Origin of the sequence: Thioalkalicoccus limnaeus, from assembly GCF_041197575.1 — a bacterium.
Taxonomy (GTDB): domain Bacteria; phylum Pseudomonadota; class Gammaproteobacteria; order Chromatiales; family Chromatiaceae; genus Thioalkalicoccus; species Thioalkalicoccus limnaeus.
The window spans coordinates 1-56,551 of the sequence record NZ_JBDKXB010000018.1; the positions used below are offsets into that span (position 1 = coordinate 1).

Consider the following 56,551-nt stretch of genomic DNA (forward strand, 5'->3'; position numbering starts at 1 on the left):
GCGAAGCTCGGCGTCAGCGTCGATCTGGCCGCGATCCAGGACCGCGGACCGCGCGTCGCGATGATCCACGAGCGCCTCTGTACCGGCTGCACCAAGTGCCTGAAGCGCTGTCCGACCGATGCGATCATCGGCGGCCCCAAGATGATCCACGCGGTCTTCAACGACGCCTGCACCGGCTGCGAGAAATGTTACGACGCCTGCCCGCACGGCTGCATCGAGATGCAGCCGGTGCCCGTGACGCTCGCGAACTGGCACTGGCCCAAGCCAGCCCTCGCCGCCTGACCGGAGACGCCGATGAGACTCTTTCGCTTCCGCGGCGGCGTCCACCCGGAGGACCGCAAGGCCCTGTCCGGTGACCGGTCGATCGAGCGGACCACCCTGCCCCACCTGCTGCATGTGCCGCTGCAACAGCACATCGGCGCCGCGGCCAACCCGGCCGTGCGGCGCGGCCAACTGGTGCGCAAAGGGGATCTGATCGGCGAGCGCCAGGGTGCGATCTCGGCGCCGATTCATGCGCCGACCTCGGGGCGCGTCGTCGGCATCGGACGCTACCCGGCCAACCATCCCTCGGGCCTGCCGGTCGCGACCATCACGCTGTTGCCCGATGGCGAGGACCGCTGGTCCGACGAGCTCGAGGGGGTCGCGGACCCCTTCGCCTTGACCACCGAGGAGATCGCGGCGCGGGTCGCGGCGGCCGGTGTCGTCGGCCTCGGCGGCGCCACCTTCCCGGCCGCGGTCAAGCTCAATCTGCGCCAGCGCTACCGGATCCACACCCTGATCATCAACGGCTCCGAATGCGAGCCCTATCTGACCTGCGACGATCGCCTGATGCGCGAGCAACCGGTCGCGATCCTCGACGGCGCGCGGATCATGGCCCATGCGCTGGGCGCCGAACGGATCCTGATCGCGATCGAGAACAACAAGCCACAGGCGCAGGCCGCACTGGCCGAGGCGGCCCGGGCCTTTCCCGATATCGCGATCGCACGGCTGCCGAACCGCTATCCGATGGGGTCCGAGAAGCATCTGTCCCTCGCCTTGACCGGCCGCGAGACGCCGGCGCGCGGCCTGACCGCGGACATCGGTGTCGTCGTGCACAATCCGGCCACGGCCTATGCGGTGCACGAAGCCCTGCGCCAGGGCCGCCCGCTCGTCGAGCGGGTGGTCACGGTCACCGGCGAGGCGGTCGCCCGCCCCGCCAACCTGCGGGTGCCGGTCGGCACCCCGGTCGAGCACCTGCTCGCGCACTGCGGCGGCCTGGTCGAGGAGCCGGAACGACTGATCAGTGGCGGCCCCATGATGGGCCAGCCGCTGCCGAGCATCCGGGTGCCGATCGTCAAGGGAAGCAACGGCGTGCTGGCGCTGACCGGGCGCGAGGTCCACCGCCGCGAGCCGATGCCCTGTATCCGTTGCGGCCAATGCGTCGCGGCCTGTCCGTGTGGCCTGCTGCCGTTGGACCTCGCCGCGCGGATCCGCGCCGCCGATCTCGAGGGTGCGGTCCGACATGGCCTGATGGACTGCATCGGCTGCGGGTCCTGCGCCTATGTCTGCCCGGCGCACCTGCCGTTGGTCCAGTTCATCCACTACGCGAAGGGCGAGATGGCCGCGCGCGGCCGCGCCCGGCACAAGCAGATCGAGACCAAGCGACTGGCCGAACTGCGCACGGCACGGATGGAGGCCGCGAAGCGGGCCAAACGCGAGGCGATGGCCCGGCGCAAACAGGCCACCGCCGCAAAACAGCCCGAGCCGGTGGAGGCCGAAACATGAACGAGTTCGCCTCCGCGTCGCCGGTTGCCGGCCCCTTTGCCCACGCGCGCAGCAGCATCGGTCGCACGATGGGGCTCGTGATGCTAGCGCTGACGCCGGGCACGCTGATCGGGCTGTGGCAATTCGGATGGCCGGCGATCAACCTGTTCGTCGTGACCATCACGACCGTCGTCGTGGTCGAGGCGGCCTGTCTGCGTCTGGCCGGCCGGCCGGTCCGCGCCCATCTGTTCGATGGGTCGGCGATCCTGACCGGCTGGCTCCTGAGCCTGACCCTGCCGCCCTGGGCCCCCTGGTGGATCGGCGTCGTCGGCGGGCTGATCGCGATCGTGATCGCAAAGCAGGTGTTCGGCGGCCTCGGCCAAAACCTGTTCAACCCGGCGATGGTCGCGCGCGTCGCGTTGCTGATCTCCTTTCCGGTCACGATGACGACCTTTGTCGCGCCGACGCCGCTGTTCTCGGAAGGCGCACCGGACTTCGTCGGCGGGCTGGCGATCACGTTCGGCGGCGAATATTACGACGCGATGACCAGCGCGACCGTGCTCGGCCAGGTCCGCACCGACCTGACGACCGGATTGACGCTGATCGACATCCTGCCGTCGACCTACCAGTTGAGCCAAGCCGCGATCGGCACCATCGCCGGCAGCCTCGGCGAGACCTCGGCGGTGCTGATCCTGCTCGGCGGCCTGTTCCTGATCGCCAAGCGCGTCATCACCTGGCATATCCCGGTCGCGATGCTGGCCACGATCACCGTCTGCGCGACGGCGATGCACATCTTCGACCCCGCAGTCTTCCTGAATCCGGGCTATCACCTGGTCTCCGGGGCGACGATGCTCGCGGCCTTCTTCATCGCGACCGATCCGGTGACGGCGCCCGTCTCGGCCCGCGCGCGAATCCTCTATGGCATCGGCTGCGGTCTGCTCGTCTACATCATTCGGACCTGGTCCGCTTATCCGGAGGGCGCGGCCTTCGCCGTCCTGCTGATGAACGCCTGCACGCCATTGCTCGACCATTATGTGCGGCCGCGGATCTACGGCCGCGACCGGCGCGGCGAGCCCCTCGCCTATGCCGACGATACCGGCGAGAAAAGCCGATGAATGACACGACCCAAACGAGCCCGGCCTGGCGCGACCGGGTGCCGTACCAAGCCCTACTGCTTGGCACCTTCTCGCTGATCGCCGCGGCCTTGCTCGCTGTCGGCGACCTGCTCACGCGCGGGCCGATCGCCGAACGGCGCGCCGAGGATCTGAAGGCCTCGCTGAGCCAGGTATTGCCGCCGCAAATCCACGACAATGACCTGTTGGCCCACCCGCTGACGCTGCCGGGACGCAACGGCCAACCGCTGACCATCTACCGCGCGCTGCATGGCTATCAGGTGACCGGCGTCGCCTTCGGCGCGGTCGGGCGCGGCTACGCCGGTCCGATCGAGCTGCTGATCGGCATCGACGCCCAAGGCCGCGTCCTCGGTGCGCGGGTATTGTCCCATTCGGAGACCCCCGGGCTCGGTGACAAGATCGAGGTGATCCGCGACGACTGGATCCTGAGCTTCAACGGACGGACCCTCGAGGATCCGCCGCGCGAACGCTGGGCCGTGGCCAAGGACGGCGGCGACTTCGATCAGTTCACCGGCGCGACCATCACGCCCAGGGCCGTGGTTGGTGCGGTGCGCGAGTCGCTCGAATTCTTTGCCGACCACCGCGAAACCCTGACGGCCGCGGCGGTGATCATCGAACACGACCCCGAGGAACCGGTGCCCCAATGAAACCGCCCGAGACACCCGGCTACGGACGCATCGCACGCGACGGACTCTGGGACAACAATGTCGTGCTGTCCCAGGCCCTGGCCCTGTGCCCGCTATTGGCGGTCACCGGCACCGCCACGAACGGGCTCGGGATGGGGATCGCGACGACGGTCGTGATGACCGCGTCCGGCCTGCTGATCGCGCTGCTGCGCGGCCTGCTATCGGCCGCCGTGCGGATCCCGATCTTCGTGCTCGTGATCGCGACGCTGGTGACCCTCGTCGACCTGACGATGAATGCCTGGCTCCATGACCTGCACAAGGTCCTCGGGCTCTTCATCCCGCTGATCGTGACCAACTGCGCGATCCTCGGCCGCGCCGAGTCCTTCGCGGCCCGCCAACCGCCGCTCCCGGCCGCGTTCGATGGTCTGATGATGGGTCTCGGGTTCACGCTGGTCCTGGTCGGTCTCGGTGCCGCGCGCGAGATCATCGGCAGCGGCACCCTGTTCGCCGGCGCCTCGCTGCTGCTCGGTCCGGCGATGGGGTTCCTCGAGGTCACGCTGATCCCGGAGTATCGGGGATTCCTGCTCGCGATCCTGCCACCGGGCGGGTTCCTGGTCCTGGGCTTCATGCTGGCCGGCAAGCGCCTGCTCGACCGCCGCCTCGCGAACCGCCCACGGCGCAAGGTCTCGGCGGCTTCGGCCACGACCCCGCCGCGTTAGATCGAAACGGAGAACGCAGATGCATATCGGTGTCGCCTACGCCAGCCGCTTCAAACAAGTCTGGCTCAAACTCGATGTACCCGATGGCAGCACGGTTCGCGACGCGATCGAACACTCGGGCCTGTTGCGTCAGTTCCCGGAAATCGACCTCGCGACCCAGCCGGTCGGGATCTTCGGCAAGATCACCCGCCTCGACGCCAAGGTCACCGACGGCTGTCGCGTCGAGATCTACCGCCCGAGCCTCGCCGTCGAGCCCGACGATGCCGAGGATGATGGCGCGGACTGAGGTGGCCGCCGCCCTCGGCACCCAAGCATCGGATCGCTGATTCATAGCTCCGCGAGCCGGAAATGGCAAGGTGCCAGGCCAGTTCGGCACCTCCGCACCGTGCCGGGTACCCCTGCTGTGGTGCCCGGTCCTTTGGCTAATCCACGGGAAAGACCACGGTGATGAAAAGCTCGAACCTGGGGATTCCGAGATCACACAGGAATCCGCCCTCGTCCGTCGCACTGTAGATCGCCCTTACGCGAGCTAGATCCGGGGTCAGGGTGAAACCGTGATTCGGCTGGGTGCCGCGCACCCATTCGCTGACCGTCCGGGTGACATCCAAATCGACCCGGTCCGGCCTACTGCCGTAGGCGGCGATGGGACCTGGATCCGGGCGCGCGGGCCGCGAGCGAATGAAGGGCCGCCCACCCTCGGCACGACCCGCTCGATAGAGACCACCGGACCATTCCTCCGTAGCCTGACCGACCATGATGATATTGCATTGCTCATAGCTGCCTCGCTCATATGGCAGGTCCAGCGGGTAAAACTCCTGATAGATGCGCAATTCGGCGCGGGTAACCACCGCGTCCGCGGGCAGACTCGTCAGGTCGAAGCGGGCCGCTGCCTGAAATCGCTCGTTGATGCGCAGGTGGCAGGTTTCTCCACGGCTGACCGCCACCTCATAGCCAGCAAGGGTTTCGACCCGGTAACGTGGCGGTCCGGCTGCGCGCTGACGCGCGAATTCGTCCCACAGGTAGAGTCTGACACCGCGACGATCCAAAATGAACGGATAGCAAATGCCGAAGTTCTCGAAGTTCCCACCCCAGATGCTGGCGGTATCCTCTGGCAAGGCCACGATGTTAAAGGTCCTCTCCGAGAGGGAGCGACACCCGAATGGCAGCGCGCCGAGCACCAATAGCACCGACAGGACGACTAACGATGACCGCCGGACAGTGGAATGGATCTGGGCAGCGCTTGACATGACCGTCGCTCGGTGGCCCTGAACGGATTCTTAGGGAATTGGGTGTGAAACCGCGTTTGCCAAGACACGGCTCATCCCAGATGGGCAGAGAGCAGAACGACAGCGGGGCGTCTTCGACGGCGGGCGATGTTCGCACCGAGCGAAGGGTAGCCTTTGACTTGCGTCGTCATGGGGCAGCAGAACAGCGCGGTCTTGCCGTTGTAAGCCGAAGGGCTGTCAACCAGCGCCGGCCTGTGGTCAGCCTGCCCGTGCCAAGCCCGCAGATTGAACTGGAGCCACAGGATATCGTCGGCCTCGGGGACGTAACGCCGAGTCATCAGAGCACTTCCTTACCCACGGGTTCGCCGAAGCCGACGTCCGCGAGCAGGTTCTCCGGCGTGATGCCGGCAAAGGGACCCGGGCTGAGGGACGGCCGGGCGCATGGCCGCCGGCCGTGGGGTTGCTGCCAGGACCTTCAGCCGACGAGTTCGGTCCGGGCCTTGTCGATCAGGCCTTCGGTGATGACCAACAGATCCCCAAACCCGGTGGCCTCGCTGCCGACCACGATGTAGCGGCCCGCGACCGCGATCATCGGCACAGCGTTGACCTGGTAGTTCGCGACCAGTTGATCGCTGCGCGCCAGGCGCGCATGCACACCGAACGAATTGAAGACCTTGGCGAAGGACTCGGTATCGACACCTTGGTCCCCCAACCAAGCGAGAATCTCTCGCTCGGTGAAGAGCCGGCGGCGTTCCTTGTGCAGCGCATCGAAGACCGCTCGGTCGAGGCGGTCGAGGTCCCCGGTGTAGTCCAGCGCATAGTAGAGGCGACCCAAATTGGCCCACGCCGAACGGCCGAACGAAACCGGGACCCGCCGCACGAGCACATCCTCAGGCAGGGTCGCCACCCAGGGCTTGGAGACCCGATTCAAGTCGGAACAATGCGGGCAGCCGTAGGAGAAGAACTCCAACACCTCGATCTTGCCGGGTTCCGCATCGGAAGGTTGCGCCGGCGACAAGAGGCGCCAATCACGGCCCTCGACCAGATTGGCGGCCCAGGCCGGAACCGCGGCCAGACCAATGCCGGTGATCAGTAGCTGACTGAAGCGGCGGCGGGTCAGGATCATCGTTGGACTCCATCATCTCGAACAATCGTTAAAGGGAAATAGACGGACCGCCCGAGCCGGCCGGGACCTCGGACGGGGCCGAGCACCCTGCGCCGGGCCTCTGAACCGGCCGATTCCGGGTAGCGCTCAGCAGCAAGGAGAGACCCAATCCAGCGTGCGCGGTATGCACACAAGACGCGAGCTGGCGCTACAGCTCCGCCGACGCGAAATCGGCAAGCCGCGAGCGTTCCCCCCGCACCAGCGTGATGTGGCCGCCATGGGCCCACCCCTTGAAGCGATCCACGACATAGGTCAGACCGGAACTGGTCTCGGTCAGGTACGGGGTGTCGATCTGCGAGATGTTGCCGAGCGCCACCACCTTGGTGCCTGGACCGGCGCGCGTGATCAGCGTCTTCATCTGCTTCGCGGTCAGGTTCTGGGCTTCGTCCAGGATGATGTACTTGTTCAGGAAGGTGCGACCACGCATGAAATTCAAGGACTGAATGCGGATGCGATTGCGCACCAGATCCTGCGTTGCCGCCCGCCCCCAGTCTCCGCCCTCGGTTTGGGTCAGGACCTCCAGATTGTCCATCAAGGCGCCCATCCATGGCGTCATCTTCTCTTCCTCGGTCCCGGGCAGAAAACCGATGTCTTCGCCCACCGGAACCGTGATCCGAGTCATGATGATCTCGCGGTAGGTATTGCGCTCGAGCACCTGAGCCAGACCGGCCGCCAACGCCAGCAACGTCTTGCCGGTACCGGCCGGTCCGAGCAACGTGACGAAATCGAGCGCCGGATCCATCAGCATGTTGAGCGCGAAGTTCTGCTCCCGGTTCCGGGCATTGATGCCCCAGACGTTGCGCCGGCTGGCGCGGAAATCCTCGACCAGTTCGACGATCGCCTCCCCCGGCGCCGGCTTCTGCCGGACGATCGCCTCGAAGGTTTCATCGCCTTCGATCGTCAGGCAGTGGCTCGGATACCAATCGAGCACATCGGGTCCGGTGATCCGATAATAGGTGTGGCCCTCGTCCTGCCACGAATCGACGGTCTTTTCGTGGGCATCCCAGAAGTCGCCGGGCAAGCTCTCGAGGCCCGTGTAAAGCAGATTGACATCGTCGAGCACCTTGTCGTTGGCGTAGTCCTCGGCCGGAATCCCGAGCACCGTCGCCTTGATGCGCAGATTGATGTCCTTCGATACGAGGATGACGGTGCGCGTCTCATCGCGCGCCTGAAGGGCCTGCGCCGTCGCCAGGATGTTGTTGTCGGCGATCGTGCCCGGCAGCGACGCGATCGGATTCAGGTCGAACAACGAGGTCTGGAAGAACAGACGGCCCGTCGCGGGCGCGATATAGCCGCCGCCGTTTTCCGTCAACGGACTGATCGGCAAGCCGCGGTCGATCGCGTCCTTGGTCGCACCATGCATCAACTGATCGAGGAAACGGCTGACTTGGCGCACGTTACGGGCCACCTCGGACATGCCCTTCTTCGCTGCATCGAGCTCCTCGAGCACCGCCATCGGCAGAAAGATGTCGTGCTCCTTGAACCGAAACAGCGCGGTCGGGTCGTGCATCAGCACGTTGGTATCCAGGATGAACAAACAGGGCTTGTCGTCTTGGCGCTTGATCATGGGCTCACGGGGCTAGGCGGCGTCGCGGGACGACACCGGGAAGGTCGGATGGCAGCGGTAAGCGTGGACGGCCCGATCACTCGATGTGCGCGAGCTGGTCTAGGGCCGCGAGGACCTCGGCAACGTGTCCCTTGACCTTGACCCCGCGCCATTCCTGGCGCAGCACGCCGGCGGCATCGATCAGGAAGGTGCTGCGTTCGACACCGAGATGCTCCTTGCCGTACATCTTCTTCATCTTGATGACGTCGAACAGACGGCACAGGGATTCGTCGGTATCGGCAATCAGATCGAACGGAAAGGACTGCTTGGCCTTGAAGTTCTCCTGAGCCCTGAGTCCGTCGCGCGACGCCCCGACAATGACCGCACCCTTGGTCGCGAAGTCAGCCGCCGCATCGCGGAAATCCTGCCCCTCCTGCGTGCAGCCCGGTGTGCTGGCCTTCGGATAGAAATACAGGACCAGATGCCGACCGAGGTAATCCGAGAGATGGACGGTGCGATCCCCCGTGGCCAATAGGGCCATATCCGGCACCTTGTCACCGATTGCTAGAGCCATGGCCTTGGCCTCCGCGTTGCGTCATGTCTGAATGATTGGCCCTGATCGAACGTCATAGCCACTTTGCGGCGGCATTCACCCTTTGATCGGTTCCAACACCGCATCGAGGTTCAGCCCGTCGCAGTAATCCATGAACTCCTCCCGAAGGCCGGCGATATGCAGATCGGCCGGGATGCCGACGGTCATGTGCACCGAGAACATCGGGGTCCCGGTGTGAGCCGCGGCATAGGTGCTGGTCGCCATATCTTCGATGTTGATATTGCGCTCGGCGAAGAAGGCCGCCAGGTTATTGACGATGCCCGGATGATCCATCGCCACCACATCGACGGCGTAGGGGATCAGGTTGCCCCCCGCCGCGCGGCCGCTGGTCCGCTTCGAGACGATGGTCATGCCCAGTTGGCGACCGAGCTCGGGAAGCCCGTTTTCGACCTTCGCGAGGGTGTTCCAACGGCCTTCGACCAACAGCATCGCGGCGAATTCCCCGCCGAGAACCGTCATCCGGCTGTCTTCGATGTTGCAGCCATGCTCGAGGATGACCCGCGAGAGCTGGTTGACGATACCGGGGTGGTCTTCGCCCAGGGCGGAAATGACGAGGTAAGTCTTCTGCGTGGCCATATCCAGTGTTTTCGTTGCGCGGGATTTCGGGCTGGTGACGGTCAGATGCCGAGTGTAGCACGCGCGATGCTGGCCTTGAATCCGGCGAACTCGACACATTCCGGCCAGGTGTGTTGCGAGCCCTAGGCCGTTTCCCGGTCGGCGCATCCGGGTTCCAGGCGGCCGCGGGTTGTCTTTGCCGATTCGCCCAAAGTACCATGCGGTTTTCGCTGGCCTTGGAGTCCGCCTTCATGTTTCGCGGCAGTATCGTTGCCTTGATCACGCCTATGCACCCGGACGGACGGTTGGCCGAGGACAGCTTGCGGCGGCTGGTCGACTTTCATGTTGAACGAGGGACGGCCGGCATCGTGTCGGTCGGGACGACCGGTGAATCGGCGACCTTGGATGCCGATGAACACTGCGAGGTGATTCGGCTGACGGTCGAGTTCGCCGCAGGCCGCGTTCCGGTGATCGCCGGGACTGGTGCCAACGATACCCGCGAAGCGATCCACTTGACGCGCTGCGCCAAGGCCGCCGGCGCCACCGCCGCGTTGCTCGTGACGCCCTATTACAACAAGCCGACGCAGGAAGGTCTGTATCTGCACCACAAGGCGGTTGCCGAGGCCGTAGACATACCTCAGATCCTCTACAACGTGCCAGGCCGCACCGCGTGCGACATGTTACCCGAGACGGTCGCGCGACTGGCAAGAATCCCGAGCATCGTCGGCATCAAGGAGGCCACCGGGGACCTCACGCGGGTCGCTCGCCTGCGTGACCTGTGCGGGCCATCCTTTGTGCTCTTCAGTGGCGACGACGCCACCGGTTGCGAGTTTCTGCTGCGCGGCGGACAAGGCGTCATCTCGGTGACGGCCAACGTCGCTCCGCATCAGATGCAAGCCCTGTGCGAGGCCGCGCTGGCCGGCGACCGCGCGACGGCCGAGCAGATCAACGCGCGCCTCGACGGGTTGCACCGGGCGCTGTTCGTGCAGTCCAACCCGATACCGGTCAAGTGGGCGATGGCCGAGCTCGGCCTGGCACCGCGCGGCATTCGCCTGCCTTTGACCTGGCTGACCCCGGACCACGAGCCCGCAGTCCGCGACGCGATGGCCCAGGCTGGCGTGCTGTGATGACCCCTAAAGACGGCCGCGAGGGCCGGATGCGATCGATGCGAAACCTTTTCAGCCTCGCCCTGTTGCTGACGGCCGCCTTGCTCTTGGCCGGTTGTGGCGGCATGACCGAACGGGTCGCGCCGGATCAGCGCCTGGCCTACAAGCAACAACGGGAGGCCCCTGATAACCTCGAGATCCCGCCGGATCTGACGGCGGCCACCTTCGACGACGCCCTCGACATTCCGATGCCCGGCTCGGGCACCGCGACCCTTTCGGAATTCGAGGGACAACGTGTCCGCCGCCAGCAAGTCGCGACAGCCGGCGAGGTTCTGCCAGAGATCAAGGGCGTCGAGTTGCGTCGCGAGGGCGAAAACCGATGGCTGATCGTCGCGGCACCCCCGCAACAGACCTGGCCACGGGTGATCGCCTTCTGGCGCGAACAGGGCATCCTGCTGACCGAACAGGATCCCGTGATCGGCGTCATGAGCACCGACTGGATCGAGAACCGCGCCGAGATTTCCCAAGACGTGCTGACCAATCTTCTCCGCCGGGTCGCGGACGGACTCTATGCCACCGCGACGCGCGACCAGTTCCGCGTCCGCGTCGAACCCGGCACGACGCCGAATACGACCGAGATCTATTTGACCCACCGTGGCATGGCGGAACGCCTGCTCCGCGATACCGCCGGCGAGGGAGGCCGCACCGTTTGGGAGCCGAGCGGAAGCGATCCGAACAAAGAGGCTGAGATGTTGCGCCGCCTGATGGTCTCGCTCGGCGTCTCCGAACAAGGCGCGACCCGGATGATCGCCGGAGGCGCGAGCGCCCCGGCGCGCTCCCAGCTCGTGACGGACGGAGCCGGCCCCGAACTGGTGGTGGCCGAAGAATTCCGCCGGGCGTGGCGCGTGACCGGATTGGCGCTCGATCGGGTAGGCTTTGCGGTCGAGGATCAAGACTACTCCAGCGGCCTATTCCTGGTTCGCTACGACGATCCGAACCGCGAGCCGACGCGTGACGGCTGGACATCGAGGCTGGCCTTCTGGCGCGGCAAGGACAGCGTTCCCGTCGCCAAATACCAGATCCAGCTGACCGGACGCGACCAGGAAACACGCGTCACCGTGCTCGATGCTGCCGGCAACCGGGAAACCTCTTCGACGGCGGAGCGAATCCTGCGCCTGCTCCAGGAGGAGATCCGTTAGGCCGGCCCGGTGGTACGCGGCTTTCCCCGGGGAGCCGTCAGATCCGTGATTTCCGGGCTCGTTGCGGGCGTCGGCGGTTGCGGCGCCTCGTACGCGTAGTGCTTGATCTGTCGCCGGATATTGCGCTGGATGATCACACCGAGAACGCGCCATTGGAGTCCGTTCAGTTCGATATCCGGGTACAGGGGATTGTCGGCCACCAACCGCTCGCGCCCTTCTGCATCGATTCGGTACCGGCGAAACCAGCGTACATCCTCGACCTCGACGAAGACGTACATGCCATCCCGGCACCGATCGGTCGGTTCGACGATGATCACGCACCGGTCCGGAAATTCCGGCTCCATCTCATTGCCCAGGACCTGAAGTGCGAAAGGCTCCTGCAATCCGCAGCCTGAATTGTCCGGCATCCCCTCGTTCACGGTGGTTCCTCGCCTCACGTCGTGCTCGACAGACCCACCCGCAGGCCGGCCGCCTTGGCGAGCGATCGGGTGACTTCGATCGCGAGCATGGGGCCTCCGCGCCGTCGAGGCAAGCCCGATGATGCAACCGATCCCGGCCACCGAGCGGATCCACAAGGACCGCCGGGACTGGTACAACCTGCGCGGGATGCTGCCTTATCTCTGGGAGTTTCGCGGGCGCGCGCTGCTCGCCATCGGCTGTCTGGTCCTGGCCAAGTTCGCCAATGTCGGGGTGCCCCTGACGCTGAAGGAGATCGTCGACAGCTTCGAACAACAACCAGAGGTCCAAGCCCTGGTCCTCCCGCTGAGCCTGCTGCTCGCCTACGGCCTGCTCAAACTCGCCGCAGCCCTGTTCAACGAGTTGCGCGACGTCGTCTTTGCACGGGTTCGCTACCGCGCGATGCGCCGCCTGTCGACGAAGGTCCTGGCCCATCTGCACGAACTGTCGTTGCGCTACCACCTGGAACGGCGCAGCGGCGCCATCAGCCGTGACCTGGAACGGGGCACGCGCTCGGTCTCGACCATCCTGAACTACATGGTCTTCAGCGTCATCCCGGTGTTCGTTGAGTTGTCGCTGGTGGCGGCGATCCTGTTGTCGAAATACGCGCTCGTCTTCACGCTGGTGACCTTCGCGACCGTGCTCGTCTATGTCGCCTTCACGTTCGCGATCACCGAATGGCGGATGGATTACCGGCACCAGATGAATCGCTTCGACTCGCAGGCCAACGCGCGGGCCTTCGACAGCTTGATGAACTATGAGACGGTCAAGTATTTCGGCAACGAGCGCATGGAGCTCGATCGCTACGACGGCACCCTAGAGCAATGGGAGGAGATGGCCGTCAAGAGTCAGACCTCGATGTCGCTGCTGAACTTCGGACAAGGCGCGATCATCGCACTCGGCGTGACCTTCATCATGGTATTCGCCGCGCAAGGGGTCGTCACGGGAACCATGACCATCGGCGATCTGGTGCTGGTCAATGCCTTCCTGCTCCAGGTCTTCATCCCGCTTGGATTCCTTGGCATCGTCTACCGCCAGATCAAGTACGCGCTGGCGGACATGGACCTGGTCTTCAAGCTTCTCGAACGCCCTCCGGAGATCGCCGATCGACCACAGGCCAAACCCTTGGCGCTCGACCGAGGACAGGTGCGTTTCGAGCAAGTGGCTTTTCATTATCAGCCGGAGCGACCGATCCTGCACGGCGTCGACTTCACGATCGAACCCGGCGCCAAGATCGCCGTGGTCGGACCGAGCGGGGCCGGTAAGTCGACGCTCGCGCGCCTCTTGTTTCGCTTCTACGACGTGAGCGACGGCCGGATACTGATCGATGGACAGGACATTCGCGATCTGACGCAAAGCAGCCTGCGTGCCGCGATCGGCATCGTCCCGCAGGACACCGTACTGTTCAACGACACGCTCTATTACAACCTGGCTTACGGGCGTCCGGACGCACGCCGCGCCGAGATCGAACAGGCTGCCGAGATGGCCCATATCCGCACCTTCATCGACGGACTCCCACAGGGTTGGGACACGGTCGTCGGCGAGCGCGGCCTCAAGCTCTCCGGTGGCGAGAAGCAGCGCGTCGCGATCGCCCGCGCAATCCTCAAGCGCCCGCGGATCCTGATCTTCGATGAAGCGACCTCGTCACTCGACAGCCATACCGAACGGGCGATACAGACGACCTTGGCCGAGGTAGCCGCCCATCATACGACCCTGATCATCGCGCACCGGCTGTCGACCGTCGTCGACGCCGACCGCATCCTCGTCATGGATCAGGGCCGCGTGATCGAACAGGGCACTCACTCGGCCCTATTGGCCGCGGGCGGCCGCTACGCGGCGATGTGGGAGCTCCAGCGACGCGAACGACGCGATGACGACGACAGCTCGGCGATGATCTCGGTCACATGAAGGCGTTCGTTCTGGGATAGGAATTGGGCATCGGCGTAGCCCGGCCGCCCGAAAGGTGACGAACGAAAGGTCGCGAACGCGCGATCAACGGGCTCCAACGGCCCGCTTGGGTCGTTCGATAGCCGCCCGGTCGGCGGCCTCCAAGTCTTGCTGGTAGGCATGATTGACGCGGTCGCGCAGTTCCTTCCCTGGTTTGAAGTGCGGCACGTACTTGCCAGCCAAGGCCACCGCATCCCCCGTCTTCGGGTTACGCCCGATCCGAGGTGGCCGATAGTGGAGCGAGAAGCTGCCGAATCCGCGAATCTCGATACGGTCACCGGACGCCAGCGTGCTGCTCATCTGGTCCAGAATACAGCGCACCGCGAGTTCGATGTCTTTGTAAGCTAGATGGCTTTGGCCGGCGGCCAACAGATCGATCAGCTCTGATTTCGTCATGCCATTCCTTCCGACTGAAAACATGATTCGAGGCCCGGCGGACCGGGCCTCGAAGACGCTGTAAATCTACGCCGCGAATCCTCAGTCGCGCCGAGCCTCTTCCATCTGCTCCTTGAGGAGATCGCCGAGGGTTGTCGCGGTGCCGGTCGCGGCATCGCGCGAGTAGCCCTTGATCGCGGCCTGCTCCTCTTCGACGTCCTTGGCCTTGATCGACAACGAAATCGTTCGGTTCTTGCGGTCGACCCCGATGAACTTGGCCTCCAGTGCATCGCCGACCTTTAGCACCGCCCGGGCATCCTCTATCCGATCGCGCGAGATCTCCGACGCTCGCAGATAGCCCTCGACACCGTCGATCAACGCAATGGTGGCACCCTTAGGATCGACGTCGGTGATGGTGCCGCGAACGACACTGCCCTTCTCATGGGCGGCAACGAACGACGAGAACGGATCCTTGTCCAGCTGTTTGACACCGAGAGAGATGCGCTCGCGCTCCGGATCGACCGACAAGACCACCGTCTCGAGACGATCGCCTTTCTTGTAACGGCGCAAGGCCTGATCGCCCGCCTCGTCCCAGGAGATGTCGGACAGATGAACCAAACCGTCGATGCCGCCGTCCAGCCCGATGAAGATGCCGAAATCGGTGATCGACTTGATCTCGCCGGCAACATGGTCGCCCTTCTTGTGGGTCGCGGCGAACTCTTCCCACGGATTCAACTGGCATTGCTTGATGCCGAGCGAGATCCGCCGCCGATCCTCGTCGATATCGAGCACCATGACCTCGACCTCGTCCCCGACCGCGACGACCTTGCTCGGATGGACGTTCTTGTTGGTCCAGTCCATCTCGGAGACATGCACGAGACCTTCGACCCCTTCCTCGATCTCGACGAAGCAGCCATAGTCAGCGATATTGGTGACCTTGCCGAAGATGCGCGTGCCCTCCGGATACCGGCGGGAGATATTGATCCAAGGATCCTCGCCCATCTGCTTCAGGCCGAGCGAGACACGCTGGCGTTCGCGATCGAACTTGAGGACCTTGACCATGACCTCGTCGCCGATCTGCACGACCTCGGACGGATGCTTGACGCGGCGCCAGGCCATATCGGTGATGTGCAGCAGACCATCGATACCACCCAGATCCAGGAAGGCGCCATAGTCGGTCAGGTTCTTGACGACACCCTGAAGCTCCATGCCCTCTTCGAGGTTCTTCAGCAAGGCGTCGCGCTCGGCGCTGTACTCCTCCTCGACGACGGCACGACGCGAGACCACGACGTTGTTGCGGCGCCGATCCAGCTTGATGACCTTGAACTCCTGCTCCTTGCCTTCCAGGTAGGTCGTATCTCTCACCGGGCGCACATCGACCAGCGAACCGGGGAGGAAGGCGCGAACGCTGCCCAACTCGACGGTGAAGCCACCCTTGACCTTGCCGTTGATCAGGCCCTTGACGGTGTTCCCGGCCTCGAAAGCCTTTTCCAGATAATCCCAGGCCGCGAAGCGCTTGGCCTTCTCACGCGACAGGCGGGTCACACCGGTGCCATCCTCGACCGCGTCGAGCGCGACCTGGACATCGTCGCCGATCGCAACCTCCAGTTGCCCGTCCGCCGTGAGGAACTGGTTTCTCGGGATGATGCCCTCGGTCTTGAGGCCCGCATAGACGACGACATAGTCGTTCGTGATCTCCACCACCTGTCCGGTCACGATGGTCCCGGGCTGGAGCTGGGTTGTATTCAGACTCTGTTCAAACAGTTCAGCAAAGCTTTCGCTCATGAGATCCAATATTCCTGCCGCGGCGCGTAGGCCCGCTCCTTCTGGAACGAGGAGGTTGTAGGGAAAACAGGCCGGCCCTGAGGCCGACCACCATTGCGAGTCATCAGGGACTCGTGCGCTGACGGACCAGATCCCCGAATACGCGCCTCGCCGCATCCAGGACCTGGTCGAGCACCTGTGTGATGGAGAGGGCCGTCGTATCCAATACGAGCGCCCCATCGGCTACCCTCAACGGGGCCGCCGCGCGTTCCCGGTCACGCTGATCACGTGCCCGAATCTCCTCCACCAGGGTTGGCAGGTTAGCATCCAACCCCTTTTCTTTCAACTGTTTATATCGCCGCATCGCGCGCGCTTCGGGACTCGCATCGAGGAAACATTTCAGCGGCGCATCGGGAAAGACCACCGTGCCCATGTCCCGCCCATCGGCCACCAGCCCCGGCGGCCGCGCCATGCGCCGCTGCCAGCCCAACAGTGCATCTCGAACCCCGCGATGCACCGCGACCCGCGACGCGGCCAAGCCGGCGGCCTCGGTACGAATCAGGTTCGTGACATCCTCGCCATCGAGCAGGACACGCTGCGCCTCGAACGCGACCGGCAGGGTCGCCGCCAGTTCCACCAAGACGAGGGGATCATCCAGATCCAGCCGGCGCCGCTCGGCTGCCAGACCCAACACCCTGTACAGGGCGCCGCTGTCGAGACAGTGCCAACCCAACCGCTCGGCGACCAGCGCCGCAATCGTCCCTTTTCCGCTCCCCGATGGGCCATCGATTGCGATCACGGGCACCATGTCACACCACGCGAATACGCAATCCGACGCGCGCCGACAGGGCGGCGAAATCCGGAAAGGAGGTCGCGACATTGGCACAGTCGCGAATCTCGATCGGGGCTGGCGCCCGCAGTGCCGCGATCGCGAACGACATCGCAACGCGATGGTCATGATGGCTGTCGATCGACACCGGCGCACGCGCTCCCTCCAGCCCCGATTGCGCCCAAGCCCCACCCTGGATCGACAGGCCATCGGGACGCGGCTCGACCGGCACGCCAAGCGCCGCCAGACCGTCGGCCATGACCTGGATCCGATCGCTTTCCTTGACCCGCAGTTCCTCGGCACCGGTCAGCAAGGTTTCTCCTTCGGCACTGGCGGCGGCGATGAAGACCGCGGGCAACTCATCGATCGCCAAAGGCACGAGTGGTTCGGGGATGCGGATCCCACGCAACGGGGCCGAGCGGACCCGCAAGTCGGCCACCGGTTCACCACCGCAATCCCGGGGATCGAGGATCGCGATATCGGCACCCATCGCACGCAGGATCTCGATGACACCGATGCGCGTAGGATTCATGCCGACCTGCTCGAGCAACAGGTCGGAACCCGCAGCGATACTGGCTCCGACGAGGAAGAAGGCCGCCGACGAGATATCTCCCGGGATGGCCAGGGTGCAGCCGGTCAGTCGCCCGCCGCCGTGCACGCAAACACGACCCTGCGCGCGCTCGACCGGATAGCCGAAGGCCGCCAACATGCGCTCGGTATGATCGCGGCTCGGGGCCGGCTCCGTGACGCAGGTGCGGCCGGTGGCGAACAGGCCGGCAAGCAACAGGCTCGATTTGACTTGGGCGCTCGCGATCGGCATCGGGTAGTCGATCCCCCGCAACGCGGGCACCGGCTCGATGGATAAAGGTGCAGTGCCCTGCCCGGTCGTCACGATCCGCGCCCCCATTCGTGCAAGCGGCTCCGTGACCCGGCGCATCGGCCTGGCCACCAATGAGGCATCACCGATCAGCGTCGTCGCGAAGGGTTGCGCCGCGAGCAGCCCACACAGCAGCCGCATCGAGGTGCCGGAATTGCCCATATCGAGCGGCCCGTCCGGGGCACGCAGGCCATGCAATCCGACCCCATGGATGACGACGCGTCCATCGGCCGGACCCTCGATGTCGACACCCATCCGGCGAAAGGCCGCCAGCGTCGCCAGCGCGTCCTGCCCTTCGAGGAATCCGGACACCTGCGTCGTCCCGTCCGCCAGCGAACCGAGCATGATCGCCCGGTGCGAAATCGACTTGTCTCCCGGAACGCGGATGACCCCGCGCAAGCACCCGCCCGGTTCCATCAGGAACTTCGGTTGTGATTTCGACGCGTGCACCAGCCCCTCGAAGACAGAGATTTAGAGTTAACCTAGCATTTTATCCGCCGATAGCGACAAGGTAAACAGATGCTTGCAGCTCGACCGCTAGGCCCGAGCCCGACGCAGGGATCGCAGATGCCTTCTGTCACGGCCGCTTGACAGCCCCACGGAGCGCCCCTAGCATCCACCGGTTATTGTTGGGCGTCTGGATGGGCTACGTGATGGAGATATCGGTAATTCGGCAACCGGTTGTCGACGATCTGCAAGCCGTCGACCGGTTGATCCTGCGCCGGCTGGAATCCGACGTCGTCCTCGTCAACCAGATCGGCCACTATATCGTTTCGAGCGGCGGCAAGCGGCTGCGGCCACTCGCCGTGCTCTTGGGGGCTCGTGCCTGCGGCTACAGCGAGGCCAAGCACATCGACATGGCTGCGGTCGTCGAGTTCATCCACACGGCGACCCTGCTGCACGACGACGTGGTCGACGGCTCGAATCTTCGCCGGAGCAGGGATACCGCCAACGCCGTCTGGGGTAACGAGGCTAGCGTCCTCGTCGGCGATTTCCTCTATTCGCGCGCCTTCGAGATGATGGTCGAAGTCAACAACATGCGAATCATGGACGTGATGTCGCACGCCACCAATCGGATCGCCGAAGGCGAGGTCATGCAGCTTCTCAACTGCCACGACCCGGATACGACCGAGGACCGTTACATGGAGGTCATTCGGCGCAAAACCGCGACTCTGTTCGAGGCTGGAACACGGATCGGCGCTGTTCTCGCGAACAGTCCGGCCCCGACCGAACAGGCGATGGCCCTTTACGGGCAATCGCTCGGCATCGCCTTCCAGCTTGTCGACGACGCCCTCGATTACAACGCATCCGACGAGCAGTTGGGCAAGAACATCGGTGACGACCTCGCCGAGGGAAAGCCGACTTTGCCGATTATTCGCGCGATCGAGATCGGCACCGACGAACAGCGCAAGCTGCTTCGCGTGGCAATCGAAAGCGGCGGCCGTGAAAACATCGATGCTGTCGCTGCAGCGATTGCTTCGACGAAGTCGATCGATTACACTGTGGAGCTTGCAAGGAAATACGCCGAAACGGCGCAGGCTTCATTGACCGCCCTGCCCGCTTCAGCGGAGCGCGCTGCGCTGGCGCAGCTCGCCGATTTCGCGGTCCACCGGACCTATTGACACAGCAGTGTCACGAGGTCCGGTCGGCCGCAGCCAGCCAGTAAACGGGGTGTAGCTCAGCTTGGTAGAGCGCTGTCTTCGGGAGGCAGAAGTCGCTGGTTCGAATCCAGTCACCCCGACCAATCCCATCAGGGCGTTATCCCCTACTCGGCAATTTCCACTCCGGTGCCGACGCGCCCCTGTAGTGACTCGGCGCCTTCTAGAGCACGCGCCGCCTCGCGGACCTTATCCGGCCCCTGAAAGAGCGTAACCGATCATCATGCGGCTGTCGCTGCCGTGCACGCGAGGGCCGTGCCGATCGGCCGCTCGCGCCGGGATTCGTTCCTGCTGCGAACGGCTATTCCGGCCGTCGCACGCCGGCTATGCGAAACAGACGCGACGGCCGATCACAACCGGATCTCGTGGTGCTCGGGTGACAGACCGAGCTGGCGATAGTGTCGGTAGCGCGCGCGGGCCGCGGCCCGGCGCTCTGGCTCGTGATCGACGACCTCGCAAAGGCGCTCGAAACGATCGAAGCCGGCAGGCACCCCATTCGTCAAATTGATCAGAACCGGCCGATCGCGAACCTGGATTTCCTCGCGACCGATCAGGATCGGCGTCAGCTCCGCGTCGGCCTCCCCCTGGACGCCGTGCGGCAGGAAGCTCTGCTGACGAAAGGTCCACAGCAGCCGGTCGAGATGGCGCGCCTCGTCATCCGTCCCAACCTGGACATAGACACCCAACCCCTCGGCATGGATCCGCTCGACCAAGCGACAGGTCAACTGGAAACGATCACCAGGGGCGCTTTCGGCGAGCAAATAGAAGGTGACGCGGGTCATTCGGGGCGCGGCAGCACCCCACTGCGCCTCAGCAGAATCTCGGCCAGCAAGGCTACCGGACGCCCGGTAGCGCCCTTCTCCTTTCCACTGAGCCACGCGATCCCGGCGATGTCGAGATGCGCCCACCGGTACTTCTTCGTGTAGCGCGACAGAAAACAGGCCGCCGTGATGGCCCCACCGTCCCGCCCGCCGACGTTGGCCATGTCCGCGAAGTTGCTGTCGATCTGTGTCTGATAATCATCCCACAAAGGCAGACGCCAGGCACGGTCGCCGCTGGCCTCACCAGCCCGCAGGATCTCGTCGGCCAGGCGATCGTCGCTGGTGAAAAGGCCGGCGGGGTGCTTGCCCAACGCAACGACACAGGCACCGGTCAAGGTAGCCAGGTCGATGACCAGGTCCGGGTTGAAGCGCTCGCAATAGGTCAAGGCATCGCAGAGGATCAGCCGACCCTCGGCGTCGGTATTCAATATCTCGATGGTCTGACCCGACAGGCTCGTCACGACATCGCCGGGCTTGTTCGCGGCCCCGTCGGGCAGATTCTCCGAAGCCGGCACGACCCCGATCAGGTTCAATGGGAGACCGAGATCGACGGCCGCGCGGACGGCGCCGAAGACGCCGGCGGCGCCACACATATCGAATTTCATCTCGTCCATATCGGCGGCCGGCTTCAACGAGATGCCACCGGTATCGAAAGTCAAGCCTTTACCGACGAAGACGACCGGCGATTGGTCGTCGCCGCCACCCCGATAGTGCATCAGGATCAATTTGGCCGGCTGCCGACTCCCGCGCGAGACCGACAACAGCGCCCCCATGCCGAGCGCCTCCATATCGGCCTCTTCGAGGACCTCGACCCGAAGACGCTCGGTCTGAGCGTCGGCCTCGAGCCACCGCGCCTGTTCGGCGAGATAGGTCGGAGTACACAGGTTCCCCGGCAGATTACCCAATTCCCGTGCCCATGCGGTGCCCCGCGCGATCGCCTCGCCATGCCGGACGGCAAGCCGAGCCTCTTCTGGATCGCCGTCCGGGCCGACCCAGATGTCAAGGCGTTTCAGTGGATGCTTCGGCGCTTTCTTGTCTTCTTTGGTCCGGTCGTAGCGGTAGACGGCGGCGGCGGTCGCGGTTACCGCATCGCGCACGGTCCGATAGCGACCCATTCCTGGCGGGATCAGCTCCGACAGGGTCGACAGGGCGTCCGTGCTGCGTTGCCGATTCAGGGCCTGAGCCGCAGCCGTCACGACTTGCCGATACTTGGTGCGATCGAACTCCTTGCGCTTCCCGCAGCCGACGACGAGCACACGATCGCTCGCTAGGCCGGGCAGATCGTAAAGAAGAAGGGAATCGCCCAGGTCACCGCTCAGATCGCCGCGTCGCAGGATCTCCAGCAGACGCCCACCGCTCGCCTCATCGACGAGCTCGGCCGGTGCCGAGAGCCTGTTCTGCTCGAACACGCCGATCACGAGACAAGCAGTGCGGAGCTCCGTCAGAACCCCGGTCTTCACTCGATATTCCATCCCGACTCCCGCATGGCAACTAGAGGCAAGGGTCGCTGCGCCCGCACAAGACGCAGCTTGGTGTACCATATTAGAGGGCGGGACCGCGAAGATTCAACGGTTGTTGCGCGCCCCGCCGCGATTCGATCGAGTCTCGCGGGATCGATCGACAAGAGTTGCTGTCGACCGAATTGGACCCCGAACGTCGGCGCGGCCTCGACCGGGCCCGGCTCCCCGGCCGCGCACGGGCCATTGGACCATCTGATCGCACGCTCGCCCAATCTCGGACCAGTCGGACCGCCGTCTTGCGCATCCTCGACCGCTATATTGCCGGCGCCGTGATCGGCGGAACGTTCATGGCGCTGGCCGCGCTACTGCCGTTGATCGGCTTCTTCATCCTCGCCGACGAGATCGATCAGATCGGCGAACGGGATTACCACTTCGTCGACGCGCTGATCTATGTCGCGCTCAACATGCCGCGCTATCTCTATCAGGTGTTCCCGATCGCGACCCTGATCGGGGCCTTGATCGGTCTCGGCTCGCTGGCGGCGCGTTCCGAACTGGTTGCGATGCGTGCGGCTGGTCTGTCGATTGGCCGAATCGTGTTCGCGGCGATCCAGGGCGGCATCCTGTTGACGCTTGTCGCGGTCGCGATCGGGGAAGTCGTCGCACCCTTCACGCAACAACAGGCCCTGCAGATGCGCACGCAAGCCCTGACGGGCCATGTCATGCAGCGCACGCCTTCAGGCGTTTGGGCGCGCGACGGGCTCGCGTTCGTCAACATCCGCGAGGTTGTGAGCGGCGGCCATCTGCGAGACATCCATATCTACGAGCTGGCACCAGACCAAGCCTTGACGCTGGCGACGCACGCGCGCGAGGCCCGCTTCAGCGGTGGCCATTGGACTTTGGAAGAGATTGCCCGCAGTCATGTCTCGCCGGAGGGCGTCCAGGTCGAGCGGATCGACTTGGCGCGCTGGGATTCATTGCTCGATCCGCGCCTGCTCGAGGTCATCGTCGTCGAGCCGCAGGCCCTACCAGTGTGGGATCTCTACAGGTACATCCGGTACTTGGACACGACAGAGCAGGATGCCCGCGCCTACCAGATCGCACTCTGGGCCAAAATCGCGTATCCAGTCCTGATCCTCGCGATGATCCTCGTGGCAATCCCGATCCTCGTTGGCTCGGCACGGACCCCTGGCCTCGGGCCGCAAATCGTGGCTGGCATCGTGATCGGTGTGCTCTTCTACATCTTCAGCCGCACCCTCGTCTACCTGTCCCTGGTCTTCCATCTCGACCCGATGCTTGCGGCGGTATTACCGCCGCTCCTGTTCCTGCTGAGCGCCTTCTGGCTCCTGCGGCGAATCGGCTGATCTTCGTCGCTGCGGCTTGGCCAGCATCACCAATCGGGTGTTCGACAACCGGTCGTGCCAGGCCAAACCTTCTCGATCAAACAACGCCCAGAAGAGCCCGAGGCCGAGCGGGGCCAACGCCAGGATCGCGCTGAAGAAGCGCCGCCAGGCATCGCGCCATGTCAGGGCCTCCCCGTCGTCCCGAAGTACGCATATCCGCCAGGCCCGCATCCCGAGGGTCTGACCGCCGCGGACCCAGAAGAACGTAAAGAAGCTGCCGATGACCAATAGCAGATACCCTTGCAACCCCGAGCGGTGCACCGGGTCTTCGTGCGGGAAAGGATGACCGATCAGAAACGAGTATGGAATGACGAGCAGCGCCACCGCGACCATCAAGACACCGATCAAGAGCGCAGCGTCGTATAGTATCGCGGCAAGTCGCCGCAGCAGACCGGGAGCGCAGACCTGGGTGATATCGACGGTCATCGGGGAAGTACCTTCGTTGTCGTTAAGTCAGTGACTAACAAGCAATCCTTCATAAAGATCCTGCGGTTCGTGCCGATGCCGGTCCTGGCGATCCTCGTCGGCTTGCTCGCCGGCGTCGTACTGTGGGCCGCGCTCGATCTGATACAGGGCCGGGCCGTGACCAAGATCTTCACCTCCGAGCTGCACGTGCAGCTCGAGCTCAGGTCGCGCGAGAGTCTGGTGCGGTTCGATCGATACATCGCCAATTATGCCGCGACCACGAGGTTGCTCGCCAACCACCGACGTCTCGCCGAGTACCTGGATCCAGTCATCTGGCAACCGGACGACAACGTCGTCCCGACGGTCTACGATCGGTTCCAGCCGGTGTGGCTACCCGATATCTTCGATCGCTACGGTTTGCCCGCACCGAGCCATGTGCTGCTGTTGGATGGGAACGGCCAGGTCCGGGAAATCTACCAGGACGATGAGGGTTTGCCACTGATTGAACTCTCGCCCGAGATTCGCAGTGCCTTGACCAAGCCCGGTGGCGCCACAACGATCCTGTCGACCGAAACGAACGGGGTCTACCTCGCGATCGGCGACCGCATCGAGGATTCCGCGGGCTATCCGATGGGCTATCTGGTGGTCTTGGTGCCGATCGACGCGGCTTTCCTGGCCGCCTCACAGCAGGGTCTGGCTTTGCAGCGCGTCGCGGTGGCCCTGATCGATCGCACCGAACAGCGGATCCTGTCGAGTATCGATCCAGATTCCCTGACCCCGGGGACCCTGGTCACCGACTGGGAAGACGACCATGTCGTCACCTCCTTGTCGCTCCCCCATTACGAACATCTGGACCTGCACCTCGCGACCTTCGTCCCCCATGCCAGCGTCGACCGCATGTCGCGCCATGTTCGCAGCTTCGAGTGGCGCCAACGGGCGCTTGCGGCGTTGGTTTTCATCCTGTTCTATTCGTTGATCATCTATCTCGTCTCGGCCCGACTGAACCGGATACTGACCCGGATGTCGCGATTCGCACACCGTGCCCTCGGGATCGAACAGCCGCGCTTTCGGCGCGGCGTCAATCAACTCTTGTTGCTCGAGGAGTGGATTCGGGATTTCACGCAGTTGGTTCTCAAGGCCCGACAGGAGTTGAGCCGTCACTACGAGAACGAGATGCGGGAGACGGAGGCACTCAAGGCCGCGATCATGGAAGCCTCGCTCGACTCGATCGTGACCATCGATGGCCGGGGGCGAATCATCGAATTCAATCCGACCGCCGAATCGGCCTTGGGGCTGCGCCGGAACGAGGCGCTAGGGCGGCTGTTCGCCGCGCGGGCGCTGCCAGCCTCGGAACGCCCTCGTTTCGAACGATTGCTGGCCCGATCACGCCTGGCCCAACGCGAGGGCCGCGAACCGCATGTCCGCGGCGAGCTCGCGGCCTTGCGCGGTGATGGGTCGACGATGCCGGTCGAGCTGTCGATCGTGCCCATCGATGTCGACGACCAGTCCTTCTATACGCTGTACATGCATGACATCACGAAACGGCGCGAGGCGGAGCGCGAGATCAAGAGTCTCGCGCGATTCGCGAGCGAGAGCCCCAGTCCTGTCTTGCGTGTCACTCGGCGCGGACGAATCGTCTATGCCAATCGCGCCAGCCGTGATCTGCTAAAGGCTTGGGACAGCGATGCGAACGGCCATCTGCCATCCGAATGGCTGCAGGAAGTCGCCGATGCCCTCATCGATGGCCAGACTCGCGAGAAGGAAACCATCGCCGCCGACCGAACCTTCGCCTTGCTGCTCACACCGATTTCGGATCTGGGCTATGTCAACATCTACGCACGCGACATCACGGCCGTCCGTCGCGCCGAACAGGAGGCACGGCAACACCAAGCAGAACTGGTTCATGTGAGCCGGTTGAGTACGCTCGGCGAGGTCGCCACCGGCATGGCCCACGAATTGAACCAGCCTCTGTCGGCCATCGTCAATTTCGCCAACGGGGCCAGCCGTCGTCTCCAGGGCCCCAACATCGACCCAGACCAACTGGTACAGGTGATGGGTCAAATCGCGAACCAGGCTCAGCGCGCCAGCGAGATCATACGCCGACTGCGCGCGCTGGTCGGTAAACAACCCCCGATCCGGGCGGATGCGGATCTCAATCACCTGATCCGCGAGGTATGCAGCTTCGTCGAGTTCGAGGCGAATCGGGCCGATGTGACCATCCATCTGGACCTGGCCACGGCCCCCGTCCCGATCAGCGTCGACCTGGTGCAGATCGAACAGGTTCTGCTCAATCTGATTCGCAATGCGCTCGACGCCTTATCGGACACACCCAACGACGATCGCCGTCTGACGATTCGAACGCGGGCCGCCCACGATGACGCCGAGTGCGTGATCGAGGACAATGGCCCCGGTATCGAGCCCGCGCAGATGGCACACCTGTTCGAACCCTTCTTCACGACGAAAGACTCGGGGATGGGGATGGGGTTGGCCATCAGTCAAACCATCGTCGCGGATCACCAGGGGCGCATCTGGGTCGAATCGTCTCCGGGCGAGACCACGAGGTTCCACGTTACCTTGCCGCTCAGATCGGCGCGAACCGAATCCATCACGGACAACGCAACATGACGCCTCAACCTACGGTCTTCGTCGTCGATGACGACGAAGCCATGCGCAGTTCTCTGAAATGGTTGATCGAATCCGTCGGCCTGCGCGTGCGCACCTACGATTCGGCCCGCGCGTTCCTCGCATCCTACGTTCCGGAAGGAGGTACGGGCTGCCTGCTGTTGGATGTGCGCATGCCGGGCATGAGCGGACTGGAACTCCAGGGGTATCTGGCCCGTGCCGACATAACCTTGCCGGTGATCATCATCACCGGGCACGGCGACATCGCGATGGCGGTCCGCGCGATGAAGGCCGGCGCGCTCGACTTCATCGAAAAGCCCTTCAATGACGAGGCATTGATCAACAGCATCCGACGCGGCCTGGACTATGATGCGACGCAACGCGCGCAACGTCTGCGACGCGCCGAGATCGCCACTCGACTGGGTCAACTGACGCCGCGCGAACACGAGGTCATGAACCTGGTGACCGACGGAAAATCGAACAAGGAGATCGCGGCCACCCTCGGGGTGAGCGCGAAGACGGTCGAGGCGCACCGTGCCCGCGTCATGGACAAGATGCAAGCTCGATCACTTGCCGATCTGGTCCGGATGGCCCTGGTCGTCGCGGATGCCACCGACTGAGGGGGCTAGGGCCGACCAACCAGCGCATCGGCCAGCCCAATAGGCCCTGTTGCGGCGTCTGAACAGCGCCTTACGCGGTGCACAAGATCACCGGGTCCCGATTCACGACCTACATCAGGCACCCGGCGGTTCGGGTTCCGTCGCAGCGCGACCATTGCCCGACTTGCTGTCGATTCGCCTCGCGCCGCACGTCGCTCGAACCGACACCGGCCCCTGCTCGAGACCCTTCTTGATCTGTTCGCACAAAAGGCGCAGCACCTTGATCCGCGCGTAGCACTTGTCGTTCGCCTCGATCAGGTTCCAGCTGGCGAACTCCGTGCTGGTACGCGTCACCATTTCATTGATCGCCGGCTTATAGAGCGGCCATCTCTCGCGGTTTCGCCAGTCTTCGGCGTTGATCTTGTAGCGTTTGTAGGGGACGCGCTCACGCTCCTCGAAACGCCGCAATTGCTCGTCCTGACTGACCTGCAGCCAGAACTTGACCAGGATGATCCCATGTTCGGCGAGCTGCTCCTCGAACAGGTTGATCTCGGTATAGGCGCGCCGCCACTCGGCGTCGGAGGCCAACCCATCCTCGACTCGTTCGACGAGAACGCGTCCATACCAGGACCGGTCGTAGATCGTGATATAGCCGGCCCGCGGGATCTGGCGCCAGAAGCGCCAGAGATAGTGGTGAGCCGTCTCCTCATCCGTCGGTGCCGCGATCGGAATGGTTCGAAACAGCCGGGCATCGATGGCTCCGGTGATCCGTCGAATCGCACCACCCTTGCCAGCCGCATCCAGCCCCTCGAAGACGAGCACGGTCGAGCGCTTGGCTTTGTAGGCCTGCCAAGCCAGTTCGTTGAGGTCGGCCTGAAGACGTTTCAGTTCGCTGCGATACTCCGCCTGCGGCAGCGCCAATGTCATGTCGAGCTGATCGATCAGCGTCACCTGTGCCGTCGCGACGTCCGGAAGACCGAGGACTCGACCGCTCGCCGACGGTTCCATCGCGTCGGTCTGGTCGAGCCGTGTTCTGATCGCCTCCAGCAAGGTCTTGCCAACGGTCAGGTCGCGATAGCGGCGGTCGGTGGCTTCGACGAGAAACCACGGGGAAATGCCCCGATCGGTATGGAGGATCACGCGCTCGCCAATCCGTTCGAACTCCTGGTAGTGCTGCGAGAATTTCGCCTTGTCCGGCAGCATCTTCCAGCGGCTCCGATCATCGCGCGACAAGGCCTTCAGCCGTGCCTTCTGATCGGCCTCGGCCATGTGAAACCAGAACTTGACGATCAGCGCGCCGTCCTGGACCAGCATGCGCTCGAAATCGACGATGCGGGCAAGCTCCATATCGAGCTCGGCATCCGTGCAAAGCCCCCTGAATCGTTGTTCGATCGGATCCTGGTACCAAGCGCCGAACAGGATCGCCATCTCGCCGCGTGCCGGCACCACCCGCCAGAACCGCCAGTAGCGCGGACGTGCCCGCTCTTCGTCCGTCTCGTCCCAGAATGCATGGGTCTGCACATGCCTCGTATCGAGCCACAGATTCAGTCGGTTCGTAACCTCACCCTTGCCAGCCCCTTCGATGCCGGCAAGAAGGATCATGACCGGGATCTTGTTCTGCCGCAGCTCGCGCTGGACAACCAACAGCTCGGTCCGCAGGTCGCTCTGCTCTCGACGGTAGTCCTCCTTCGAGACGAAGCGACCGATCTTGCTGCCTTCGAACATGTTGAAACCCCGTGGGATGTCGCGCCCTACCTCGGCGGCTTGACGCTCATTCAAATGACGGCCGCAACCTCTGCCACCGGACAGGGCCGGCCGTCCGGGCCCACCGCGACATAGGTCAGCACCGAGGTCGCGACCCGATGCCGACTCGCGGGATCCGGCTCCCGCTGAGCCCACGCCTCGACTTCAACCGAAATCGACGTGCGGCCGATGCGTACGAGCCGCGCATAAAGATTCACCAGGTCACCGACCAGGACAGGCGCGACGAATCGGAATTCCTTGACCGCGACCGTGGCCACGCGACCCTTTGCCACCTGGATCGCGACCGTGCTCCCAGCGATATCGGCCTGGGACATCAGCCAACCCCCGAAGATGTCGCCATAAGCATTCGTATCCGCTGGCATCGCAACGACCCGAATCGCCAGGTGCCATGCCCGCGGATCCGGCGCCTCAGCCACCGGCGGCTCATTCACGACCGCACCTCACGGCCACCTGGGCGAGCGACCGGGGCTCACCGTAAGACCAGGGGATCTGGCCTGTCATCTTGCGACCCTCCTTTTGGGTTCCGAGAAAATGGCGAACTCCTCCTGCCATCCCAGCAGCACCGGAGGAGTTCCCGCTGCCGCTTGAGCGGGCATGTTCCAACAAAAGCCGACTCCGGGACAAGGTCGCCGGTGGCGGTGGCCTTCGCGGCGCGCGCGGCGAGCTTTTCGTCATGGCCGGCCTGCTCGTGGGCCAAGCGCTCCGTGACCCGCGCCTCGATCTTGGCCTTGGTCTGAACTCGATTGGTTCACCGGCACCTCCAGCACAGCCAGCCGATATCGAAGGTGGCTCGAATACCGATAAGGGGCTTCGATGAACGATGGCATCCGCTCGTCGAGGACCCATCCAGCATCCTGCGCGATGCGTTCGAGCGGCATCGGGATACCCTGTTGCCGAGCCGCATCCCAGACAAGAAGCACAGCACCACCGATCGCCAGATCGGCCGGCCGAGGCAGATGGTAGCCGTCGCGCGGCCCATACAGCATCCGGTCTGGAAGGTGCGACCGCAACGAACCGGCTAAGTGGTAGTGGTCGGTGACGATCAGCTGGCCGTCGAATCCGCGAGCGGCGATCTCCTCCGCCAAGTCCGCGACCGGAAGGTGGAGGCGACCATAATCCCCGGTCCAGCCGGCCAGGGGCACGCGCGCCCCAAAGACCAGCAGCGCCAGCAGCCCCGCTGCGATGGCGAGACTGGAGAAGACCTTCACCCGCTGGCGTGGCACTCGGGCTGGATCGAGCTGGGCGAACAACCACAGAGGCACCACGAACAGAAGGGGCTGCAACCACCGCTCCTTGACCTGGTGGACGTCGCCCATCCATACGATCCAAAGCAGCAGAAGGCCAACCACGAGCAGGTAGCGATTCAGGAGACTGACGAGCGGCGCGGGACGATCCTGCGCACGCCTCTCTGGCAATGCACGCCAGAAGGAGACCACGAAGATCAGCCACAAGGGCGTCACGAACAGGATGGCCGTGCTCACGAGCGCGAACGTGCCAGTAGCGAGGCTGGTCTCGGCTGGGTCCGCGGTCACCTTGGCAAGGAGCGATGAACCGACCGCCATGTGCTCCCAAAGCCATAGCCAATGAGGCGAGGTCACCGCCAAGACCAGGACCAGTGCCGCGATCGTGCGGGCATCGACAAGGAGCCGTCGACCCGCCGGCAGAGTCATCAGGGCCACGAGCAGAGCGGCGATGAAGATCAGATAGTTGTACTTGGCCAACAGCCCAAGACCTACGAAGATCCCGGCGACGAGGTATCCGGCGAGAGTCGGCCGTTCGAGCAGGCGAAAGACCTGATACAGGGTCGCCGCAGACAAGGCCAACACCAACAACGAGTGCGTGTGCTCGCGCTGGTTCTCCCACAGGATCTGCGGGATCAGCATGAGCGCCAAGGTCGCGGCGATGGCGAATTGGCTCGATGGAAGTAATTTCCGGGCTGCGAGGTAGACAAAAACGTAGGTCGCCAAAAGGAGGCCTTGGCGAAGCACGACCGAGGCGATGAACTGATCCCCGAGCCATCGGCTGAGCGCCGCCTGGAGCCAGGTGTACAAGGGTGGCTGGTCCGAGTAGCCCCAAAGCCACCATTGAGCAAGCAGGATCTGCTCCGCCTCGTCCAGTTCCAACGCATCCGAAACCAGGACCCGCACCACGCCGAACAGCGAGAAATAGGCCAGCAGGCCGACGATGAGTAGGATCGTCGACCGGGACGCGACCGGAGGCGCTGACGGGCTCATCGAGACGGCTGGGCCATCTCGAGCGGCGTCGCCGCGAGCACGGCAAGGGCCTCGGCCGTGGGCAAGCAAAGAATGAAGCCGCGTTTGCCCCCGTTGATATAGAACCGCTCGAGCGCCGCGATGCTCCGTTGCGCATAGACGGGCATCGTGCGGCGAAGCCCGAAAGGCGAGGTGCCGCCGACCTGGTAGCCCGAATGGCGTTGCGCGACCTCGGGTGTGCAGAGGGTTACCCAACGGGCATCGATGCCACGGGCCAGCCGCTGTGTCGAGACCTGCTGGTCACCATGCATCAGCACGACCATCGGGTGCGCCCGATCGTCTTCCATGATCAGGGTCTTGATCACGAGGTGTTCATCGATACCGAGTTCCCGCGCCACCTGCCCGGTACCACCACCATCGATATACCGATAAGAGTACCCTTCGAAGTGGACGCCCGCGGCGCGCAGCGCGCGCACCGCCGGGGTCACCGGCTCTCTGATCCTACCCATCCGATTGCCCATTGCCCCCGCGATCAGGGATCGCATCGCTTCGTCGATTCGCGCCGCCCGCCCAGGCATAATGGACTGGTGGTCGGCGGTGCCACAGCATCGGCAACCGGCTTCACCAGCGAGGCTTGCGCACGAAGGTTTTAACATCTATCGTGATCTCGATTGCACGGGCTCTTTCTTCCGGCCGACCCGGCGGGATTAGCCGCCGAGAAGGGCCTGTTTCATTGCGCCATGATCTCAATCGAGAACCTCTGCCTCGCACGCGGGTCGACGGCCCTTGGCCGCTGGCTGCTGACGGGACTTGCCGTGGCCGCCGTCGGAATGGCCGGCTGTGGATCGGCGCCATCGCGAGACGACCAAGACGCTGGCGGCCCAGCCGCGACCGAATCGATCAAGCAACGGGCGCCGGAGACCAGGCCGGCAGATCGCGACACCGAACCAGGCCGGGTCGTCCGGCCGACGCAGCTCTACGCGATGGCCTACTTCCCGACCCGTGGCGCGACGGCGCCGGTGGCGACGGCCTCGGATCCGGGTCGGCTGCATCGCGAGGGCATCGCCGGGTATGGCGTCTATACCTTCGTCCTGTTCGGGGCCGCTTTCCCCGCGCTGGCCGAATCCGAGCTGCGACGTTACCAGGAGTTGCTGCGCGTCATCGAGGGCTACATCCTGGCACCGGATCAGGGAGCGCCGGACCTGAACCGTTCGGCCCACGTCTTCCTGGTTCCCGCGGAGCCACGGCGATCGTCCCCGTCATCGAGCCTTGCGACCGGCGCGGAATTGGCGGCAACCATGCGGCGCGATGTCGTCTCCCACCTTCGTCACAGCGGCCAGCCGACGCTCGCCGAACTCATTCAAGACCGGCCCGGCCCCTTTCTCGTTTCGAGTCTCGAGCCACGCCTGGTGCCAGGCCGATCAGACCACCCGCGTTTGATCGTCGACCTCTCCGGGGTTGGCATCGAGCAGCTGTACCCGATCGTCGATGCCTATGATCGCCTGATCGACGGCGATCAACAAGGCCAGGCCAGCAGCCTCATGGCAATCAGCGAGCGCCTCGCGGCCCTGTCGGCCGTCGACACGAGGGTGGCCGCACCGAAGAACTGGATTCATTGGATGCGCCCGGCCACCGACATTGCCAGCGCCGACGACGTCCCGAGACCAGGCCCCACCGCGTTATCCGCGACGCCCCCGACACCACCTTGACCCGGGCTCGTCCGCTGGACGTCAGCACGACCCAGGCACAACCCGGTATCATTGGCGATCGTGGGTTCTTGATGCCGCACTGGTCGCGCGATTGTCCAAACCTAGAGGCCGATATGTTCCGTTTCAGCATCCCCAGTCTCGTCAAGTTTCTGGTCGGCATCCTGCTTCTTCAGGCCATCACCGTGTTGCTCGTCTACACCGCGCAGCAGACCAATCTCGAAGAGACCTGGTGGTTGTTCGCAAGCCTCGGCGGCGCGATCGGGATCTTGGTGGCCTTGTGGTTCACATCCTTGGCCGAAGGTCACCGACGCAAGGCCGAATCCCATCTCAAGGACCGCCATTATCGTGAACGCGAGGCGTTCAGGACGAAACTCGAGAAAGAAAAGGCGCAGGCCGTTCGGACCACGGAACGCCAGATCACCAAGGCGCGATCACGGGCCTCGAGCGGCACCATGCTCAAGGGCGGCGCCGTCGTCGGCGGGGTCGTCGGGGTCATGCTCTTGATGACGCAATTCGTCACCATCGGTCTCTTGACCTTGACCGCCGCCGGAGGGCTGCTGCTCGGCTACGGCGCGCGCACGCGCCAGGAGCGTTGGACGCGCAACAAGCTAGTTGGCAGCCAGGAGAAACCGGTCGAGGCGATCACCGTCTCGGCCAAACCCTCGATTGCCGGCCCGACGAGGGGGCGTCGCACTAAGGAGCGGGATGCCGAGATCAACGAAGGGCAGGCTTGACACGACACGTCGGGTTTCGCGTCGCGCGTGACACGCTGCCGGATCTTGCGGGACAGCACGCGGTCAAGGTTACATTGATCCCCAGGCCATATTCTGGAGTGCACACAAGTTGGTAAATAGACGATCGATCTTGCTCGCCGGCGCCGCGCTGCCACTGACCGGCGCCCTGCTGCCAGGCTGCGCCACCGTCTCCGAAACCGGTCGCTCGCAACTGTTGCTGATCAGTCCGGCGCAGGAGGCCCAGCTCGGACTTCAGACCTTCGACCAGATCAAACGGGAGACCCCTGTCTCACGGGATCGAGCCCAGACCGAGATGGTTCGCCGTGTCGGACAACGCATCGCCGCTGTCGTGCCGATGCCCGAAGCTCGTTGGGAATTCGTGCTGTTCGATGTACCAGACACCCCCAACGCCTTTGCGCTGCCCGGTGGAAAGGTTGGCATCTATTCCGGCATCCTGCCGATCACGAAAAACGAAGCCGGGCTGGCAACGGTGATCGCTCACGAAATCGGTCATATCTCCGCCCGACACGGCGCCGAGCGTCTCTCTCAAGGACTGCTCGTGCAGATGGGCGGCATCGCGCTCTCGACGGCACTCGGCTCGCAGCCGGGGGCGACGCGCGACCTCGTCATGCAGGCCTACGGCGTCGGCGCACAGGTTGGCGTTCTGCTGCCTTATTCGCGCACCCAGGAATTCGAGGCCGACGAGCTGGGCCTGCTGTACATGGCCCGTGCCGGCTATGATCCGCGCGAGGCATTGGCCTTCTGGCGGCGTTTTCAGGACCACAACCGGGAACGACCGGGGCGCACGCTCGAATACCTGAGCACCCACCCACTTGACGAACGCCGTATCGCCAACCTCGAGCGTCTGATGCCGCGTGCACTGACCGAATACGAGATGGCTCGCGCCCGGCGCTAGGCGATTTCACAGAAATCGCCTCAGCCGGGCGCCCGATCAATGACCGGTGCCTTTCAGCGCGCTGACCATGCCCTCGATCGTGTCCTTCGCATCGCCAAAGATCAGCGAGGTATTATCTTGATAGAACAATAGGTTGTCGACACCAGAATAACCTGGGCGCATCGAGCGCTTGAGGAAATAGACCTGGCGCGCCCGGTTCGCCTCGATGATCGGCATCCCATAGATCGGGCTCGTCTTGTCGTCCTTCGCCGCCGGATTCACGACATCGTTGGCGCCGACGACAAGCGCGATATCGGTATTCTGAAACTCCGGGTTGATCTCATCCATTTCGAAGACCCGATCGTACGGGATGTCGGCCTCGGCCAACAGCACGTTCATATGGCCGGGCATCCGGCCCGCGACCGGATGGATCGCGAAAGAAACCTCGACCCCGCGCGCCTCGAGCAACTCCATCAATTCCTTCAACGCATGCTGGGCCTGCGCGACGGCCATACCGTAACCGGGGATGATGATGATCTTGCCAGCGTCTTCCATCCAGTAGACGGCATCCTCGACGGACAGCGACTTGATCCCCTTTTCCGCGGCCTGTCCCTCGGCACTCGGTTCCCCGCCATCGGTGCCGAAGCCGCCGAAGACGACATTGAAGATCGACCGATTCATCGCCCGACACATGATGTACGACAAGATCGCACCGGAACACCCAACCAGTGCGCCGACGATGATCAGCAGGTTGTTTCCAAGCACGAACCCGGTTGCGGCAGCGGCCCAGCCGGAGTAGCTATTGAGCATCGAAATCACGACCGGCATGTCGGCGCCGCCGATCGGGATGATCAGGGTCGCACCGAGGATGAAGGCCAAGATCGTCATCAGCGTCAGCGACACGACGCTACCGGTCATCGCAAAATGGACCGCAAGCAGGATGGTCGCGATGCCCATCGCCGCATTGAGCTGGTGCTGGCCGGTGAAGCGAACCGGTTTGCCGCTGACCAGCCCTTGAAGCTTCGCAAAGGCCACCACGGAACCGGTAAAGGTGATCGCGCCGATAACGATACCGGCCGACAGCTCGGCCATCAGCATCGCATGCAGCGTATCGGCGGCCTGTCGGTTGATGAAGGTACCGATCGCGACCAGTACCGCCGCCATGCCGACGAAACTGTGCAAGGCCGCTACCAGTTGCGGCATCGCGGCCATCTGAATCCGCATCGCGACGATGATGCCGATGACGGCGCCGATCGCGACACCGATCACGATCAGGCCATAGGTCTGCACCTCGCTACCGGCCAAGGTCGCGACGATGGCGATCGTCATGCCGAGAATACCGTACTGGTTCCCCCGCCGTGCCGTGGATGGGTGCGTCAAGCCCTTGAGGGCCAATATGAAGAGGACCGCCGAGATCAGGTAGGCGACGGCCTGGGAATTCGCTGAGAGCTCCATGAATTGTCCTGCTGCTGACCGGGCTGCGAGGCCCGTGATGGCCTGAAGGTTTCGCGTGATGACAAGGCGCTGTTACTTCGCCTTCTTCTTGAACATCGATAACATCCGGTGAACGACGAGAAAGCCGCCGAAGACGTTGATCGACGCCAACAGAACCGCGACGAAGCCGATCCCGTCGGCCAGAACCTGAGCCTCCTTCAGGCCGGCGACGAGGAGTGCACCGACGATCACGATTCCGGAGATCGCGTTCGTCAAGGCCACCAACGGCGTGTGCAACGCCGGCGTGACGCCCCAAACCACCCAATAGCCGATGAAGCAGGCCAGGACGAAGACATAGACAGCGACCAATGTTTCAGACATGGAGAAGACTCCGAATCGATTCCAGATAGCGGCCCGGCGCGGGGTGATCCGACAGGACTCGGCCCCCACCACCGGAACTCGTGCGGATCCCGGTCACAGTTCGACCAACATCGCGCGCGTGATTTCGTCGGCAGACAGATCCTTGAGCGATGGCCCGGCATCTGACCTATCGATCATGATCTCGAGAAGATTGAACAGGTTACGGGCGTAGAAGGCGCTCGCGTCCGACGGCATCAACGAGGGCAAATTCGTATGACCGATCAGGATGACACCATGCCGTTCGACGATCTCGTCGGGCTGCGTCAGCGGACAATTGCCACCATTCGCCGCGGCCAGATCGACGATCACCGAACCGGGGCGCATCCGTTCGACGACCGCCTCGGTGATCAAGGTTGGGGCTGGTCGACATGGGATCAGCGCCGTCGTGATGATGATGCTGGCCTTGGCCAGCTCGTCCGCCAGCGCCGCCTGCTGCCGAGCTTTGGCCTCCGCCGACAGTTCCTTCGCGTAACCGCCCTCGCCGGCCCCACTCTCACCGAGATCGAGCTCGATCGGCTTGGCCCCGAGCGAGCGGATCTGTTCCTTGGTCTCGGGACGCACGTCGTAAGCATAGACATCGGCACCGAGCCTTCTTGCCGTCGCGATCGCCTGAAGGCCCGCGACGCCGACCCCGAGCACGATCAACCGCGCTGGCTTCGCCGAGCCCGCCGAGGTCATCATCATCGGCACGAAACGTCCATATCGCGCGGCCGCTTCGATCACAGCACGATAGCCGGCAATGTTCGCCTGCGATGACAAGACATCCATCGACTGCGCGCGCGAGATCCGCGGCATCCGTTCCATGACCAGCACGCGCATGCCTTTCGCCCGCATCGCGGCGAGGATCTCGTCGTCGGAACAGGTCTCCATCAAGCCAATGTAGAGGCCGCCTGGGCGCATCGCAGCGACATCCGCGGCATCCGGCCGGCGTACCTTGAGCAGGATATCGGCATCATAGGCCGCGGCCCGGTCGCCGATCTCCGCGCCAACCTGGCGATAGGCGTCGTCGGTGAAATGCGCACGCGCTCCGGCACCCTCTTCGACCAGAACGCGGAAACCCCTCGCGACGAGCTTTTGTACGACATCGGGGGTCGAGGCCACCCGTGCCTCGCCCGTTTGCGTTTCTCTCGGTACCCCGATCTTCATAGCTGACTAACCTTAGTGATCACAACTGGTGCAAACCGCAAACGCGGCCAAAAAAACCGCACCATTATGAGACGTCACCCCTCCGATCTCAAGATAAAGGTCCCTCGGCCGGCGCCCGCTCCGTGAGCGCATGCATCGTCGAAAAGGACACCGCCTTTTGCTAGTATCCCGGCAGTGTCCGGTTTCGCGATGTCCGCTCCGCCCTGATGGCCGTTCGAGCCCGCCATTCGATGTTCGCTAGCGACCGCGTTCGCCTGATGCGTCTGTTACGCGGGCTCGGGCTCGTCGGCCCGATCCTGGTGCTGTGGCTGGCACTGGCCGGGAGTCTGATCGCCTTTGCGATCCATTGGACCAGGCCGGGCCAGGCTCTTCTGCCGCTGCTCGGTCTCGCCCTGCTCGGGCTCGCCATCGCGGCACTCGCGGTGGGCAGCTGGCGACTGGCCCGGCGTCTGATCCAACCACTGCTGCGGTTGCAGGAATCGGTCACGCGGGTCTGCCAAGGCGAGCCCGGGGCCAGCCGAACCCTCAACGACATGGGAGTCCTCGACGGTTTGGCGCGCGATATCGGCAGCCTCAACGAGGAGCTGACCGACCTCTACGAGGAGATGGACAACCGCGTCGCACGTCAGACCCAGCGACTAGCCCAGAAGACAGCCTCGCTGAAAATCCTTTACGACGTGGCGGCGACCATCAATCAGGCTGACGACCTCGACGACTTGCTGTTGCGATTCCTGCGCGTCCTCAAACAGATGGTCAACGGCTGCGCGGCAACCGTGCGGCTGGTGATGCCGGACGGGGCCGAACGGCTGGTCGGGACCATCGGTCTCGATGATCAGCTGATTCGTGAACGGGATTACACGAAGGTCGATCTGTGTCTGTGCGGAACGGCGCTAGCACCAGGCGAGATCGTTTGCGATCACGAGGCCGGATTCTGCCGCACGCTGTACGGGCGGTCGATGTTCACCAGCGACGAGGTCGAGATCGTCTCGGTCCCGCTCGAATACCATGATGAGCGGGTCGGCCTCTACACCCTTTTCGTCAACCGGCCTGGAATCGGGGCGCGGGAAGACATCAAGGACCTTCTGGCAACGGTCGGCCACCATCTCGGCGTCGCCGTCGCCAAATACCGCTCCGATGCGGAGGCACAGCGCTTGTCGATCGTCGAAGAACGCAACGCCTTGGCACACGAACTGCACGACTCACTGGCCCAAACCCTGGCCAGTTTGCGCTTTCAATGCCGCCTGCTCGATGATTCGTTGGCGGGCAGCCAGGTATCGGCCGAGGCCCGAAGCGATTTGCTGCGCATCCGCAACGGGCTCGATGAAGCGAACACCGAGCTGCGCGAGCTGCTGGCGAGCTTCCGCGCCCCGCTGGATCGACACGGTCTGGTACCGGCGCTCGCGAAGCTCACCGAGCGCCTCGGACGCGAAACCGGCATCCACGTCTTTTTCCAGAACAACTGCCGGCCCTTCGAGATGGCCGCCGCCGACGAGATGCAGGTCCTGCGCATCGTGCAGGAGGCCCTCGCGAATATCCGCAAGCACGCCCAGGCCCATACCGTGCGTGTCCTGCTGACCCGCGAGGTCGACGGTCAGCATGTCCTGCTGGTCGAAGACGATGGCATCGGCTTCAATGCCCCGCGGCTGGCCGATCACCCTGGAGAACAGATTGGCCTGTCGATCATGGAGGAGCGGGCGCGGCGCATCGATGCCGAACTTCGGATCGAGAGCGAACCCGGTGAAGGCACGCGGATCGAGCTCGTCTTTTCCGCGTCGCGGCGCACCAGGCAGCCGTTTCGGGTCGCGGCCTGATGCGCGTCCTGCTGATCGACGATCACGCCCTGTTTCGCATCGGCCTGCAGGAGCTGCTCGAGCGGCGGGGCATCACGGTCGTCGGCGCGGTCGGCGAATGTCGGGCCGGGCTGGAACTCGCGGCGCGCGCAGCGCCGGACGTCGTCCTGCTCGACCTGCGGATGCCCGATGCCCACGGCCTGGAGGTCTTGCGGCACCTGGGCCGGCATCACCCAAGCCTACCCGTCGTCATGCTGACGACCAGCGTCGAGGAACGGGATCTGATCGAATCGATTCGCGAGGGGGCACGAGGGTATCTGTTGAAGGATATCGAACCCGACGAATTGATCACAGCCCTCGAGGATATCGTCAAGGGTCGGACGGTCGTGGCCAAGGAGCTCGCCGGCATCCTGGTCAAGGCCGTGCAAGGCGCCGAGCAACGCGATCGGCGAACCGGGGCCTTCTCGGAATTGACGCCGCGCGAGCACGAGATCCTGTGTCAACTCGCCGGCGGCCACAGCAACAAGGTGATCGCCCGCGGCCTCGGGATCACCGAAGGGACCGTCAAGCTGCATGTCAAGGCCATCCTGCGCAAACTACAAGTCCATTCGCGTGTCGAAGCGGCCGTGATCGCTGTCGAAAACAATCTGTGTCTGCGTGGTCAACCAAAAGAAACCGGGTCGGATTCGACACGGATGGCGGCCGAGGATCCATCATGAAGTGCTATCTGGATCTGGTCCGGGATTGCCTGGCCGAGGTGCGGGAGATCATGCCCTGGGATCTGGTCGACCGGCTGGCGGCGAATCCCCGCGTGCTGCTGATCGACGTCCGCGAGCCTTACGAGTTCGCAGCGATGCACATCGCCGGCTCGCTCAATGTCCCGCGCGGTATACTCGAATCGGCCTGCGAATGGGATTACGAAGAGACGGTCCCGGAACTGGTCCGAGCCCGCGACCGAGAACTGGTGATCCTGTGTCGTTCGGGACATCGCAGCCTACTGGCCGCGCGTGCGATGCAGCAACTCGGCTACCGCGATATCGTGTCGCTGAAGACCGGTCTGCGCGGCTGGAAGGACTACGAACAGCCGTTGGTCGACGGTGCCGGACGGCCGGTCGATCTCGACGATGCCGACCGGTACTTCACGCCCCTGGTGCGGCCGGAGCAGCGACGACCGCGCGACCAGATCGCATGACATGCCCAGGTCGAGACGGACCCCGAAGGATTCGGCCAGGGGCCGGGTCTGGGTATCGCTCGCGGATCCCGGCGGTCGGGCTCAGAGTGCGTACTCCTGGCGCAGCCTAAGCTGAAGTCGCTTGGCCTGCTTCAGTGCCTCCTTCAACATCAACCGATGCAGCTCGTTCAGATCGTCGGGGTCGACGCGGTTGGCGCCATCGGGATCTTTGGTGTTCAGTTGCTGTTGGATCCGGAACCGCTGCACCAGGTGGAAGGCTTCGACCTCGGCCGCGGTATCGCCGCCGCCGCGCTGCTGTGCCTGACCGACAGCGCGCAGCCGGTCCGCGGTATTGGTTGCCCACAAACCATGACGCAAGGCCCATAGTCGCGCGCAGTCGGTGAACAAGCGCGCCCCCTGCGTCTTGAGGTCGAGCGTATGCGGGAAATCACGATTGCGGTCGTAGGTGAACTGACCGGCCCAGCCGAGCGGTGGCGCCGTTTCCAGCGTCTGGGTCGCCAAAGCCTGGAAGAAACGGTTGTGCCGCGGTGCCTGATCGATCAACCAGGCACGCAGTCGATCGACCGGTTCACAATGTCCGTAGAGGGGCCGGAAATCGAAGAAGATGGTACCGTGCAACAGGGCCTCGGGCTCCGGGATCCGCAACCAGCCGTCGAAGCGCGCCCGCCATTCGTCGGCGCTCAGGCACCACTCGGGATTGCCAGCCATGATCTGGCCGCGGCAACGCTCGAACCCGCACAGGTGCAGGGCGTCGTTGACCGCCTGACAAAAGGGCAGAAAGGCGGCACGGATGGCGTCCGTGCGTTCGCTGTCCGGCGGGACGAAGATCAAGCCGTTGTCCTGGTCGGTCGAGAAGGTCTGTTCCAGCCGACCCTCGGAGCCGAAGACCATCCAGCACCAGGGCACGGCCGGCAGATCGAATTCGTCCTCGATCAGCTCAATGATCCGCATCGCGATCAGGTCGTTGAGACCTGACAACCACTGACACAGGGCCTCGACGCCCATGCCGGACTCGAACAACTCGGCCGCTCGCCGATGCACCCGATCGGCCGCTTCGGTCATCGCGGTGACATCGCGGGCCGCATTGATCGCCGCCACCAACGCCTCGGCACCACCAGCTCGCAACCCCAGCAGGTCGGTCTGGCCAATCAGGCCGGCCAACCGGCCATCCTGGTCCGTGAGCAGGAGATGGGCAACACCCTTCTTCGCCATCATCACCTTGGCTCGGTGCGCCGGCGCGTCGGCGGTGATCGTCAGCGGTGCACCGATCATGTAGGCGGCGACGGGCGCCTCGAGTCCGCCGCCCTCGATGCCGATCACGAACAACATCTCCCGCAACGTGATCAGACCCAAGGGCAAGCCGCTCGTCTCGTCGACGACGACGGCGGCATCCGCTTGGGCCTGCGCGAGCAGCAACAGGGTTTCACGGACGGACGTCGCGGGGTTGACCACGACCGGTCGGTGGCGTGCCAAGCCACGCAGTGGGGCCTGATCCGGGCCGTCGTCAGACCCCGCCACAGGGTTCAGACCCGAGGCGGCCTGGGTGTCGGTGTCGCTCATGTCTACCTCTGGTGGCCATCGATGGTGGTCGACTGTTCGATCCCAGCGTGTCCTGATCAGCCGAGGGCGGCCTCCGGTCAGGTCCGGCAAGCCGTTCCTCTTTGTTGTCGAGTCGCCGTCAGCGGGTCTCTGTCAGCAGTTCCCTGACCTTGTCGACCAGATCACGCGTGGAAAAGGGTTTCGGCATGTAGGCGTCGGCGCCGAGATCGAGGCCCTTGCGTTGCTCCGCCTCGCGTCCCTTCGCGGTCAGCATCAGGACGCGGGTCTCGGCAAGGGCGGGATCCGCGCGGATCGCTTCGAGGACCGCAAACCCATCAAGCTTGGGCATCATGACGTCGAGCACGATCAGATCCGGCCGATCCTGGCGGATCGCCGCTAGGCCGGCCTCGCCATCCCGGGCCACCTGGACCTGATAGCCCTCGCGCGTCATCAGGAATTCGAGCGAGATGACGATGCTCGGTTCGTCATCGATGATCAGGATGCGCTTGCTCATGGTTCAGGCCTGTGTTCCGATTCGTCCAGCATGTGGGCGGGCAACTCGAAGCAAAGGGTAGCACCTTTCTCCGCCTCGTCGGCGACCCACAGGCGGCCACTCAGGTGGTCGATGATCTGTCGGCTGATCGGCAGACCGAGGCCGGTGCCGAGTGGTTTCTCGCCGCCGCTAGCGACTTGGCGAAACTTCTCGAACACGACTTCGCGCTCCGGCTCCGGGATCCCGGGCCCATTGTCGCTGACGCAGACCCGCCACGCGCCGGCCACCGGACCCAGGGTCACCCGGACCTGCCCCTGGTCGGGCGGCGCGAACTTGACCGCGTTCGAGAGTAGGTTCACGAGCACCTGCACCAATCGATCGCGGTCGCCCCAGACCGTGGCCGGTTGCGCCGGCTCCTCGCGCTCGATTCTTATGCCGCGGCCCTCGATCAGTTGTCCGGTGGACGCGACCGCCTGATCGATGACCTGCTGCAGGACGACGGTCTCGGTCCGCCAGTCGGCGTGTCCCGATTCGATCTTCGCCAGATCCAGCACCTGGTTGACCAGCCGCGACAGCCGTTCGGTCTCGCTGACGAGGATCCCGAGAAACTGTTGGCGTTGCTCGCCCGGCAGGTCCGGATCGTCGTAGAGGATCTCCGAGAAGGCACGGATCGACGCAAGCGGCGTGCGCAGTTCATGCGTGACCGACGACATGAAGTCGTCCTTCAGTCGATCGAGCTCGGTCAGGCGCAGGTTCGCGGCACGCAGTTCCGCGGTCGCCGCCTCCAGCTCCTGGCTTTTGCGCTCCAATTCGTGGCTGTAGGCACGGATCTGCGAGGCCTCATCGAGGATGTTCAGCACTTCGTCGAGGCCGATCGTCTCCTCTTGTGTAACGGATGCGACCATGACCCGCGCCGATGCGCCACCGATCGCACCGGACAGCAGCGTCTCGGCAAAATGCACCGTGTCGGCATCCGGCGGCAGATCCCGTACGTCGGCCAGACCGCGCGCCCGAGCATAGTCGGCGAACGCCGCCTGGGTGCGATCCGTGCCGAGGAAGCGCTCGGTGAGCGCGATCAACTCGACGATCTCAGCACTGCCGCGCCACAGCCGGGTCTTGTGGTCGGCGCCGCGCCAGGCGGCGTCGACGAACAGGCGCGCCTGTGCCGCCTCGACCGCGTTCGGCTCGCGCAGCGATGAGACCAGCAGAAAGACCCCGATATTCGCCGTCAGGCTCCAGAAGAGGCCATGGGTGATCTCGTTCCAACCGACCAGGCCGAACAGCCCGAGCGGTGCCAGGATGTCCAGGCCACCTGGCCCGGACTCCATGAAGGCCGGCGGCAGCCAGTCGGACCTCGCGAACGACGGCAGCAGCAGCGTGTAGGTCCAGACCAGGAAGCCCGCGGTCAGACCGGCGATCGCCCCCTCCCGGGTCCCGCCGCGCCAATAGAGGCCACCGATCACGGCCGGCGCGAACTGCGCCACCGCGACGAAGCTGATCAGGCCGATACTGACCAGCGCATAGGCCTCGCCGGCCTGCTGATAGTAGAGGTAGCCGAGCATCAGGATCACGATGATCGCGCTGCGGCGAATCAGCAACAGCAACCGCCCCAGATCCGCCGGTGGTCGCCGATGCCGCCAGCGGCGCAGCAAGGCCGGCAGGATGAGGTCGTTGCAGACCATCGTCGACAGCGCGATCGTCTCGACGATCACCATGCCGGTCGCCGCCGACAGCCCGCCGATGAAGACCAACAGCGCAAGCCCAGGACGCTCCAACGCGATTGGCAGCGTCAGCATGAAGGTGTCGGCGTCGACGCTTCCGTCCGGAAAGGTCAAGAGACCGGCGATCGCGATCGGGATCACGAACAGGTTGATCAACAACAGGTAAAGCGGAAACAGCCAGAGCGCGCGGCGCAGATGGCGCTCGTCGCTGTTCTCGACGACGGCGACCTGGAACTGGCGCGGCAGCAGCATGACCGCGAGCCCGGCCAGCAGCGAGATCGCGAACCAGTCCTGCATCGGCGGGATCACCGGGTCGAGCAGCGGCGCGAGTGCCGCCTCGTCGCCGCGCGGAGGCGCCCCCGAACCCGTGAGACCCAGGAGCCACAGCGTCAGGAAGAGCCCGACCGCGAGGAACGCGACGAGCTTGACGATGGACTCGAACGCGATCGCCGCGACCAGGCCTTCGTGACGCTCGCTCGCATCCAGGTGCCGGGTACCGAACAGGATCGTGAAGGCGGCGAGCAGCAGGGCGACGACGAAGGCCGTGTCCTGCCAGAACGGCAGGTCGCCGTGGACCGGCATCCGGACCTCCGGGTAATGCTGCAGGATCGTGAAGCTCCAGGCGATGGCCTTGAGCTGCAACGCGATGTACGGGATCACGCCGATGACCGCGATGACGGTGACCAAGCCGCCGAGGAATTGGCTCTTGCCATAGCGCGACGCGATGAAATCCGCGATCGAGGTGATGCGCTCGGCCTTGCTGACCCGCACCATCTTCAACAGCAACGAGCCCCACAACAAGGCGATCAGCGTCGGTCCGAGGTAGATCGGCAGGAAGCCAAGGCCCGTATCGACCGCGCGTCCGACACTGCCATAGAAGGTCCAGGCCGTGCAGTAAACGGCCAGCGACAGCGCGTAGATGGTCGGGTGGGCGATCACCGAGCGGCCCTGATCGGCCCGGCGGTCCGCCCAATAGGCGACAGCGAACAGGAGCCCGAGGTAAACGAACGACAGGCCGATGATCAGTGGACCGCTGATCATGTCCGGCTCCGACGCATCAATCGCGGCTCCGGGACACGATCCAGGCCGCGACGACGATGATCAGGCCCCAGACCCCGAACAGGTAGAGCGCTAGGATCGGGACGCCGAACCAGTTCCCAAGGCCCTGGAATTGCAGCACCAGCGGCGAGAACAGCAAGAGCAGCGCAGCGAGGAACAGCGACAGCAAGCGTTGGCGCAGAAGGCGGGCGCGTGGCATCGACGAATCGGGTCTCCCGGCAGTGGCTCCCTCGGGAGTATAGAGGCTCGCCGCCCTCTTCGTGGTCGGTCGTCTGCGAAACACCGCTGGCCACCCAGTTCACCCCGCTCGCCGAGCGTCCATTCGCGACGACCGATGGGGGGGAGCCGCCACACCGCTATCGGGTGCGAGCGTCGTGCATCGCAGCAGAAAATCCTTGTGCCGCGGGTATATAATCGAGCTCCGCAGGGCGCCGCGTGGGAGCGCTTGCCGACCGCATGCACGCATTCGGTCGCTAGCAAGGGTCCTCGGGAGGCGCTTGACCCGATCGAAAACAGGAGGCGTGCAAGATGCTCGAGGCGGTGATCTTCGATGTGGACGGAACCTTGGCCAATACCGAGGAGGCGCATCGCCTCGCCTTCAACGAGACCTTTCGCGCATTCGATCTGCCGTGGGACTGGGATCCAGCTCTGTACCGCCGGTTACTCGCCGTCGCCGGTGGGCGCGAGCGGATCCGTCACTATTGCGAGATCGTTTCGTCGGACCTGCTCGCACGACCCAACGCGGCCGAGACGATCGCGGCGCTGCATCGCGACAAGACGCAGCGCTACGCGCAACTCGTCGCGTCGGGCGCGATCGCGCCGCGGCCCGGCGTCATGCGCCTGATCGGCGAACTGCGCGCCGCTGGGATCCGGCTCGCGATCGCGACCACGACTTCGCTTGCGAATGTCGAGAGCCTGTTGGCCGGGACCCTCGAGGGTCTGCCATCGGGGACCTTCGAGGTCATCGGCGCTGGCGATCATGCCGCCGACAAGAAGCCCTCGCCGGCGGTCTATCGTTGGGTTCTGGACCGACTTCGACTGCCGCCGGATCGTGCGCTCGCGATCGAGGATTCCGGAAACGGGGTCCGCTCGGCGATCGGCGCCGGCCTGCCGGTCTTGGTCACCGAGTCCGAATGGAGCCGCGGCGATGATTTCTCGGGAAGCCTGGCGGTGATCTCGGATCTCGGCGAACCCGATGCGCCCTTCCGCCTGATCGCCGGTGACGCGCACGGTCGGGGTTGGGTCGATCCGGACCTGCTCGCGCATTGGCAGGGCGTCGCCGTCCGGTAGCGAGACCTCGCCACGCTTGCTGAGCCGCCGCGGAGCCTCGGACCCCGCGGGTTTGGCACCACTGACTACGACCGGAACAAGCTCCGGCTCCGTCGGTCACCCGTCTATGGAAACAGGAGAAACCCATGGCTCTCGTGAACATGCAGGACCTGCTGGGCCAGGCCCGAGAGGATCGTTACGCGATCGCGGCGCTCGATGTCGTCAGTCTCGATTTCGTCGAGGCCGTGGTCGAGGCCGCCGAGGCCTGTCGCGCGCCGATCATCATCAGCCTCGCCGAGTCGCACTTCGAGCACTACGACTTCGAGTTGCTGATGAGCGCCGTGGTCACGGCCGCGCGTCGTTCAACGGCTCCCTGTGCGATCCATCTCGATCACGGCGCCAGTCTCGACTCGGCGACACGCGCGATCCGCTTCGGCTGCAACGGCGTGATGGTCGATGCCTCGCATCGGCCGATCGCTGAGAATCTGGCATTGACGCGCGAGATCGTCGCGCTGGCGCGGGGCTGCGGCGTCGCGGTCGAGGGCGAGCTCGGCTATGTACCCGGGGTCGAAGGCGAAGACGCGGAGCGGCACCCGGGCGATGTCGTCTATACGACCCCCGACGAGGCCCGAACCTTCGTCGAAGAGACTGGTGTCGATTGCCTCGCCGTCTCGATCGGGACCATCCATGGGCGGATGCGCGGAACACCCGATCTCGATCTTGCACGCCTCGCCGAGATCGCCGACGCGGTCGCGGTGCCGCTCGTGATCCACGGTGGGACCGGACTGACGGATGAGCAGTTTCGCGGACTGATCGAACGGGGCGTAGCCAAGATCAATTACTACACAGCGCTGGCCGATGCCGCGGCTGACGCGATCCGGTCGGCCGCGGCGGCGGATCCACGGGCCGGTTACGGTCGCCTGACGCTCGCGGTTCGAGCCGCGGTCCGTCGCGAAGCCGAGCGGGTGATCCGGCTGTTCGGCAGCGCGGGGCGCGCCGACGCGGTGCTAACCCGCTGTCGGCCCTGGCGCGAGGTCGAGCACCTGATCCTGTTCAACGCCGACGGCGACGAGGCATCGGTCCGCGCCATGAAAGACGAAGGGCGGCGCTGTCTCGGGGTCCTGCCCGGTGTGCGTCAGGCGCTGACCGGCGAGGCTGTCAAGCCAGACGCGCGGTATCGGCACTGCTGGCTGATCCGCTTCAGCGGCGAGCCGGTGATCGCGGCCTACGACCACCACCCCGAGCACCTTGCCTTCGCCGACCAGCGCTTCCGACCGGTCGCCGGGGACCGGTTGAAGATCGATTACGAGTTGGATTGAATTGCGCGCCTACACGGCAGAACCCCCTCGCTGGCCAGCCCTGGCAACGATCGATTACCATGACGACGGTGGCTTTTGTGGGCTCGAGTCGCGGTCTGGCCTGGCCGAAGACCTGATCACCGGCTCGTGGCGACAAGCTCGATCGGCAGTAGCTAGGGTCCAGATCGGCCGCCGGCCACCGCGACAAGCCGACCCGTCGGTCCCAATAAACAAGGCGAGGAAAGGGGTTTGAAGATCACCGTCGAGGAATTCCGCGCCTGGAAGGGCCGCCGGATAACCCTGCTTGGTATGTCTGGCGTCGGCAAGACGCACCTGTCAGCGATGTTGCGGCGCCATGACTGGTTCCATTATTCCGGTGATTACCGGATCGGCACCCGTTACCTCGATGAACACATCCTCGACCTGATCAAGGCCCAAGCCATGCAGGTGCCCTTTTTGCGGGACCTGCTCCGCCGTGACTGGATCTTCATCCGCAATAACATCAAGGTCGCGGAACTCGGTCCCGTACTGAGCTTCGTCGGAAAACTCGGCAACCCGGAACGCGGCGGCCTGGGGCTGAAAGAATTCAAGCGTCGGCAAGCCCTCTATCGTCAAGCCGAGATCGATGCGATGCTCGACGTTCCCGGTTTCATCGACAAGGCGCGGGATATCTACGGCTACAACCATTTCGTCAACGACGTTGGCGGCAGTCTGTGCGAGCTCGATGAGCCGCGCGTCATCGAACTGCTCGCGCGCCATACCCTGATTCTCTACATTCAGGTACCGGAACAAGACGAGATCAAGTTGATCCAGCGGGCCCAGGCCGACCCGAAACCACTGTACTATCGGCCGGAGTTCCTGCATTCGGCGATCAAGGACTATCTCGCCGAACGGAACCTCGAATACGTTGCCGAGGTCGATCCGGACGACTTCACGCGCTGGGTTTTCCCGCGCTTGTTCAATTCCCGAGTGCCGCGCTACGAAGCGATCGCGCGGCCACACGGTTACACGGTCACCTCGACCGAGATCGCGCTGGTCCGCGACGAGCAGGACTTCCTGCACCTGCTCGAACAGGCCATCGCCCGCAAAGTTCTTCAATCCGACGGCTGACACCCGACCACCGCCATGCCCATCGTCGCCCACAACGACCTGCCGACCTTCGAACGACTGCGCGCCGAGGGTCAGCATATCCTCGACCCCGATCGCGCCATCCAGCAGGATATCCGCGAGCTGCACATCGGCTTGCTGAACATGATGCCGGACGCTGCGCTGGCGGCAACCGAGCGCCAGTTCTTCCGGCTGATCGGACAGAGCAACCCGATCGCCCAGTTTTACGTCCATCCCTTCTCGCTCGAAGGACTGCACCGGTCGGCCAAGGCCGAGGCTTACATCGACCGATACTACGAACCCTTCGAACGGATCCGGGAGGAGGGACTGGATGCCTTGATCGTCACCGGGGCCAATGTCACGGGCCAGGACCTCGCCGATGAGCCTTTCTGGGAACCCCTGATCGGAGTCATCGACTGGGCGGCCGAGCACGTCACATCGACGCTCTGCTCCTGCCTCACGACCCATGCCGTGCTGCAATTTCGTTACGGCCAGCGGCGGTGTCCGTTGCCCGCCAAACGCTGGGGCGTCTACCCGCATCGCGTCGTGAAGCGGCAACACCCGCTGATCGCCAGTGTCAACACCCTGTTCGATGTACCCCACTCGCGCTTCAACGACATCAGCCGCGCCCAATTCGACGCCGCCGGGCTGCAGGTCCTGGCCGAGAGCGACGAGGCCGGTGTCCATCTTGCGACCAGCAGCGACGGCTTTCGGTTGATCTTCTTCCAGGGTCATCCGGAGTACGACACCATCTCGCTGCTGAAGGAGTACAAACGGGAGGTAAACCGGTTCGCCAACGGCGAGCGCGAGGACTACCCGCCGTTCCCGGAACACTACTTCCCCCTTCGTGAACAGGCCATCTTGGATGAGCATCGCGAGCGCGTCCTCAAGGCCATCGATCGCGGCCGTCCAGCGCCGGAACTGCCCGAGGATCTGATCGCTCCGCGGCTCGATAACACCTGGCACGACACCGCTGAAGGGGTCGTGGGTAACTGGATGGGGCTCATCTACCAGATCACGAGCAACTCGCGGCAAGCGCCCTTCATGGAACACATCGACCCCTCCAATCCACTGGGCCTAACAGCCAACTGACGATCGCTGCGAACCCCGAACCGCCGCATCCAGCGCAGCTGACCAGCACGCCGCCTCTTCCAGCAAGGTGCCGCGGGCGAAAACCCAGCAACCCAGTCGATCGTCTGCTTTTGGGTACCGTTAGTCACCTGGGCGAGCAAGATCCAGCCCAGACCGTATCATTAGCGCTACTCAGCGACGAGCCGCGCACATGTGCTAGCGCTTTTTCCGTAAAGGTTTCATGGATGAGCCGCCGAGTTGGCTGCGGGCTGGGTGTTGCGATAACGCCGCACAATAACGGCCCTTTGATTGATCTGAGACAATGAATCGACGTCGTGACCTCTTAATGAAGAGCCCGATTCGGTCGATACTAATAGCAACGGCGGCCTCACCGCCCAACGGGAACACCCGAAGCCACGTTTCGGTCGTCGCCCGTGCCATGTGACCCGGGCGGGCGCCACCCGCCGACCACGACCGACTCCCCGTCTCGGGTTTCGTTGGCATCCCCCGAGGCCGTCTGAACGAAAGCAACAAGATTCACCACTGAGCAGGTTTGAGATGTTTGAAGAAGACAAGAACGCCATTCGTTACAAATGGGATCCACGAACCGGCACCGGCTATCGCTTGCGGTTCGAGTCGATCAACGGCTCTCGGTCCGGCCACCGTCGTTACCACGTCGAGGATTGGAACCACCATGTCGTGGCCAACGAGTGGGACTGCCAGAGCCTCGACGAAGCTTTGCGGGTGCTCCGCGGGCTGTTCGACATCGATGTGGCCAAAGAACGCAACCGCCTCGAGGCCAGGTTCTCCTAACCATATCCCGTCCCTGCCTGCTTGCTAGGGCTCGGGCGCGTCAAAATCAGTCGAAGACGAACGGGCCACCTGTGGTCCGTTTCGTTGTCGCCTTCCCGCGGAATCGATGGCGCCGCACGGCCCATCACACCCTCCCCCTCTTGCGATGCCGATTGCCTGGCCGAAGCAGAACAGAGCAGGCACCGACAAACCAAATCGAACTGACGCCGGCGACGACGACGGCCGAGCAGGCCGATCAGGACTCGCGCAACGCCACCGTCACCGGCAGCGCGGCGGCGCGCAGCGCAGGGAGCAGGCCGCCGAAGAGGCCGATGATCAGCGCCCATTGCAGGCCGCGCGCGATCAGTTCTCCGGTGACCTGGAATTGGAACACGACCTGGCTGAAGTTGGCCCCGAGCGTCGAGACCGTGAAGCCGTGGAACAGCGTCCAGGCGACGCCGGCGCCGAGCAGGCCGCCGGCCAGCGCCAGCGTCATCGTCTCGAGCAAGACCGAAGCAACGACCGGCGTCGCCGTGAAACCGAGCGCGCGCAAGGTCGCAATCTCTCGGGCGCGCTGCGAGACCGCCGTGTACATGGTGTTCAGCGCCCCGAACACGGCACCGAGCGCCATGATCGCGGCCACGCCGGTCCCGATGATCCGAATCGCGGCCGTCAGCCGTTCGGACTGTTTGGTGTAGTAGTCGCGCGTGGTCTCGACATCGACGCGCAGCCGCGGATCGGCCGCCAGGGCCGCGCGCAGCGTCTCGATCGCGGCCGGCTCGGTCAGCGCGACGACAACCGACTGGAAGCCGTTGCGACGATGGGCCGCGGCCAGGGTCTCGGCATCGCCCCAGACCTCGGATTCGTGCGTGTCGCCGGATTCGAAGACGCCGACGATCCGCCAGCCCTGGTTCAGCATCGGCAGATCCTCGCCCGGCTCGAGGCCACTGAACTGCTGTAAGGCCCCGCGTCCGACGATCAGCTCACGCCGCCCGGGCTCGAACGCACGGCCCTCGACCAGCCGCACCTGCGGTCGCACGGCCCAGGCCATCGGCCCGACACCGCGCACCTCGAGGTTCGCATCGGTGCCGGTCGAACGGCGCGGCACGGTCGCGACCAGCACCAGGTCGGCAGTCGCGATCGGCAAATCGCGGTGATCGCGCCGGACCCCCGGCGCCTGCGCGATCAAGGTCGCGGCCGAGCGCTCGAAGGCCGACGAGAGCTCGGCGTTCGCACCGGCGCGCAAGACGATCGCCGTGTGGTCGTTGCCGGCACGGGTCACGGTCGCCTGAAACCCGGCCGCCATCGCCTGCATCGCGACCAGGACCCCGACGACCCCGGCGATGCCGACGACGACGACCGAAGTCGCACCGAGGCGTTCCGGGATGGTCGCGAGGCCGACCCAGGTGATCGCCAGCGTCTGGCGGCCCGACGGGGTCGTCAGCAACCAGAACAACCAGGGCACCCCGACGACGGCCAGCAGCAGCGGGTAGCGGATCCACAGGAGCGCGGCGATCAGCCCGAGCGACAAGACGCCGACCTGGCGCAGCCGCGGTGCCCATCGTTCGCTCCGGACCATGATCAGCGTCCCGCGAGCGCATCGACGATGCGCAGGCGCATCGCCCTCAAGGCCGGCGGCAGGCCGACGATGACGCCGATCGCGACCATCAGGGCCAACCCGGTCAGCCAGCTCTGCGGTGCCATCACGACATCGAGCTGACCGGAGCTCGCCGCGCGGATCGCCGGCAGCGCAACCCGCGCCATCGCAAGCCCGAGCAATCCGCCGATCAGCAGCAACAGCGTCGACTCGGCGACCACCAGGACCAGCAGCAGGCGGTTGCGAAACCCGATCGTCTTCAGCACCGCCAGCTCCGGGATCCGTTCGCGGATCGATTGCCCCATCGTGTTGCCGGTCAACAGGATCAGCGTGAAGAAGACTGCGGCCATGATCGCGGTGACGATCAGCCCGATATCGCCGATCTGGCGGGCGAACGAGCGCTGGAAATCGCGTTCGCTGCGCGCCGTGGTCTCGTAGGTCGAATTCTCGAACTGCCGGTCGATGGCCTGGGCCACCTGGTCGGCCTGGTCCGGATCCCGAACGCGGACGACGAACCATCCGATGGTGCCCTGCCCCAGGGTCCGCCCCTCGTCGAAATAGTCGTAGCGGAACAGAAGCTGTCGCTCGACGCCGCGCAACTGCGGCTCGGTGACCTGATAGATCCCGACCAGGTCGAAGAGCCAGTAATCGCGGCCGTCCTTGTTCGGATAGAGGGTCGCCTGCAGCGGGATCCGATCGCCGACTTGCCAACCGAAGCGATCGGCCAACGCCTGCCCGACGATGGCCCCGGTGCGCGTCGTCAGGAAGGCCTGACGCTGTTCGGGGGGCAGGTCGTACTCCGGATGCAGGTCCAGGTAAGCGGCAGGGCTGACCGCGATATTCGGGAAGAAGTTCTTCGGATCCTGATAGATACCGCCGAACCAGTCGGCGTGCGCGACCTGATCCACGCCAGGGACCGACGCGATCCGTGCCAAATAGGCCTGGGGCAGGGTTTGGGTCAGCGACAACCGCGACGACACGATCAGCCGGTCGATCCCGCTTAAGCTTTCCGGCGCCGTGAAGGCGACGCGCACCGCATCGAGCATCCCGAACAGCGCGAAGGCCGCCGCGATCGACAGCAGCGTCAGCGCCGTGCGCGTCTTCCGACGCAGCAGGCCGGCAACCAGCAGCGGCAGGTATCGCATCACCGCCCTGCCCCGGCTCCTGCTCCGGCCGTCTCGATCAGCACGCCCTTGTCCAGGTGCAGCGTGCGCTTGGCGAACTCGGCCGCCTTCGGATCGTGCGTGACCATGATCATCGTCTTGCCGTGGTCGCGGTTCAGGCGCTGCAGCAGCAGGAGCACCTCCTCGGCCGAATGCCGATCGAGATCACCGGTCGGCTCGTCGCAGACCAGCAGCGTCGGATCCGACACGATCGCGCGCGCGATCGCGACCCGTTGCTGCTGCCCACCGGACAGCTCGCTCGGCTTATGGCTCGCGCGGTCCGCGAGTCCCACCAGATCCAATGCAATCGCCGCGTGACGGCGACGCCGCGCCGCCGACAGCCGTGTCAGCAGCAACGGCAGCTCGACGTTCTTCTGCGCCGACAGGGCCGGCAACAGATTGTAGAACTGGAACACGAACCCGACATTCGCGGCCCGCCAGCGCGCCAAGGCGGCCTCGGACATGCGCTCGATCCGCTGCCCGGCGACCTGCAAGGTGCCCTCGGTCGGCGCATCGAGCCCGGCGATCATGTTCAGCAGCGTGCTCTTGCCGGAGCCGGACGGCCCCATCAGTGCGAGGAAATCGCCGGCCGGGATATCCAGATCGACCCGCTGCAAGACCTCGACGCGCTGCCGACCGCGCTCGTAAACCTTGCTGACGCCGCGCAGGCAAACCAGCGGGTCGATCATCGCACCGCGCTCCAGGCTCGCGTCCATCACCCGGCATCAGGCCCCGGAACGCGCGGTAATCCGCCGTCCGTCGACGAGCCCTGGCGGTGGCGCACGCACCACGCGCTCACCGACCGCCAATCCGGCCTCGATCAGGCGGCGATCACCGAGGTCCTCGGCAACCCGGACCTCGCGTTCGCGCGCCTGGCCGCCGTCGAGCACGAAGACCACGCTGTAGCCGTCGCGTTCCCGCACCGCGGTGGCCGGGACCAGCACGCCTTGCGCGAGCGCGTCGGGCTCGGGGGGCGACTCGCGCAGGAAGGAGACACGCACCCCCATCTCCGGAACCAAGCGCGGATCCTCGCTGAGCAGCGCAACGCGCACGCGGATCGTGGCCTTGGCGCGATCGGCGGTCGGGATGATCGCGATCACCGCGGCGGGGATCGACCAGTCCGGATAGGCATCGAGCACGGCCACGACCGGCTGTCCGGGCTGAACCCGGTTGATGAAGGCCTCGTTGACGTCGACCTCGATCTCCAGCGACTCCATGTCGACGATGGTGCCGATCCCGGTTCGGGTGAACCCGCCGCCGGCCGACATCGGCGACACGATCTCGCCCGGTTGTGCGGCCTTCGCGACCACGACCCCGCTGAACGGGGCGCGAACGACGGTGTTGTCGTAGTCGACCTGGGCGACCTGCAATTGGGCCTCGGCGACCCGGACCTGGCTTTCGGCCGCGGCAAGCTGGGCCGCCAGCACCAGCACCCGAGTGCGGCTGTTATCGAGCGCCTCCTCGGAGCCGAGTCCGCGCGCGTGCAGCCCCTGTTGTCGGGCCTCGTCGCGTCGCGCCTGATCGAGCTGGACCTGGATCTGACCGAGTTCGGCGCGCGCCGCCGCGAGGCGCGCCTCGACCAGAGCCAGCTGGGCGCGTGCGTCGGTGTCATCGAGCCGGGCCATCACCTGACCGGCCTCGACGCGCTCGCCTTCCTCGATCAGCACCTCGGCCAGCCGACCGGAGATCTTGCTCGAGACCGTCGCCTGACGCCGCGCGATCAGATAACCGGTCGCATCCAGCACGGTCGTCGAGCCGGCTTCAAGGGCCTCGACGACCGCCGTGTCGACGGCCAACGCACGGCCGCTGACCAATTGGTAACCACCCAAGCCGCCACCGAGCAACAGCAGCCAGATCACGGCGAACCACAACCAGCGCCCGCGGCCACGCGGCTCGCGGTCTTGCGTGTCGATGCGCAGTTCCCTGAGGAGATCGGATTCGGACATTGAGCAGCCTTGGAGACAGGTGACGGGCCGGACCAAACAGACAGGCCGGCCGAGGAGCATCATCATAGTGCATTGCCAGCCCGCCTTTCACGCCGCGTGAGAGGGGTAAAGGGGCGCTGAACCATCCGGCGCACGACACCTCGGCAAGCACGCCCGGGGACTGTTGGACGCCTTTCCACCGCTTCTATTCGCCAGTTGACTGCGGGTCCTCGGGGTCTGTTCCCGGGCAATGGCCCGTCGCGTCAGCGCGGGTCGCGGAACAGGTGTCGCGGCAGCCACCACAGATAGAAGACCATGCCGAACAGCTCGACCAGCGACTGCGCAACGATGACCACGACGGTCACCTCCCAACCCGCCGGCAAGGCCAACGCGAACGGCAGGACGACGAACGAGTTGCGCGTCCCGAGGCTGAAGGCCAGCGTTCGACCAGCCGCCTGGCCCAACCGAAACGCGCGGGTCAGCGACCAGGCGATCAGCGCGGCGAGGACCAGGTAGAGGGCAAACCAGGGGACCACCGCCAGCAGAACCGGCCCGGCGGCGCGCACCGTGTGGACCTGGGCACCGGCGATCGACAGCAACACCAGCGCGAGCAGGGGCACGGGCCACCAGGCCAGCCGCTCGCGCCAGCAGGCTCGCTGCGGCTGGGCCTCGATCCAGCGCTCGCTCAGGGCCGCCAGCAACAAGGGCACCCCGATCAGCGCCAGGGCCGCGGGCAGCAGGTCCGTCGCACGCAACACCGTCCCCAGCTCCTCGGCCGGCAGCATCCACCAGAGATAAACGGGCAACAACAGCAACTGCGCCAGCAGGTTCAGCGGCGTGACCGCAACAGCCCGGGCCGTGTCGCCCCGCCCGCGCTGCGCGAAGGTGATGAACCAGTCGGTACAGGGCACCAACAACACCAACAGCACGCCGAGCCGCACGGCCGGATCCGCCGGCAGCCACGGCAGCAGGGTCCAGACCAGCAGCGGCACCAGCACGAAGTTCCCGAGACCGCTGGCCACCAGAAAGCGCCGATCGCCAAAGGCATCGCGAATGTGCAGCAGCGGCACCTGGACGAAGGTCGCGTAGAGCAGCAGGCCCAGGACCGGCCACAGCCAAGCCTCGAAGACCGGCCCGACGGCCGGGAACGAAACCCCCAGCGCCAACCCGACCAGGATCCCGACCAGATAGACCCAAACCTGGTGCCGCTCGAGCGTGTCTCGCTTCATCGAATCTCCGGTTGCACCAGTCAACACCCGAGACCCGGCTCCAAGCCCGTCGATGGGCTAGGCACCAAGGCCGAGGATGGCGGGAGCGGTTGATCCTCGCGGGCCGTGACCTTCAATGATCCCGGGTGCAGAGGACGCCAGCGCGGG

At 64.7% G+C, this 56,551-nt stretch carries 54 protein-coding genes and 1 tRNA gene; 25 read left to right on the forward strand and 30 right to left on the reverse strand.

The annotated features are described in order from the left end of the window. The 6 genes from ABC977_RS12650 to ABC977_RS12675 form a co-directional block, all read left to right on the forward strand. Nucleotides 1-282 (forward strand): RnfABCDGE type electron transport complex subunit B (locus ABC977_RS12650; protein ID WP_369667628.1); only part of this gene is annotated, 282 nt, incomplete at its 5' end. Nucleotides 283-294: 12 nt separating this feature from the next. Next, complete coding sequence (rsxC, locus tag ABC977_RS12655) at nt 295-1,764, forward strand: electron transport complex subunit RsxC (protein WP_369667629.1); 1,470 nt, start codon at nt 295-297, stop codon at nt 1,762-1,764. Beyond that, nucleotides 1,761-2,858, forward strand: a complete 1,098-nt coding sequence (locus ABC977_RS12660) for an RnfABCDGE type electron transport complex subunit D (protein ID WP_369667630.1) — start codon at nt 1,761-1,763, stop codon at nt 2,856-2,858. Before rsxC ends, ABC977_RS12660 begins: the two co-directional genes overlap by 4 nt. After that, complete coding sequence (gene rsxG / locus ABC977_RS12665) at nt 2,855-3,523, forward strand: electron transport complex subunit RsxG (protein ID WP_369667631.1); 669 nt, start codon at nt 2,855-2,857, stop codon at nt 3,521-3,523. Before ABC977_RS12660 ends, rsxG begins: the two co-directional genes overlap by 4 nt. Further along, nucleotides 3,520-4,221: an electron transport complex subunit E gene (locus tag ABC977_RS12670; RefSeq protein WP_369667632.1), complete on the forward strand. Its 702-nt coding sequence runs from the start codon at nt 3,520-3,522 to the stop codon at nt 4,219-4,221. Before rsxG ends, ABC977_RS12670 begins: the two co-directional genes overlap by 4 nt. Before the next feature lie 19 nt (nt 4,222-4,240). Continuing rightward, nucleotides 4,241-4,507: an RnfH family protein gene (locus ABC977_RS12675; RefSeq protein ID WP_369667633.1), complete on the forward strand. Its 267-nt coding sequence runs from the start codon at nt 4,241-4,243 to the stop codon at nt 4,505-4,507. A gap of 136 nt (nt 4,508-4,643) precedes the next feature. Here ABC977_RS12675 and ABC977_RS12680 read toward each other — a convergent pair whose 3' ends face one another. From ABC977_RS12680 to ABC977_RS12705, 6 genes are all read right to left on the reverse strand, one after another. After that, nucleotides 4,644-5,342: a DNRLRE domain-containing protein gene (locus ABC977_RS12680; RefSeq protein ID WP_369667634.1), complete on the reverse strand. Its 699-nt coding sequence runs from the start codon at nt 5,340-5,342 to the stop codon at nt 4,644-4,646. A gap of 197 nt (nt 5,343-5,539) precedes the next feature. Further along, nucleotides 5,540-5,785, reverse strand: a complete 246-nt coding sequence (locus ABC977_RS12685) for a type II toxin-antitoxin system PemK/MazF family toxin (protein ID WP_369667635.1) — start codon at nt 5,783-5,785, stop codon at nt 5,540-5,542. A gap of 137 nt (nt 5,786-5,922) precedes the next feature. Continuing rightward, on the reverse strand, nt 5,923-6,573 hold the full coding sequence (locus ABC977_RS12690; protein ID WP_369667636.1) for a thiol:disulfide interchange protein DsbA/DsbL: 651 nt from the start codon (nt 6,571-6,573) through the stop codon (nt 5,923-5,925). 187 nt (nt 6,574-6,760) lie between these two features. After that, the gene (locus ABC977_RS12695) at nt 6,761-8,179 is read right to left on the reverse strand and encodes a PhoH family protein (RefSeq protein ID WP_369667637.1); all 1,419 of its coding nucleotides are present in this window, start codon (nt 8,177-8,179) and stop codon (nt 6,761-6,763) included. Between the two features lie 76 nt (nt 8,180-8,255). After that, complete coding sequence (locus ABC977_RS12700) at nt 8,256-8,732, reverse strand: peroxiredoxin (protein ID WP_369667638.1); 477 nt, start codon at nt 8,730-8,732, stop codon at nt 8,256-8,258. 75 nt (nt 8,733-8,807) lie between these two features. Beyond that, the gene (locus ABC977_RS12705) at nt 8,808-9,347 is read right to left on the reverse strand and encodes a glycine cleavage system transcriptional repressor (protein ID WP_369667639.1); all 540 of its coding nucleotides are present in this window, start codon (nt 9,345-9,347) and stop codon (nt 8,808-8,810) included. Between the two features lie 230 nt (nt 9,348-9,577). Between ABC977_RS12705 and dapA the strand changes: the two genes are divergently transcribed. Beyond that, complete coding sequence (dapA, locus tag ABC977_RS12710) at nt 9,578-10,453, forward strand: 4-hydroxy-tetrahydrodipicolinate synthase (protein ID WP_369667640.1); 876 nt, start codon at nt 9,578-9,580, stop codon at nt 10,451-10,453. Nucleotides 10,454-10,491: 38 nt separating this feature from the next. Beyond that, nucleotides 10,492-11,631, forward strand: coding sequence for an NlpB/DapX family lipoprotein (gene bamC, locus ABC977_RS12715; RefSeq protein WP_369667641.1), 1,140 nt, complete (start codon nt 10,492-10,494; stop codon nt 11,629-11,631). Here the strand turns inward: bamC and ABC977_RS12720 are convergent. Then, on the reverse strand, nt 11,628-12,068 hold the full coding sequence (locus tag ABC977_RS12720; RefSeq protein WP_439849189.1) for a S24 family peptidase: 441 nt from the start codon (nt 12,066-12,068) through the stop codon (nt 11,628-11,630). The genes bamC and ABC977_RS12720 overlap by 4 nt on opposite strands. Before the next feature lie 103 nt (nt 12,069-12,171). Here ABC977_RS12720 and ABC977_RS12725 point away from each other — a divergent pair, with 103 nt between their 5' ends. After that, nucleotides 12,172-13,995, forward strand: a complete 1,824-nt coding sequence (locus tag ABC977_RS12725; protein WP_369667686.1) for an ABCB family ABC transporter ATP-binding protein/permease — start codon at nt 12,172-12,174, stop codon at nt 13,993-13,995. An 84-nt stretch (nt 13,996-14,079) separates the two neighbouring features. Here the strand turns inward: ABC977_RS12725 and ihfB are convergent, their stop codons facing one another. The 4 genes from ihfB to aroA all read right to left on the reverse strand — a co-directional run bounded on the left by ihfB (nt 14,080) and on the right by aroA (nt 18,296). Further along, nucleotides 14,080-14,430 (reverse strand): integration host factor subunit beta, encoded by a 351-nt coding sequence (gene ihfB, locus ABC977_RS12730; protein WP_369667642.1) that lies wholly within the window; start codon nt 14,428-14,430, stop codon nt 14,080-14,082. 81 nt (nt 14,431-14,511) lie between these two features. Beyond that, nucleotides 14,512-16,194, reverse strand: coding sequence for a 30S ribosomal protein S1 (gene rpsA, locus ABC977_RS12735; protein WP_369667643.1), 1,683 nt, complete (start codon nt 16,192-16,194; stop codon nt 14,512-14,514). 103 nt (nt 16,195-16,297) lie between these two features. Next, entirely contained in the window at nt 16,298-16,981 is a 684-nt protein-coding gene (gene cmk, locus ABC977_RS12740; protein WP_369667644.1) for a (d)CMP kinase, read from the reverse strand. Between the two features lies 1 nt (nt 16,982). Beyond that, nucleotides 16,983-18,296, reverse strand: coding sequence for a 3-phosphoshikimate 1-carboxyvinyltransferase (aroA, locus tag ABC977_RS12745; RefSeq protein ID WP_369667687.1), 1,314 nt, complete (start codon nt 18,294-18,296; stop codon nt 16,983-16,985). 236 nt (nt 18,297-18,532) lie between these two features. Between aroA and ABC977_RS12750 the strand changes: the two genes are divergently transcribed. After that, a complete protein-coding gene (locus ABC977_RS12750; protein ID WP_369667645.1) occupies nt 18,533-19,501 on the forward strand; it encodes a polyprenyl synthetase family protein in 969 nt (322 codons plus the stop codon). A gap of 45 nt (nt 19,502-19,546) precedes the next feature. Further along, nucleotides 19,547-19,623: transfer RNA gene (locus ABC977_RS12755), tRNA-Pro, on the forward strand. Between the two features lie 264 nt (nt 19,624-19,887). On the opposite strand, the gene ABC977_RS12760 is transcribed toward ABC977_RS12755, so the two are convergent. Continuing rightward, nucleotides 19,888-20,319, reverse strand: coding sequence for a DNA polymerase III subunit chi (locus tag ABC977_RS12760; RefSeq protein WP_369667646.1), 432 nt, complete (start codon nt 20,317-20,319; stop codon nt 19,888-19,890). Beyond that, a complete protein-coding gene (locus tag ABC977_RS12765; protein WP_369667647.1) occupies nt 20,316-21,830 on the reverse strand; it encodes a leucyl aminopeptidase in 1,515 nt (504 codons plus the stop codon). The genes ABC977_RS12760 and ABC977_RS12765 overlap by 4 nt, the downstream gene beginning before the upstream one ends. 284 nt (nt 21,831-22,114) lie before the next feature. On the opposite strand from ABC977_RS12765, the gene lptG reads away from it, so the two are divergent. Next, nucleotides 22,115-23,179: an LPS export ABC transporter permease LptG gene (gene lptG / locus ABC977_RS12770; RefSeq protein ID WP_369667648.1), complete on the forward strand. Its 1,065-nt coding sequence runs from the start codon at nt 22,115-22,117 to the stop codon at nt 23,177-23,179. Here the strand turns inward: lptG and ABC977_RS12775 are convergent. Next, on the reverse strand, nt 23,123-23,644 hold the full coding sequence (locus ABC977_RS12775) for an RDD family protein (RefSeq protein WP_369667649.1): 522 nt from the start codon (nt 23,642-23,644) through the stop codon (nt 23,123-23,125). The genes lptG and ABC977_RS12775 overlap by 57 nt on opposite strands. A 30-nt stretch (nt 23,645-23,674) precedes the next feature. Here ABC977_RS12775 and ABC977_RS12780 point away from each other — a divergent pair, with 30 nt between their 5' ends. Next, nucleotides 23,675-26,248, forward strand: coding sequence for a sensor histidine kinase (locus ABC977_RS12780; RefSeq protein WP_369667650.1), 2,574 nt, complete (start codon nt 23,675-23,677; stop codon nt 26,246-26,248). Beyond that, the gene (locus tag ABC977_RS12785) at nt 26,245-26,865 is read left to right on the forward strand and encodes a response regulator transcription factor (RefSeq protein ID WP_369667651.1); all 621 of its coding nucleotides are present in this window, start codon (nt 26,245-26,247) and stop codon (nt 26,863-26,865) included. The genes ABC977_RS12780 and ABC977_RS12785 overlap by 4 nt, the downstream gene beginning before the upstream one ends. Before the next feature lie 114 nt (nt 26,866-26,979). On the opposite strand, the gene pap is transcribed toward ABC977_RS12785, so the two are convergent. The 4 genes from pap to ABC977_RS12805 all read right to left on the reverse strand — a co-directional run bounded on the left by pap (nt 26,980) and on the right by ABC977_RS12805 (nt 31,330). Beyond that, nucleotides 26,980-28,569 (reverse strand): polyphosphate:AMP phosphotransferase, encoded by a 1,590-nt coding sequence (pap, locus tag ABC977_RS12790; protein ID WP_369667652.1) that lies wholly within the window; start codon nt 28,567-28,569, stop codon nt 26,980-26,982. A gap of 50 nt (nt 28,570-28,619) precedes the next feature. Next, entirely contained in the window at nt 28,620-28,970 is a 351-nt protein-coding gene (locus ABC977_RS12795; RefSeq protein WP_369667688.1) for an acyl-CoA thioesterase, read from the reverse strand. A 309-nt stretch (nt 28,971-29,279) separates the two neighbouring features. Further along, nucleotides 29,280-30,842 (reverse strand): ArnT family glycosyltransferase, encoded by a 1,563-nt coding sequence (locus tag ABC977_RS12800; RefSeq protein ID WP_369667653.1) that lies wholly within the window; start codon nt 30,840-30,842, stop codon nt 29,280-29,282. Beyond that, entirely contained in the window at nt 30,839-31,330 is a 492-nt protein-coding gene (locus tag ABC977_RS12805) for a YbaK/EbsC family protein (protein ID WP_369667654.1), read from the reverse strand. Before ABC977_RS12805 ends, ABC977_RS12800 begins: the two co-directional genes overlap by 4 nt. 231 nt (nt 31,331-31,561) lie before the next feature. Between ABC977_RS12805 and ABC977_RS12810 the strand changes: the two genes are divergently transcribed. The 3 genes from ABC977_RS12810 to ABC977_RS12820 all read left to right on the forward strand — a co-directional run bounded on the left by ABC977_RS12810 (nt 31,562) and on the right by ABC977_RS12820 (nt 34,180). Continuing rightward, entirely contained in the window at nt 31,562-32,530 is a 969-nt protein-coding gene (locus ABC977_RS12810) for a hypothetical protein (protein ID WP_369667655.1), read from the forward strand. A 113-nt stretch (nt 32,531-32,643) separates the two neighbouring features. Continuing rightward, nucleotides 32,644-33,264: a hypothetical protein gene (locus tag ABC977_RS12815; RefSeq protein ID WP_369667656.1), complete on the forward strand. Its 621-nt coding sequence runs from the start codon at nt 32,644-32,646 to the stop codon at nt 33,262-33,264. A gap of 109 nt (nt 33,265-33,373) precedes the next feature. Further along, a complete protein-coding gene (locus tag ABC977_RS12820) occupies nt 33,374-34,180 on the forward strand; it encodes a M48 family metallopeptidase (RefSeq protein WP_369667657.1) in 807 nt (268 codons plus the stop codon). Between the two features lie 36 nt (nt 34,181-34,216). On the opposite strand, the gene ABC977_RS12825 is transcribed toward ABC977_RS12820, so the two are convergent. From ABC977_RS12825 to ABC977_RS12835, 3 genes are all read right to left on the reverse strand, one after another. Beyond that, complete coding sequence (locus ABC977_RS12825) at nt 34,217-35,614, reverse strand: NAD(P)(+) transhydrogenase (Re/Si-specific) subunit beta (RefSeq protein WP_369667658.1); 1,398 nt, start codon at nt 35,612-35,614, stop codon at nt 34,217-34,219. Between the two features lie 72 nt (nt 35,615-35,686). Continuing rightward, complete coding sequence (locus ABC977_RS12830; protein WP_369667659.1) at nt 35,687-35,974, reverse strand: proton-translocating transhydrogenase family protein; 288 nt, start codon at nt 35,972-35,974, stop codon at nt 35,687-35,689. 93 nt (nt 35,975-36,067) lie between these two features. Continuing rightward, nucleotides 36,068-37,159 carry a Re/Si-specific NAD(P)(+) transhydrogenase subunit alpha gene (locus tag ABC977_RS12835; protein ID WP_369667660.1) on the reverse strand — a complete coding sequence of 364 codons (1,092 nt, stop codon included), beginning with the start codon at nt 37,157-37,159 and terminating at the stop codon, nt 36,068-36,070. Between the two features lie 230 nt (nt 37,160-37,389). On the opposite strand from ABC977_RS12835, the gene ABC977_RS12840 reads away from it, so the two are divergent. Genes ABC977_RS12840 through ABC977_RS12850 form a run of 3 tightly spaced genes read left to right on the forward strand, consistent with a single transcriptional unit; the run spans nt 37,390 to nt 40,141 of the window. Beyond that, complete coding sequence (locus tag ABC977_RS12840; RefSeq protein ID WP_369667661.1) at nt 37,390-38,970, forward strand: ATP-binding protein; 1,581 nt, start codon at nt 37,390-37,392, stop codon at nt 38,968-38,970. Continuing rightward, complete coding sequence (locus ABC977_RS12845) at nt 38,970-39,668, forward strand: response regulator (protein ID WP_369667662.1); 699 nt, start codon at nt 38,970-38,972, stop codon at nt 39,666-39,668. Before ABC977_RS12840 ends, ABC977_RS12845 begins: the two co-directional genes overlap by 1 nt. After that, entirely contained in the window at nt 39,665-40,141 is a 477-nt protein-coding gene (locus ABC977_RS12850; RefSeq protein ID WP_369667663.1) for a rhodanese-like domain-containing protein, read from the forward strand. The genes ABC977_RS12845 and ABC977_RS12850 overlap by 4 nt, the downstream gene beginning before the upstream one ends. Before the next feature lie 81 nt (nt 40,142-40,222). On the opposite strand, the gene ABC977_RS12855 is transcribed toward ABC977_RS12850, so the two are convergent. From ABC977_RS12855 to ABC977_RS12870, 4 genes are all read right to left on the reverse strand, one after another. Beyond that, a complete protein-coding gene (locus tag ABC977_RS12855; protein ID WP_369667664.1) occupies nt 40,223-41,701 on the reverse strand; it encodes a DUF294 nucleotidyltransferase-like domain-containing protein in 1,479 nt (492 codons plus the stop codon). A gap of 118 nt (nt 41,702-41,819) precedes the next feature. Further along, nucleotides 41,820-42,194: a response regulator transcription factor gene (locus tag ABC977_RS12860; protein WP_369667665.1), complete on the reverse strand. Its 375-nt coding sequence runs from the start codon at nt 42,192-42,194 to the stop codon at nt 41,820-41,822. Then, nucleotides 42,191-44,935, reverse strand: coding sequence for an ATP-binding protein (locus ABC977_RS12865; RefSeq protein ID WP_369667666.1), 2,745 nt, complete (start codon nt 44,933-44,935; stop codon nt 42,191-42,193). The genes ABC977_RS12860 and ABC977_RS12865 overlap by 4 nt, the downstream gene beginning before the upstream one ends. A gap of 16 nt (nt 44,936-44,951) precedes the next feature. Further along, nucleotides 44,952-45,152 carry a hypothetical protein gene (locus tag ABC977_RS12870; protein WP_369667667.1) on the reverse strand — a complete coding sequence of 67 codons (201 nt, stop codon included), beginning with the start codon at nt 45,150-45,152 and terminating at the stop codon, nt 44,952-44,954. A gap of 329 nt (nt 45,153-45,481) precedes the next feature. On the opposite strand from ABC977_RS12870, the gene ABC977_RS12875 reads away from it, so the two are divergent. The 5 genes from ABC977_RS12875 to ABC977_RS12895 all read left to right on the forward strand — a co-directional run bounded on the left by ABC977_RS12875 (nt 45,482) and on the right by ABC977_RS12895 (nt 50,511). Then, on the forward strand, nt 45,482-46,243 hold the full coding sequence (locus ABC977_RS12875; protein ID WP_369667668.1) for an HAD-IA family hydrolase: 762 nt from the start codon (nt 45,482-45,484) through the stop codon (nt 46,241-46,243). 125 nt (nt 46,244-46,368) lie between these two features. Further along, the gene (locus ABC977_RS12880; RefSeq protein WP_369667669.1) at nt 46,369-47,541 is read left to right on the forward strand and encodes a ketose-bisphosphate aldolase; all 1,173 of its coding nucleotides are present in this window, start codon (nt 46,369-46,371) and stop codon (nt 47,539-47,541) included. A 228-nt stretch (nt 47,542-47,769) separates the two neighbouring features. Continuing rightward, nucleotides 47,770-48,630, forward strand: coding sequence for an ATPase (locus tag ABC977_RS12885; protein ID WP_369667670.1), 861 nt, complete (start codon nt 47,770-47,772; stop codon nt 48,628-48,630). Nucleotides 48,631-48,645: 15 nt separating this feature from the next. Further along, nucleotides 48,646-49,719 (forward strand): homoserine O-succinyltransferase MetA, encoded by a 1,074-nt coding sequence (gene metA, locus ABC977_RS12890; RefSeq protein WP_369667671.1) that lies wholly within the window; start codon nt 48,646-48,648, stop codon nt 49,717-49,719. Nucleotides 49,720-50,256: 537 nt separating this feature from the next. Further along, on the forward strand, nt 50,257-50,511 hold the full coding sequence (locus ABC977_RS12895) for a hypothetical protein (RefSeq protein WP_369667672.1): 255 nt from the start codon (nt 50,257-50,259) through the stop codon (nt 50,509-50,511). 235 nt (nt 50,512-50,746) lie between these two features. On the opposite strand, the gene ABC977_RS12900 is transcribed toward ABC977_RS12895, so the two are convergent. From ABC977_RS12900 to ABC977_RS12920, 5 genes are all read right to left on the reverse strand, one after another. Next, the gene (locus ABC977_RS12900; RefSeq protein WP_369667673.1) at nt 50,747-52,069 is read right to left on the reverse strand and encodes an ABC transporter permease; all 1,323 of its coding nucleotides are present in this window, start codon (nt 52,067-52,069) and stop codon (nt 50,747-50,749) included. Between the two features lie 2 nt (nt 52,070-52,071). Continuing rightward, nucleotides 52,072-53,232 (reverse strand): ABC transporter permease, encoded by a 1,161-nt coding sequence (locus tag ABC977_RS12905; protein ID WP_369667689.1) that lies wholly within the window; start codon nt 53,230-53,232, stop codon nt 52,072-52,074. After that, nucleotides 53,232-53,966 carry an ABC transporter ATP-binding protein gene (locus ABC977_RS12910; protein WP_369667674.1) on the reverse strand — a complete coding sequence of 245 codons (735 nt, stop codon included), beginning with the start codon at nt 53,964-53,966 and terminating at the stop codon, nt 53,232-53,234. Before ABC977_RS12910 ends, ABC977_RS12905 begins: the two co-directional genes overlap by 1 nt. Before the next feature lie 9 nt (nt 53,967-53,975). Then, nucleotides 53,976-55,196 carry an efflux RND transporter periplasmic adaptor subunit gene (locus tag ABC977_RS12915; RefSeq protein WP_369667675.1) on the reverse strand — a complete coding sequence of 407 codons (1,221 nt, stop codon included), beginning with the start codon at nt 55,194-55,196 and terminating at the stop codon, nt 53,976-53,978. A gap of 242 nt (nt 55,197-55,438) precedes the next feature. Continuing rightward, complete coding sequence (locus tag ABC977_RS12920; RefSeq protein ID WP_369667676.1) at nt 55,439-56,404, reverse strand: arsenic resistance protein; 966 nt, start codon at nt 56,402-56,404, stop codon at nt 55,439-55,441. Between the last annotated feature and the right edge of the window lie 147 nt (nt 56,405-56,551).

Excerpts from the sequence above, each read along its gene's own strand:
- ABC977_RS12895 (WP_369667672.1), top strand. The coding sequence starts at position 50,257 with ATGTTTGAAGAAGACAAGAACGCCATTCGTTACAAATGGGATCCACGA.
- cmk (WP_369667644.1), bottom strand. The coding sequence starts at position 16,981 with ATGGTGCCCGTGATCGCAATCGATGGCCCATCGGGGAGCGGAAAAGGG.
- ABC977_RS12800 (WP_369667653.1), bottom strand. The coding sequence starts at position 30,842 with ATGAGCCCGTCAGCGCCTCCGGTCGCGTCCCGGTCGACGATCCTACTC.
- ABC977_RS12795 (WP_369667688.1), bottom strand. The coding sequence starts at position 28,970 with ATGCCAGCGGATACGAATGCTTATGGCGACATCTTCGGGGGTTGGCTG.
- ABC977_RS12785 (WP_369667651.1), top strand. The coding sequence starts at position 26,245 with ATGACGCCTCAACCTACGGTCTTCGTCGTCGATGACGACGAAGCCATG.
- ABC977_RS12825 (WP_369667658.1), bottom strand. The coding sequence starts at position 35,614 with ATGGAGCTCTCAGCGAATTCCCAGGCCGTCGCCTACCTGATCTCGGCG.
- ABC977_RS12865 (WP_369667666.1), bottom strand. The coding sequence starts at position 44,935 with ATGATCAGCGGTCCACTGATCATCGGCCTGTCGTTCGTTTACCTCGGG.
- ABC977_RS12920 (WP_369667676.1), bottom strand. The coding sequence starts at position 56,404 with ATGAAGCGAGACACGCTCGAGCGGCACCAGGTTTGGGTCTATCTGGTC.
- ABC977_RS12870 (WP_369667667.1), bottom strand. The coding sequence starts at position 45,152 with ATGCCACGCGCCCGCCTTCTGCGCCAACGCTTGCTGTCGCTGTTCCTC.
- ABC977_RS12915 (WP_369667675.1), bottom strand. The coding sequence starts at position 55,196 with ATGTCCGAATCCGATCTCCTCAGGGAACTGCGCATCGACACGCAAGAC.
- ABC977_RS12750 (WP_369667645.1), top strand. The coding sequence starts at position 18,533 with ATGGAGATATCGGTAATTCGGCAACCGGTTGTCGACGATCTGCAAGCC.
- ABC977_RS12685 (WP_369667635.1), bottom strand. The coding sequence starts at position 5,785 with ATGACTCGGCGTTACGTCCCCGAGGCCGACGATATCCTGTGGCTCCAG.
- ABC977_RS12875 (WP_369667668.1), top strand. The coding sequence starts at position 45,482 with ATGCTCGAGGCGGTGATCTTCGATGTGGACGGAACCTTGGCCAATACC.
- aroA (WP_369667687.1), bottom strand. The coding sequence starts at position 18,296 with ATGGAACCGGGCGGGTGCTTGCGCGGGGTCATCCGCGTTCCGGGAGAC.
- metA (WP_369667671.1), top strand. The coding sequence starts at position 48,646 with ATGCCCATCGTCGCCCACAACGACCTGCCGACCTTCGAACGACTGCGC.
- ABC977_RS12810 (WP_369667655.1), top strand. The coding sequence starts at position 31,562 with ATGATCTCAATCGAGAACCTCTGCCTCGCACGCGGGTCGACGGCCCTT.
- ABC977_RS12690 (WP_369667636.1), bottom strand. The coding sequence starts at position 6,573 with ATGATCCTGACCCGCCGCCGCTTCAGTCAGCTACTGATCACCGGCATT.
- ihfB (WP_369667642.1), bottom strand. The coding sequence starts at position 14,430 with ATGACGAAATCAGAGCTGATCGATCTGTTGGCCGCCGGCCAAAGCCAT.
- ABC977_RS12760 (WP_369667646.1), bottom strand. The coding sequence starts at position 20,319 with ATGACCCGCGTCACCTTCTATTTGCTCGCCGAAAGCGCCCCTGGTGAT.
- rsxG (WP_369667631.1), top strand. The coding sequence starts at position 2,855 with ATGAATGACACGACCCAAACGAGCCCGGCCTGGCGCGACCGGGTGCCG.
- ABC977_RS12705 (WP_369667639.1), bottom strand. The coding sequence starts at position 9,347 with ATGGCCACGCAGAAGACTTACCTCGTCATTTCCGCCCTGGGCGAAGAC.
- dapA (WP_369667640.1), top strand. The coding sequence starts at position 9,578 with ATGTTTCGCGGCAGTATCGTTGCCTTGATCACGCCTATGCACCCGGAC.
- rpsA (WP_369667643.1), bottom strand. The coding sequence starts at position 16,194 with ATGAGCGAAAGCTTTGCTGAACTGTTTGAACAGAGTCTGAATACAACC.
- ABC977_RS12725 (WP_369667686.1), top strand. The coding sequence starts at position 12,172 with ATGCAACCGATCCCGGCCACCGAGCGGATCCACAAGGACCGCCGGGAC.
- ABC977_RS12670 (WP_369667632.1), top strand. The coding sequence starts at position 3,520 with ATGAAACCGCCCGAGACACCCGGCTACGGACGCATCGCACGCGACGGA.
- ABC977_RS12775 (WP_369667649.1), bottom strand. The coding sequence starts at position 23,644 with ATGACCGTCGATATCACCCAGGTCTGCGCTCCCGGTCTGCTGCGGCGA.
- ABC977_RS12860 (WP_369667665.1), bottom strand. The coding sequence starts at position 42,194 with ATGAGCAAGCGCATCCTGATCATCGATGACGAACCGAGCATCGTCATC.
- ABC977_RS12900 (WP_369667673.1), bottom strand. The coding sequence starts at position 52,069 with ATGGTCCGGAGCGAACGATGGGCACCGCGGCTGCGCCAGGTCGGCGTC.
- ABC977_RS12675 (WP_369667633.1), top strand. The coding sequence starts at position 4,241 with ATGCATATCGGTGTCGCCTACGCCAGCCGCTTCAAACAAGTCTGGCTC.
- rsxC (WP_369667629.1), top strand. The coding sequence starts at position 295 with ATGAGACTCTTTCGCTTCCGCGGCGGCGTCCACCCGGAGGACCGCAAG.
- ABC977_RS12845 (WP_369667662.1), top strand. The coding sequence starts at position 38,970 with ATGCGCGTCCTGCTGATCGACGATCACGCCCTGTTTCGCATCGGCCTG.
- ABC977_RS12910 (WP_369667674.1), bottom strand. The coding sequence starts at position 53,966 with ATGGACGCGAGCCTGGAGCGCGGTGCGATGATCGACCCGCTGGTTTGC.
- ABC977_RS12905 (WP_369667689.1), bottom strand. The coding sequence starts at position 53,232 with ATGCGATACCTGCCGCTGCTGGTTGCCGGCCTGCTGCGTCGGAAGACG.
- ABC977_RS12840 (WP_369667661.1), top strand. The coding sequence starts at position 37,390 with ATGTTCGCTAGCGACCGCGTTCGCCTGATGCGTCTGTTACGCGGGCTC.
- ABC977_RS12855 (WP_369667664.1), bottom strand. The coding sequence starts at position 41,701 with ATGAGCGACACCGACACCCAGGCCGCCTCGGGTCTGAACCCTGTGGCG.
- ABC977_RS12695 (WP_369667637.1), bottom strand. The coding sequence starts at position 8,179 with ATGATCAAGCGCCAAGACGACAAGCCCTGTTTGTTCATCCTGGATACC.
- bamC (WP_369667641.1), top strand. The coding sequence starts at position 10,492 with ATGCGAAACCTTTTCAGCCTCGCCCTGTTGCTGACGGCCGCCTTGCTC.
- pap (WP_369667652.1), bottom strand. The coding sequence starts at position 28,569 with ATGTTCGAAGGCAGCAAGATCGGTCGCTTCGTCTCGAAGGAGGACTAC.
- ABC977_RS12815 (WP_369667656.1), top strand. The coding sequence starts at position 32,644 with ATGTTCCGTTTCAGCATCCCCAGTCTCGTCAAGTTTCTGGTCGGCATC.
- ABC977_RS12765 (WP_369667647.1), bottom strand. The coding sequence starts at position 21,830 with ATGGAATATCGAGTGAAGACCGGGGTTCTGACGGAGCTCCGCACTGCT.
- ABC977_RS12700 (WP_369667638.1), bottom strand. The coding sequence starts at position 8,732 with ATGGCTCTAGCAATCGGTGACAAGGTGCCGGATATGGCCCTATTGGCC.
- ABC977_RS12660 (WP_369667630.1), top strand. The coding sequence starts at position 1,761 with ATGAACGAGTTCGCCTCCGCGTCGCCGGTTGCCGGCCCCTTTGCCCAC.
- ABC977_RS12835 (WP_369667660.1), bottom strand. The coding sequence starts at position 37,159 with ATGAAGATCGGGGTACCGAGAGAAACGCAAACGGGCGAGGCACGGGTG.
- ABC977_RS12880 (WP_369667669.1), top strand. The coding sequence starts at position 46,369 with ATGGCTCTCGTGAACATGCAGGACCTGCTGGGCCAGGCCCGAGAGGAT.
- ABC977_RS12830 (WP_369667659.1), bottom strand. The coding sequence starts at position 35,974 with ATGTCTGAAACATTGGTCGCTGTCTATGTCTTCGTCCTGGCCTGCTTC.
- ABC977_RS12805 (WP_369667654.1), bottom strand. The coding sequence starts at position 31,330 with ATGGGTAGGATCAGAGAGCCGGTGACCCCGGCGGTGCGCGCGCTGCGC.
- ABC977_RS12850 (WP_369667663.1), top strand. The coding sequence starts at position 39,665 with ATGAAGTGCTATCTGGATCTGGTCCGGGATTGCCTGGCCGAGGTGCGG.